Below are 57,671 nucleotides of genomic sequence, written 5' to 3'. Positions count from 1 at the left end.
GGATGCGCGGGCTGCACGCCGACACGGGCTATCTCCTGTACCGGCTCGGCCTGCGCTCGGGGCAGCTCTTCAACGCCTCGCTCCAGGAGTCGGGCCTGCGCCTGCGCCACTACGCGCTGCTGCGCTTCCTGGCCACCACCGAGGGCGCGCTGCAGAGAGAACTGAGCGCGCGGCTCGGCTACGACCCGAGCGCGATCGTCGGCCTCGTCGACGACCTGGAGAAGGCGGGCTTCGCCGAGCGCCGCCCCTCCCCCGACGACCGCCGCAGCCGCGTCGTCGTCCTCACCGACCAGGGCCGCGGCTTCCTGCGCGACACCGACGAGGCGGGCCTGCGCGTCACCGGTGAGCTGCTCGAACCGCTCGACGCCGAGGAGCGGGAGACGCTGCACGCGCTCCTGCTGCGGATCGCCGAACCGGGCCTTTCCTGACCCCGGGCGCCGTCCGGAACCGGAGACTCCGAGCCGTGTGACAGGCACCACCCATGAGCGGCACAGGTTTACGTACGCCACAACGGGTGACTACGGTGCCTGTGATGTCTCGCAGCCACTTGAAACCCGCAACCCAAAGAAGATGCGAATTCGGGAGTCGAGGTTCCACCCGGGAGGGATCGTGAGCAAGCCGATCCAGCTCGCGGCGCAGCGAACCCCGCTGCCCGCGCAGGCAGCCGCCACGGCACCCGCTGCGGGCACCACGGCCCCGGCCCCCGCGGCCGCCGCGGGGAAGAAGCCCGGCAAGGCACGGGACGCGTTCTTCGACAACGCCAAGTACCTGGCGATCGTGCTCGTCGCGATGGGCCACGCCTGGGAACCGCTGCGCGGTGACAGCCGGGCCGCGTCCGCGCTGTACATCACGGTCTACACGTTCCACATGCCGGCGTTCATCGTGATCTCCGGCTACTTCTCGCGGTCCTTCGACGCGAGCCCGAACCGGCTGAAGCGGCTGATCACGGGTGTGGCCGTGCCGTACGTCGTCTTCGAGGTGGCGTACACCTTCTTCAAGCGGACGGCCGGCGGCGACCCCGACTACCCGATCAGCCTGCTCGATCCCTGGTACCTGACCTGGTTCCTGATCGCGCTGTTCGTGTGGCGGCTCTCCACCCCGTTCTGGAAGGTCGTGCGCTGGCCGCTGCCGCTGGCCCTGGCCATCGCGGTGCTCGCCTCCGTCTCCCCCGACATCGGCGACGACCTGGACCTGCAGCGCGTTCTGCAGTTCCTCCCCTTCTTCGTCCTCGGCCTGTGCCTGAAGCCCGAGCACTTCCAGCTGGTGCGGCGCCGTGAGGCCCGGATCCTGGCCGTGCCGGTCTTCGCGAGCGCGCTGCTGTTCGCCTACTGGGCGGCGCCGCGGATGAACGCCGCCTGGTTCTACCGGCGCGACAGCGCGCAGGAACTGGCGGCGCCCGGCTGGTCCGGTGCCGTCATGACACTGGCCATGTTCGGCTGCTCGGTGATCCTGACGGCGTGCTTCTTCGCGTGGGTGCCGGGCCGCAAGTTCTGGTTCACGGCGCTCGGCGCCGGGACGCTCTACGGGTACCTGCTGCACGGCTTCGTCGCCAAGGGCTCCCGCTTCTGGGACTGGTACGACGCGCACTGGATGCACACGCCGCTCGGCGAGATCACGGTCACGGTGGGCGCGATGTCCCTGATCACCGTGCTCTGCACCCCACCGGTGCAACGCATGTTCCGGTTCGTGATGGAACCGAAGATGGAGTGGGCGTTCAGGAAGGACGCGGCCGAGGTGGCACGGGGGCGGTAGCCCGGTGCGGGTGAGTTGTGGCTGACGCACATGGGCCGCGCCCCTGAAGCGAGCTTCGCTCGCCCAGGGGCGCGGCCCATGTGCGTCAGGCGGACGCCTTCTTCCGCGGGGTCGCCTTCTTCGCCGTGGCCGTCTTCTTCTTCGTCGCCGTGGACTTGGCGGCGGCCTTCTTCGTGCCGGAGGCCGCCTTCTTCGTACCCGTGGTCTTCTTCGCGGCCGCGGTCTTCTTCGCCGCCGTCGCCTTCTTCGGGGCCGCCTTCTTCCGCGAGCGCCCCGCGAGGTGCGTCACCTCGGCGACGCCGTCGGTCGCCTCGCCCCGCGCCTCCTTGGCGGCCCGCACGCTCCCCTCCAGCGCGGCCATCAGGTCGATCACCTTGCCGCCCGCGTCGCCGCCGCCCGTGCCGCCGGACGACTCCTCCGGCTCCCCGCCGGAGGCCTTCGCCGCGATCATCTCCTCGACGGCCTCGCGGTAGTCGTCGTGCAGCGACTCCATGTCGACCTCGCCGAGCGTGTCCATCAGGGCGTCGGCCAGGTCGAGCTCCGCGTCGCGCACCGTGACCGAGGTGTCCGGCGCGGCCTCCTCGGGGGAACGGATCTCGTCGGGCCACAGCAGCCCGTGCATCGCGATGACGTCGTCGACGACCCGCAGCATCCCGAGCCGCTCCCGGCCGCGCAGCGCGAACTTGGCGATGGCGACCTTCTGGCTGCGCTTGAGGGCCTCGCGCAGCAGGGTGTAGGGCTTGGCCGCGGGGACGCCGTTCGCCGAGAGGTAGTAGGCCGTGTCCATCTGCAGCGGGTCGATGCGGTCGGCCGGGACGAAGGCGACGATCTCGATGGTCCTGGCGGTGGGGATCGGGAGCGTGGCGAGGTCGTCCTCGGTGATGGGGACGATGGAGCCGTCCGCGTCCTCGTACCCCTTGCCGATCTCCGCGCTCGTGACCTCCTTGTCCTCCAGCTCGCACACCTTGCGGTAGCGGATGCGGCCGCCGTCCTCCAGGTGGATCTGACGGAAGGAGATCGAATGGTTCTCGGTGGCGTTGACCAGCTTGATCGGGATGCTGACCAGGCCGAAGGAGATGGCGCCGTTCCATATGGAGCGCACGGTGTACCTCCCGTTTCGCCCAGCGATGTACAGATCTGTATGGGTTGCCAGAGTATTACCGTATGGCGCCCATCACAGAAGTAGAGGGGCGGCGGCTCGCGCTCAGCAACCTGGACAAGGTGCTGTACCCGGCGTCCGGGTTCACCAAGGGCGAGCTGCTGCACTACTACGCGACCACGGCCGGCGCGCTGCTCGCGCACCTGTACAACCGGCCGGTCTCCTTCCTGCGCTTCCCCGACGGGCCCGACGGCCAGCGGTTCTTCGCCAAGAACGTGCCGCCGGGCACCCCCGCGTGGGTGAAGACGGCGCGGGTGCCGCGCTCGGAGGGCGAGGTCGCGCGCCAGATCCTCGTCCAGGACCTGTCGACGCTGATGTGGGCGGCGAACCTGGTCCCCGAGTTCCACACCCCGCAGTGGCAGGCGGACCGGCCGGGCGACGCCGACCGGCTGATCCTCGATCTCGACCCGGGGGCGCCCGCCGACGTCGTGCAGTGCTGCGAGGTGGCGGTGTGGCTGCGGGAGCGTCTCGCGGCGGACGGGCTGCACGCGTACGCGAAGACGTCGGGCTCGAAGGGCCTGCACCTGCTGGTTCCGCTGGTACCCACGCCGGCACGGGAGGTCGGCGCCTACGCGAAGGCGCTCGCCGCCGAGGCGGAGGCGGAGCTGCCGCACCTCGTCGTGCACCGGATGACGCGCAGCCTGCGGCCCGGCAAGGTGTTCGTCGACCACAGCCAGAACTCCGCGTCGAAGACGACGGCCGCGCCGTACACGCTGCGGGCCCGCGCCGAGCCGACCGTGTCGACGCCGGTGACGTGGGACGAGGTCGCGGAGTGCGGTCGCGCGCAGGACCTGGTGTTCGTCGCGAACGACATCGCGGCTCGCCTCCGGCATTACGGGGATCTGCTCGGCCCCCTCATCAACCTGAACCGCGCGGGGCGGCTGCCGCCGGGCTAGCGGGCCCAGAGGTTCATCGCCGGGTGCGGCCCGGTGGGGGCTGGTCGCGCAGTTCCCCGCGCCCCTGAGGCATGCGCTTCGCGCAGCCTCCCCTGAGCGAGCGGAGCTCGCTTCAGGGGCGCGGGGAACTGCGCGAGCAACCACGACGAGACCCGCAGACGCGAGACGAACAGCACCCCGCAGACGCGAAGGCGAAAGGGGCGCGGGGAACTGCGCGAGCAGCCCCCACCGGACCCGCACCCGACAACGCGCCCCCGCACCGCGTCACACCCGCACCCAAGTCCCCCGGTCCCGAGCCATCGCATGCAGCGCCTCCACGTCCGCCGGCTTCAGCAACCCACCCGCACGGCCCAGCCCGGACACCTCGCTCTCCCCCAGCACCCGGACATCCCGCGGCGGCGTCACCACCTCCACCGCCGCCGCCTCCACCAGCACGAGAGCGCCCCGCACCTCCGCGGTCAGCGCGAAGGACGCCCGGGACGCGTCGGCCCGTACCCGGCGCAGCAACGGCTGCGGTTCCCCGCGCCCCGCGGTGACCATCGGGTCCGCGACCCGGATCCGCTGCTTGCGCGCGGGCAGCACGTGCAGCGCGAACAGCCCGCCGGGCCCGATCAGCAGATGGTGCAGCTGCGCCCCGCCGGGCAGCGGCACCGAGTGCAGCACCCGCCAGCCGCCTCCTTCGAGCCCGTCGAGCACCTCGCCGACCCGCTGCTGCGCGGCGAGCGCCCGGCGGCGCGGGTCGGTGCGCAGCCTGCGCGGGGGCGCGGGCTCCCGGTCGAGGGAGATGACGAGCGTCTCACCCGGCCGGTTCGGCGCGAGGTCGTCGTCCGGGTGGAGACTGAGCCGGGCGAGCTCGACAGGGGTCGGCACCGGCGGCGGCCCGACGGTGACCTGCCCGGCGATGAACGGGCCGAGCACATCGAGCACGGCCTCCTTGCTGGACTCGCTCAGCAGGTTCACCCGGCCCGCCTCACGGTCGTACCAGGCGACGTTCCGGCCGCCGTCCTCACATACGTAGAGCCGCTCCTGACCGTGCCGCCAGGTCGGTATGACGCGCAGTCCGCTCATGCCCCATCACCACCCCACCGACCATGGGAGCAGCCAGAACCGCCGCAGGCAAGAAGCACGCAAGCCGGTCCCGGCGGCGCCCGAGCGTGTCGGGCGGGGACCTCGGTACGGCCGTCGCGCGGCCGCCTCGTCACCGCGACGGCGGACTTCCACTGCTCAACGCGTCGAACCCGCTGAAGTACCACCCCGCGCCACCCCACCGGGCGCGCACGGCCCGACGGGCCAGCAAAGTGGGACCTCCAGCCGAAAAAGAACTTCCCTGCCCATAAGGTGTATGCGGTACCAGTGGTGCCAGCGGTGCATGACAGACAGGAGTGCAGTGACGTCCAGGCGCCCCGGCCGGGTCCCGGCTCCGGCTCTCGCTCTCGCCGTGCCCGCCGCCGCCCTGCTGCTCGCGGGCTGCGGCGACTCGGGCGGCCTGGAGAAAGCGGGCCCGACCCCGACGGCGGTCGGACCGCGCCATCTGTGGCCGACGCTGCCGCCCGCGTCCTCGGCGGTCGACGACTACGGGGCGGGCGAGACCGAGACGGTCAAGGGCGTCTTTGTGCCCGGCGGCGACCTGCGCGAGGTGGACCCGGTGACCGTGGTGCTCGCCCAGGCGGCCGCGGACCCGGACACGTACAAGACGGTCCGCAAGGGGCTCGACGACTGCGGCGATCCGGCGAAGCGGGAGAAGAAGGGGCCGAACTGCCCGGTCCTGCACGCCTATTACTCGGATCTGACCGGCGACGGCAAGGACGACATGGTCGTCGGGATCAAGGCGCCGAAGCAGCAGCTCGTGGTGCGCGTCTACGCGTACGCGGACGGCGCGCTGACCCAGATCATGAACGACGAGGACGCCGTGATCAGCGTCGAGCTCGCCGGGCACAGCGTGGTGGTGCGGGCCGTCGCGGACCTGTCCGGGTACGAGTACCGGACCTCGTGGTCGTACGACGCCCATCAGAAGGCGATGCTGCCGACGCGCGACGAGATCGTGCGCACCGGGCCGCCGAAGACCCCGTCGGCGAGCCCGTCGGTCACTCCACCGGCCCCCTCGGCGACGCCGTCCGCCGCGCCGGCCCCGGGTGCCTCATGAGGCACCGGCCGCGGCTGCCCGCCTGGACCGCGTCGCTGACCTGGAAGGCGACCGCGTTCATCACGGTGATGTGCTGCGCGCTGGCCGCGCTGCTCGGCGTCCTCGTGCACGTCTCGGTCACCCATCAGACGGTGCGGGAGGCCAGGGAGCGGGCGCTGGCGCGGCTCGACGAGGCGACCGCCGAGTTCGAGGCCGGGGACCGGCTCGGTCCCGGCGCCCGGATCGACCCGCCGGACCTGCCCGCCTCGCTGCACGCGCTCGCGGTGCGGGGCCAGCGCGGCACGATGCTCGGCAGCCGCGACTCCCGGCCGGCGATGTGGGCGGCGGGCCCGGCGTCCGACGGCCGTGCCCTGGCCGTGGACGTCGACTACGGCCAGAACGCGCACACCATCGACGGCCTCGACAACGCGATCCTCGGCTCCTCGGTGCTCGCCATCGGCGCGACGCTGCTCGTCGGCGCGTTCGCGGTGACCCGGGTGACGCGGCGGCTGCACACGACGGCACGCGTGGCCCGCAAGATCAGCGCCGGTGAGCTGGACGCCCGGGTCAACGATCCGCGGACGAAGGACCCGCAGCGCCACCAGGACGAGGTCGCCGCCGTGGCCGGCGCGCTCGACTCCATGGCCTCCTCGCTGCAGGCCCGCATCCTCACCGAGCAGCGCTTCACCGCCGACGTCGCCCATGAACTGCGTACACCGCTGACCGGTCTGCACGCCGCGGCCGAACTGCTGCCGCCGGGCCGCCCCACCGAGCTGGTCCGCGACCGGGTGGCCGCGCTGCGCACACTCACCGAGGACCTCCTGGAGATCTCCCGCCTCGACTCGCGCAGCGAGCGCGTGGAGCTGGACGACGCGTGGCTGGGCCCCATCGCCGAGCGGGTCGTCCGGGCGTCCGCCACCCAGACCGAGGTCACCGTCGTCCGGGACGTGTGCGTGGTGACCGACCGGCGGCGCCTGGAGCGGGTCCTCGGCAATCTCGTCGGCAACGCGCACCGGCACGGCGGGCCACCCGTCGTGCTGACCGTGGACGGGCCGGTGATCACCGTGCGGGACCACGGCGAGGGCTACCCGGACTACCTGGTGGAGCACGGTCCGCAGCGGTTCCGCACGGAGGGCGGGGCGCGCGGGCACGGGCTCGGGCTGACCATCGCGCTCGGCCAGGCCGAGGTCCTCGGCGCGCGCCTGTCGTTCACGAACGCGCCGGACGGCGGAGCGCTGGCGACACTGACGCTGCCCTACGAACGTCCCGTGGAACCGCCGGTCTGGCCCCTGTGAACCATGGCCGAGGGCCACACGGTGTGACCTTTTGCGTCCGTTCCGTGACGCTTTTACTGTGAATCACGGCTTTTCACCCACTTCCGGGTTCCTGCCGCACACCCCTCCCCGAGGAGGCCCCATGAGCACACAGACCGCAGTCATACGTCTCGGCATCGCCGTCGCCGCAGCAGCCACCCTCGCGACCACCGCGTCGCCCGCGCTCGCCGACGACTCGACGACGGTCAACGGCGCCAACAACAACCCGCCCGTCTACAAGGGCCGCGTCGTGGCCAAGTCCGGACTTCATCTGCGGGACGCCCCCACCCGTGGCAGCCGCATCGTGCGCACCGAGCCGTACAACGCGATCGTGCCGATCTTCTGCAAGACGGGCGGTGACAACGTCGAGGGCAACCACCTCTGGTACCTGCTCACCGACGGCACCTGGGCCTGGGGCTCGGCGAAGTACATCAACAACATCGGCGCCGCGCCCCGCTGGTGCTGACATATCCAGATATCACCGGCGAACTTGCTAGGTTCCGGTCATGACCGGAACAACGGGATCGGCGGGCGCAGCAGGCGCCCCGGGATCGTCGGGCACGGCCGGGACCGCCTCCGCGGTCCCGGCCGTTCGCGTCCCCAAGCGCCGGGGCACCGAACTCGCCCTGATCGTCCTGGCCGTGCTGTTCAGCGTGTACGGCTACTGCGACGTGGGTCTCGCCAAGAACGGGAGCGTGCCGCCGGGCGCCGCCGGCTACGGTGCCGGACTCGGGGTGCTCGCGCTCCTCGCCCACTTCGCGGTCCGCTTCCGCGCCCCGTACGCGGACCCGCTGCTGCTGCCGATCGCGGTGCTCCTCAACGGTCTCGGGCTCGTCCTCATCTACCGCCTGGACCTGGAGACCGAGGGGTCGGAGGCGGCGCCCACCCAGCTGGTCTGGTCGACGCTCGGCGTCGGCCTGTTCATCCTCTTCGTGGTCTTCCTGCGCGATCACCGCGTGCTGCAGCGGTACGCGTACCTGTCGGTGGTCTCGGCGCTGATCCTGATGATCCTGCCGATCTTCTTCCCCGCCGTGAACGGCGCCCGGATCTGGATCCAGATCGGCAGCTTCTCCATCCAGCCCGGCGAGTTCGCCAAGATCCTGCTCGCGATCTTCTTCGCGAGCTATCTCGCGGCCAACCGCAACGCCCTGCGCTACACGGGCAAGAAGGTGTGGCGGTTCCAGTTCCCGACCATGCGCGTGTTCGCGCCGATCCTCGTGATCTGGCTGCTGAGCGTCGGCGTGCTGGTCCTGGAGACCGACCTGGGCACCTCGCTGCTCTTCTTCGGGCTCTTCATCGTGATGCTCTACGTCGCGACGGGGCGCGGGAGCTGGATCGCGATCGGGCTCGTGCTCGCCGCCGTCGGAGCGGTCCTCGTCGGCTCCTTCGAGCCCCATGTGCACAGCCGGGTCGAGGACTGGCTGAACCCGTTCGCCTCCATCGACGCGGGTCAGGGCGCGAGCCAGCTCGCCCAGTCGCTGTTCGCGTTCGCGTGGGGCGGGATGCTCGGCACCGGGCTCGGCATGGGGCACTCGATCCTGATCGGCTTCGCCGCCAAGTCGGACTTCATCCTGGCGACGGCGGGCGAGGAGCTGGGCCTGGTCGGGCTCACCGCGATCTTCCTGCTCTACGCGCTGCTCGTGGAGCGGGGTTACCGGGCGGGGCTCGCGCTGCGCGACCCGTTCGGACGGCTGCTGGCGATCGGCCTCGCCTCGATCGTCGCGCTGCAGGTGTTCGTCATCGCGGGCGGCGTGATGGGGCTCATCCCGCTGACGGGCATGGCGATGCCGTTCCTCGCGCAGGGCGGATCGTCCCTCGTCACCAACTGGATCATCATCGCGATCCTCGTCCGGATCAGCGACTCGGCCCGTGGCGCGCTGCTGACCGAGGACGCCATGGAGGCCGCCAAGTGACCAAGTACATCCGCCGCGCCTCGGTCTTCTGCCTGGTCCTGCTGATCGCGCTGCTGCTGAACTCGGCCCGCATCCAGGTCTTCCAGGCCCAGTCGCTCGACGACAACTCGGCGAACAGGCGCGAGACCATCCAGCGCTACGACCAGCCGCGCGGCGACATCCTCGTGCAGGGCAAGCCGATCACCGGGTCCAAGGACACCGGCGAGTCGTACAAGTACGAGCGGACGTACAAGAACGGCCCGCTGTACTCGCCCGTCACCGGGTACGCCTCGCAGACGTACGGCACGACGTTCGTGGAGAGCGCCGAGGACGACGTGCTCTCCGGCACCGATCCGATGCTCTCCACGGTCCCCTTCTGGAACGAGGTCTCCCGGTTCCAGAACGCGGGCGGTGACGTCGAGACCACCATCAACGCGGCCGCGCAGAAGGCCGCGTACGACGGGCTCGGCGGCAAGAAGGGCGCCGTGGCGGCGATCGACCCGGCGAGCGGCAAGATCCTCGCCCTGGTCTCCACGCCGTCGTACGACCCCGGGGACATCGCGGGCACCGGCCAGTCGGACGTCGACACCTGGAACGCGCTGAACTCCGCCTCCAGCCAGCCGATGCTGAACCGGGCGATCCGGCAGACGTATCCGCCGGGCTCGACGTTCAAGGTCGTCACGGCCGCGGCGGTCCTGGAGAACAACGTCGTGAACGGCATCACCACCGACACCGACACCCCGTCGCCGTACACCCTGCCGGGCACCACCACGCAGCTGACGAACGAGTCCTCGTCCGCCGCCTGCGAGGACGCCACCCTGGAGTACGCGATGCGGGTCTCCTGCAACACCGTGTTCGCCAACCTCGGTGTGCAGGTCGGGCTCGGCGACATGGTGAAGATGGCGGAGAACTTCGGGTTCAACGACAGCGGCATCAAGGTCCCGATGACGGCGGCCAAGTCCAACTTCGACACCGACATGAACGACTCGCAGCTGGCGCTCTCCTCCATCGGCCAGTTCGACACGGCCGCCACGCCCCTGCAGATGGCGATGGTGTCGGCGGCCGTCGCCAACGGCGGGACGCTGATGCAGCCGCACCTGGTCGACAAGACGACGAAGGCCAACGGCACGACGGTGTCGACCACCGACAACAAGACCTACCAGCAGGTCATGTCGGCCTACACCGCCACCCAGCTCCAGCAGATGATGGTCGACGTCGTCACCAAGGGCACCGGCACCAACGCGCAGATCCCGGGCGTGACGGTGGGCGGCAAGACCGGTACCGCGCAGAACGGTGTGAACAACGAGGGCACCCCGTACGCCTGGTTCATCTCCTACGCGCAGGGCCCCGACGCGTCCACGCCGCAGGTGGCCGTGGCCGTGGTCGTCGAGGACGCGTCGGCGGACCGGGCGGACATCAGCGGCGGCGGCAGCGCGGCGCCGATCGCCCGGTCCGTGATGGAGGCCGTGCTCAACTCGTCCGGTTCCTGAGCGATTTCCGGAAGTGGTCCTCCTGGGAGCGTCCAAAATGGCCCTGCCCCGCCGGGCCCGGGCCGTCTATGTTCCCGATCATGACGACGACGTACCAGCTCGCACAGGTGAACATAGGCCGTCTCACGGCACCGCTCGACGCCCCCGAGATCAAGGACTTCACGAACAATCTGGATCCGGTGAACGCGGTCGCCGACGCCTCGGACGGCTTCGTGTGGCGGCTGCAGGGCGACACGGGCGACGCGACCGACATCCGGATCTTCGGCGACAAGTGGCTGCTGGTGAACATGTCGGTGTGGCGCGACGTGGACGCGCTCAAGGCCTTCATGTACCAGGGCACGCACCGTGAACTCCTGGCTCGCAGGCGGGAGTTCTTCGAGCGGCTGAGCGAGGCGGTGACGGCGCTGTGGTGGGTGCCCGCCGGGCACCGGCCCGACGTCGCTGAGGCGGAGGACCGGCTCACGCGACTGCGCGAGCACGGCCCCACGGCCTACTCCTTCACGCTGCGGAAGACCTTCAGCCCACCGGCTGCCTGATCTCCTCGCGGATCTTGGCTGCCCGCTCGGCGGCCGCCTCCAGGTCGATGTCCTGCGGGTCCTTGGTGGCGGTGTCCACGGTGATCTCGCCGACGGAGGCACCGGTGTTGTCGTCGACCCAGGCGCACATCGGCATGGTGACCTTGCCGACGCCACCGGACTGGGTGAGCACCTCGCAGGTGACGGTCACGTCCGTGCCCGCGGGGTGGAAGTCCTTCGGCTGGACGGCGACCGTCGCGTTGTCGGCGGTCCCGGCGCCCTTCATCATGTTGTCGCGCGCTTCATCGGTGTTCTTGAAGCGGCCGTACATGCCGGAGATGACGAGCACGCCCTCGTTCTGGTCGCCGCCGAGCGCGTACTGCCCGATGACGGCCTTCGTGTCCCTGGCGTCCCAGGCGCCGTCGGCCTCGTCCTCCAGCGCCTGCCCCTTGGAGGCGGACAGGTCCTGGGTCAGCTCGTACTTCTCGTCGAGGACCTTCTGGGGCAGCGTCAGCTTGTACTCGGCCTCGGGGAAGCCGGCGTCGGACTTGAGGCCGACGTACGCGAGGACGCCGATCCCGATGACGAGGATGGCCACGACACCGGCCACGATCCCGATGATCATGCCGACCCGGCGCTTCGGCGGCGGCGGGGGCGCGCCCCACGGGGCACCTGCCTGCTGCGGGAAGCCCGGGTAGGCCGGCTGCTGCGGCTGGCCGTACGCGGGCTGCTGCTCGTAGCCGGACGGGCCGGGCTGACCGAACTGCGGCTGCGGCTGGCCGTACGCGCCGGGCTGCCGGCCGTACGGATTCGGCTGCTGAGGCTGATGGGGCGGGGGCGGAGGTGGCGTGGACACGGCCGAAACGCTACTCCATACGAGGCGATCCCGGGACGGCCAACGGCTCACGGCGGCTCAGCCGGGCCTCCGGCGCGTCACAGGGCGAACACCGGCCCGCGGAAGACCGGGAACCAGCGCTCCCCGGCCGGGGCGGTCCGGCCGGGCCCCCGATTCCCGGCCGGGCACCTGTCCTTCAGCCGGCCGAGCCCTCGCGGATCGCCGCGTCCACCTCGGCCACCCGCTCGTGCTCCTCCGCCGCGAACCGCTCCGCGTCCAGCTTCTCCGCGATCTCCTCGTCCTGGGCCATCAGCAGGTCCAGGTTCGAGTCGCCCATCTCGAAGACGCCCATGTCGACGTAGGCCTGCTGGAGGCGCTTGCCCCACAGGCCGATGTCCTTGACGCACGGGACGATGCGGGAGAACAGCAACTGGCGGAACAGGGCGAGGAATTCGGACTGCTCGCTGTACTCCTCGGCCTGCGCCTTCGGGATGCCGAAGTTCTCCAGGACCTCCACCCCGCGCAGCCGGTCGCGCATCAGGTAGCAGCCCTCGATGACGAACTCCTCGCGCTCGCGCAGTTCGGCGTCGGTCAGCTGCCTGTAGTAGTCGCGCAGCGCCATGCGGCCGAAGGCGACGTGGCGGGCCTCGTCCTGCATCACGTAGGCGAGGATCTGCTTGGGCAGCGGCTTGTCCGTGGTGTCGCGGATCATGCCGAACGCCGCCAACGCCAGCCCCTCGATGAGGACTTGCATGCCCAGGTAGGGCATGTCCCAGCGGGAGTCGCGCAGGGTGTCGCCGAGGAGGGCCTGGAGGTTGTCGTTGATCGGGTACAGCATCCCGATCTTCTCGTGGAGGAAGCGGCCGTAGATCTCCGCGTGCCGCGCCTCGTCCATGGTCTGCGTCGCCGAGTAGAACTTGGCGTCGAGGTCGGGGACGGACTCGACGATGCGCGCCGCGCACACCATCGCGCCCTGCTCGCCGTGCAGGAACTGGCTGAACTGCCACGAGGTGTAGTGCTTGCGCAGCTCGCCCTTGTCCTTGTCGGTCATCTTCGCCCAGTGCGGCGTTCCGTACAGGGACATCGACTCGTCGGGAGTGCCGAGGGGATCGTACGGATCGACCTCAAGATCCCAGTCGATGCGCTTGGCGCCGTCCCACTGCTTGTCCTTGCCCTTCTGGTACAGGGACAGGAGGCGGTCGCGTCCGTCGTCGTATTCCCAGCTGAGACGGGCCGAACTGGCCGACGGTATCTGCCAGTTGGGCTCGTCCACGGCCTTGGTGTACAGCTCATGGGTCGACATACCGGCAGGCTCACACGGTGGTAGACGCGGGGTCAACAAGTCGTGCGCAAGGGATTGACGCCCTTGCTGACACGCAGTCTCATAAGAACGAGGGACAGATGTGACCGCCGGTAAGCCTCGCGGCCACCAACTCTTCTACAGCGATGGGGAGTCAGCGATGACGACCATGACGGAAGCCGACGCGGTCGAAGGGCTGCGGGACGCGCTCGGTCTGCTCAAGGACCGGGAGCAGGTGGCCGAGCGGCTGCTCGACTCTTCCGCCAAGCACTCCTTCGACCCGGACAAGGAGCTGGACTGGGACGCGCCCTTCGAGGAGGGCAAGTGGTTCTGGCCGCCGGAGCTGGTGTCGCTGTACGACACCCCGCTGTGGAAGCGGATGAGCGAGGAACAGCGGATCAAACTCTCGCAGCACGAGGCGGCGGCGCTCGCCTCGCTCGGCATCTGGTTCGAGCTGATCCTGATGCAGCTGCTCGTGCGGCACGTGTACGACAAGGCGGCGACGAGCGCCCACGTCCGGTACGCCCTCACCGAGATCGAGGACGAGTGCCGGCACTCCAAGATGTTCGCCCGCCTGATCACGCGCGGCGGCACCCCGCACTACCCGGTGGCGCCCGTCCACCACCACCTGGGCCGCCTGTTCAAGACCATCTCCACCACCCCGGGCTCGTTCACGGCGACGCTGCTCGGCGAGGAGATCCTGGACTGGATGCAGCGCCTCACGTTCCCGGACGAGCGGGTGCAGACGCTGGTCCGCGGCGTGACGCGCATCCACGTCGTCGAGGAGGCCCGCCATGTCCGGTACGCGCGTGAGGAGTTGCGGCGCCAGATGGTGACCGCCCCCAGGTGGTCGCGGGAGTTCACGCGGCTCACCTCGGGCGAGTTCGCCCGCGTCTTCTCGGTCGCCTTCATCAACCCCGAGGTCTACCCGAGCGTCGGCCTGGACAAGAAGGAGGCCATGGCCCAGGTCAAGGCGTCCGGCCACCGCCGGGAGATCATGCAGACCGGCGCGAAGCGGCTGACCGACTTCCTGGACGACATCGGGGTGCTGCGCGGGGTCGGGCGGCAGATGTGGCGGTCGTCGGGGCTGCTGGCCTGAGGACTCCCGCGGACAGGCCGGTTACGCTGCCGGACATGACCTCGGCAACCGGTACGCCCGCCTACCGACGGCTCAGCGTCGAGGAGCGGCGGGCACAACTCCTCGAAGCGGCACTGTCGTTGTTCGCGCACCGGGCGCCGGAGGAGGTCTCCCTCGACGACGTGGCGGAGGCCGCGGGCGTCTCCCGCCCCCTGGTCTACCGCTACTTCCCCGGCGGCAAGCAGCAGCTGTACGAGGCCGCGCTGCGGTCCGCCGCCGACGAGCTGGAACAGTGCTTCGCCGAGCCGCCGGAGGGCCCCCTCACCACCCGGCTGGCCCGCGCGCTCGACCGCTACCTCGCCTTCGTCGACCAGCACGACATGGGGTTCGCGGCACTGCTGCAGGGCGGCAGCGTCGTCGAGACCTCCCGCACGACGGCGATCGTGGACGGGGTGCGGCGGGCCGCGGCCGACCACATCCTCAGCCACCTCGCCGCCGCCGAGCCCGGCTCGCGACTGCGGATGACCGTCCGCATGTGGATCACGGCGGTGGAGGCGGCCTCGCTCATCTGGCTCGACGAGGAGAAGCAGCCGCCGCTGGACGCACTGCGCGACGGGCTCGTCGACCAGTTCATGGCGGTCCTCGTGGCCACCGCCGCCCGCGACCCGCAGACCGCGGACGTCGTGCGCCACGCCCTCGTCCTGGAGACCCCGGACGGCCCCGTCGGCGCACTGGCCCGACGGGTGCTGCCGGTGGTGAGCGACGCGGCCCACCTGCTGTGAGCGGCGGGGACGTGCGTTACTTGTAGCGTGAAGAGCGAAGACATCCCGTTTGTCGGCGGCCCCCTCGACGGGCGCAGCCTTCCCGTGTTCACCACAGCCACCGGCAATCCGCCCAAGGTGTACAGGGTGCCGGTGCCGGATCCGGCCGGCGGGCCCGACACCTCGCTCGTGTACGTGCGCGAGCCCGTGCCCGGCGGGAAGGCCGTGCGGTTCGTGAAGTGGCGGTACGTGTACCGGCCGGACGGCACCGTGGAGCGCTCCGTGAAGTGGCCGTGGTCGAAGAGGAACCGGGCGGGCGGCCCGGACGCATCCGCGTAAAGGCGGCTCGCCGGGGGCCCCTCCAAGGGATGGAGGAGTTGGGCCGAGTCGCGCAGCCCTCCGGGCGGACGAGGTGGCTGTCTGTTCATGTTCACGGTGCGGGCAGGCGCCGGGGCTGCCCGCACCGGAGGTGACGAGGTGTCAGGCAGGTTGATCCGCTGGGTGTGCACGGCGGCCGTCGCGGGGGCGCTGCTCGCGCCGGTACCCGCGGGGGCCGCGCCCGAGCCGGGGCCGGGCGACGGCGGCGAGCGGTCCGTCGGTGAGCTTCTGACGGACCTTCAGAGGCTGTACCAGCAGGCCGAGGAGGCCACCGAGACGTACAACGCGACCGCCGATCGGCTCAAGGAGCGCCGCAAGGAGGCCGAGTCCCTGGGCGGTGAGCTGGCCAGGGCGCGCGGCGCCCTGCACGGCAGCCGGGCCGCGGCGGGGCGGCTCGCGCGCCAGCAGTACCAGGGGCACAGCGAGATCTCTCCGTACGTGCGGCTGTTCCTGTCCCGCGATCCGGAGCACGCGATCGACCAGGGGCACGTGATCCGGCGGGCCGCGCGCGAGCAGGAGGCGACCGTCGACCGGCTGGTGCGCGGCGAGCGGAAGGCCGACGACCTGGCCACGAAGGCGCGGGCCGCGCTGGACGGGCAGATGCGGCTCGCCGACCGGCAGAAGAAGGACCGGGACTCGGTCCAGGCCCGTCTGAAGGAGGTCGAGGAGCTGCTCGCCTCGCTCAGCTCCGACCAGCTCTCCGCGCTGGCCCGCCTGGAGAGCGCCGGAACGGCCGACGCGCAGCGGTCGTTCATGGCCTCGGGCGCGCTGAGCTCGACCGGGCGTGCGCCCTCGAAGGCCGGGGACGACGCCCTCGCCTATGCCGTCCGGCAGATCGGGAAGCCGTACGTGTGGGGAGCGGAGGGACCGAAGTCCTTCGACTGCTCGGGGCTGACGTCACAGGCCTGGACGCACGCGGGGCGGACGATCCCGCGGACCTCGCAGGAGCAGTGGGCGCAGCTGCCGCGGGTGCCGCTGAGCGAGCTGCGGCCGGGCGACCTGGTCGTGTACTTCCCGAAGGCCACGCATGTGGCGATGTACCTCGGCGACGGCATGGTGGTGCAGGCGCCGCGCCCCGGGGCCCGGGTCAAGGTCTCCCCGATCGCGGCGAACCCGCTGCTCGGGGCGGTCCGGCCGGACCCGGGCGCCGGGGCGATGTCGGGCTACCGGGCGCCGGAGCTGCCGAGCGGGGCGATGTCGGGCGGCGACACGGGGTACGCCGCGGCGGGGGCGCCGTCGGCGGAGTGAGGCACGGGAGCCCGCGGCTCTCAGGTGTCCGCGATCAGCTCCCCCGCGCCTGCCGTCCGGGCCGTGTGGCGGCGCCCGGCCCAGCGGATCAGCGGCGGGCTCACCGCTCCGGTCGCCGCGAACACCGCCGCGAGCGCCGTCCAGCCCGCGGGACCCGCGGCGAGCGCCCAGCCGATCACCGCGGGTCCCGCGGCCTTCGACGAGCCGTCGGCGATCAGCTGCCACACGCCCTGGTACTGGCCGAGGAGAGGTTCGGGCGCCAGTTCGTAGGACAGCGTCCAGCCCGCCGCCGCGCCCAGGATCTCGCCCAGTGCGAGCGCCAGGCAGGCCAGTGCGAACAGCGGCCACACCAGCCGGGCGACGGTGTCGTACGCGTCGGCGGTGCCCAGCGCCGCGCAGCCCGCCGCGGTGAGCAGGCCCGCCGCGAGCAGTGAGCGGCGGGAGCGGGCGATGTCCTGGGCGTACGGGCTGAGCGGTATCTGGAGGAGGATCACCAGCAGCGTGTTCGCGATCATCGCGGCGGACACCGTCCAGTGCGGCAGCGTCGTCGCGTACACGATCCACAGCGGCACGCCGAGCGAGACGACCGCGCGGTTCAGGGTGTGCACGGCGTTCAGCAGGCTCGCGCCGAGGTAACCCGCGTCGCGCAGCGCGTCCTTGGCGAGCCCCGCGCGCCGCACGCCACGGCCCACCTCGGGCAGCCGGGTCGTGGCGTACGCGCCGAAGAGGTAGGTCGCCGCGTCCACGGCGATCAGCACATACAGAGCGGTGCCGCCCCAGGTCATCGCGGCGGCGGCGCCGAGCGCTCCGAGCGAGAAGCCGATGTTCGACACCGACCGCTGGTAGGCGCGCAGCGCGGCGCGCTCCGGGGCAGGGACGAGCCGGCCCATCAGGGTGGCGCGGGCCGCCGTGGTGCCACTGACCGCGAGCTGGCGCACGGCCAGACACAGGGCGCAACTCCAGGCGCCGCCCGCGACGAGCAGCAGCAAGGTCGTGACGGCGCCGACGAGTTCGCCTGCCAGGGCGACGGCGCGGGCCCCGTACCGGTCGCTGAGCTGGCCGAGCGGCACCGCACCCGTCACCCCGATCAGCCCGGCGGCCGTGAGCAGCCCCGCGGCCTGACCGAGCGGCAGGTCCTTGGCGTCGGCGAGGAAGACCACGAGAGCCGAGAGCGTGGCACCGGTGCCGGTCATGTTGACCAGGTTGCCGACGGCCAGCCAGCGCTGGTCCCGGCCCGTGGGCAGCAGCGGCACGGTCACTCCCCGAGGGTGAGCTGGGCGAGCCGGGTGACCCGGCGGCCCGTGACGGTCAGGACGCGGGTGCCGTCCGGACGGGTGCGCAGCCCGACCGTGGAGGCGCCCGAGGAGTGGCCGACCGTCAGGTCCGCGTCACCGGGGGTGTCGCCCGCCACCAGCGTGGCGACGGCGACGAGTCCGGTGAGCGCGAGACCGGGGTGCCAGTCGTCGGCGGACAGGGCCCGTACGTGCAGCCCGCCGTCCGCGGCGCGCAGCAGCAGCGCGGGCTTGGGCAGCACTTCGGAGTCGGCGAGGCCGAGCCGGGGTGCCGTCTGCCGCCGTACGTCCTGGAGCACGGCGCGCAGTGCGTCGCCCGCGGCGCCCAGGGCCGCGGTGTCGGCGACGCCGAGCGCGGTGGCGTCGACGAACACGTACGGGTTGCCACTGTCGACGACGGTGGCCGGGACCGGGCCGCCCGCGACGGCCAGGGTGAGCGGGTCCGGGCCCAGCGGGAACGCGGAGCCGTGGTCGCCGAGCGGAAAGGTGAGGCCCGCGTCGTGCACACCGGCCGCCGCGTCGAGCACGCGGATGGCGCACCCGACCACGCGCGGCAGACCGTGGCGGTGGGTGAGCAGACGCAGCGGGCCGCCGTCCGCCGGGCCCCGGCCGCGCGCCGTCAGATGCGTGGCGGCGGCGAGCATCGAGTGGCCGCACTCGGGTGTGAGGTCCAGGACGTGCCGGCCGCCGTCGGTGACGACCTGCGCGAAGACGTACTCGGCGGTCACGTCCACGCCGTCGGCGGCGGGGTGCACGAGGGCGACCTTGGCGACGGGTCGGCCCATCGCGGCGACCGCGGTCTCCAGGACGGGCAGCGGGTCGGCCAGCCGGCGGGAGCTGGCGACGACGAGCGTGGGCGCCGCCGCGCCGTCCACGCTCCACAGCCCGACGTCGACGCCGACGGCGCGGACCCGCTCGGTGTCGGTGGCGAGGGCGGTCATCGGACGCCTCCGTCGATCTGGCCGAGCCACAGCTCCAGGACGAGCAGGGCCCAGACGGTGTGTGCCAGGGGTTCGGTGCGGCGCTCCTCGAACTCCGCGAGCAGCTTCTCCACGCGGTCGGGGGCGAACCAGCCACGGCGGGCGGCCGGGTCGGTGAGGACCTGACGGGCCCAGTCCAGGGCGAGGCCCTGCTCGTCGAGGAGGTGGTCGGCGAGCCGGAAGGTGAAGGGCTGCTTCGGCCGGTTCAGGACGGCGTCGGGTGCCCAGCCGTGACGGGCCGCCGCCCTCGCGAGGGTGATCTTCACGGTGTCGTCGGGGCCGAGTTTCTGCGCCAGGGTCAGTGAACGGCCCAGCGCCGTCACGCCGTTGCGGCAGAACGGCACCCGGGCTTCCACGGCGTGCGCGGCGCTGAGGTGGTCGACGCGCTGCAGGTGGTAGACGGGCAGCCGGTGACGCAGTTCGAAGTCGGTGGCCGCGTCCGCGGCGGTCGGCGGGCAGGCGTGGGAACGTGCCCACGGGCCGTCGTCGGGGCGCGCGGCCGTCTCCAGTCGGGCCAGTGCACCGTCGGTGTAGAGCGAGCGCTGCCATGCGGCCGGGACGCCCGCGAGGGCGTCGCGGTAGCCGGTGGCGTCACCGCTGCGGGCGAGCGCGCGGAACCGGTCGTAGCCGCCGAAGAGTTCGTCGCTCGCGTCCCCGGTGAGGGCGACGGGGTAGCCCGCCTCGCGGACCGCGCGGAACAGCCGGTACGTGCTGACGATGATGGGGTCGGAGTTGGGCTGGCCGAGGCTCGCGACCACGGCGGGCAGCAGGGCCGGGATGTCGCCACCGCCGACGGGCACCTGTTCCAGAGGCGATCCGGTGGTCTCGGCGACGAGTTGCGCGTACGCCAGTTCGTCGTACGCGGACTTCTTGCGGGGCACCACGGTGAAGGTCTGCACGGGGCCCGCGGCGCGGGCGGCGAGGGTGGTGACGACGGAGGAGTCGAGGCCGCCGGAGAGCACCGAGCAGTAGGGCACGTCGGTGGGCAGCATCCCGGCGACGGCCTCGGGCAGCAGTCGGCCCAGGTCGGCCACCGGGTCGGTGTGACGGGTCGCGGCGACCTCGGCGACGCGGGTGACACGGGGCGCGCCGCCGGGCGTGACCTGCAGGGCATGGCCGGGCGGCAGCGCGTGCACCCCCTCGACCATGGTCGGGTCGCCGAGCGCGCCGGGAGCGGGGACCGCGCCGAACGGAGCCTTGAACCGCAGATAGCGGTCGAGGGCGTCGGGGTCGACCTGGACGGCGGTGCCCCGCAGCCGCAGGAGAGCGGCCAGTTCGGAGGCGAAGCCGAACCGGCCACCGTCGGCGAACAGGTAGAGGGGCTTGATGCCCGCCTGGTCCCGGATCAGGGTGAGGCGCCCGGTGCGCTGCTCGTGTACGGCGATGGCGAACATGCCGTCGAGCAGGGCGGCGGCGCCGGTGCCGTGCCGGGCGAACAGCGGGGCGATGACCTCGCCGTCGCAGTCGGTGCTGAACTGCACTCCTTCGGCGGCCAGTTGGCGGCGCAGTGCGGGCGCGTTGTAGATCTCGCCGTTGTAGAAGACGGTCAGGCCGTCGCGGGTGAACGGCTGCCAGCCGTGGGCGGGGTCGGAGATCGCCAGGCGGGTGCCGCCGATCAGGCCCCCGTCGAAGACCCGGTGGGCGTGCCCGTCGGGGCCACCGTGGCGCAGGAGCCCGGCCGTCTGTTCGCCCAGGCGGTGCAGGGCGTCGTGGCCGAGGTGGGGATCGAGCAGGCCGAAGATGCGGCACATGGCTGTCGAACGCGTCCTTCCGGTCGTCGTGGGGGCGGGGCGGGGGCGGCGCGCCGGGCGCCGCCCCCGCCGGCAGGGGTCGCTCAGTGGCCGGTCAGCTCGGCCTGTGCCTCCAGGAACGCGGCCCAGTCGGGGTTGGCGTACCAGAGGTCGAGGGTGTCGTCGGCCGGGCAGCGGCGGCGGGCGGCCAGGTCGCGCAGGGCGTCCAGCGGAGCCGTGTCCAGGCCCTGGTCGGCAAGGCCCTTGGCGGCACGGTCGAGGGCGTCGTCGACCAAGGCGCCGGGGTCGACGGAGCCGAAGTGCCGGTCCAGAAGCGGGGCCTGGTAGCCGTGCAGGGCGGCCTGGCGCATGTTCTGGTCGGCGAACGGCGAGGCGACGGGGGTGAACTCGCGCTTCTCCAGCATCAGTCCGGTGATCAGCGCGGTGTAGCCGCGGACCAGGTCGAGGCGGTGGGTGATGTCGATGCAGGTGACTTCCTTGCGGAAGTACTGGTCGTCGCGGAAGTACATCGGGCGACGGGTGAAGCTGCGGCGGTAGGAGCGCTCGGACTTGCCGACGACGCCGTCCACCGTCCAGGGGCCCTCGCCGCGCACCGGGGTGTTGGCGCTGAGCAGGATGAGGGCCGGTCCGAACCAGTCCATCTTGGCGTGCAGGTAGTCACGGTCGAGGCCGGCCTCGACGGCCTCGGGGAAGCTGACGTTGACGTGGATGCCCCAGGTCATCATGGCCGTCTCGGCGGCGGCCCAGCCCTCGACGCCGCGCCCGCCGCGCGGGCCCCGGTACTCCTCGGTGGAGCGGTGCGCGCCGTACGCGCTGCCGCGCAGGCCGACGTCGGCGAGCAGGCCCTGCATCTCCTCGTAGTGCGTGACGAGGTACTCCTGCTGCTCGTACACGTCGGCGGCGATCGGGGTGCTGATCTCGATGCCCTTGACGTGCAGGTCGGTGATGTCGCCCTGCTCGTCGGTGAGGTCGTAGCCCTCCAGGTAGAAGCTGCGCTGGTCGGAGCCGGGGTACTTGACGGCCATGTAGTCGTTGCTGGGCGCGTTGGACTTGGCGATGACGTCCTTGAGCACGGGGAAGGAGAGGTCCTGCCAGTGCTGCGGGCGGCCGTCGGCGCCGACCAGCTGGTACTCGAACTCGATGCCCATGCGGTAGGCGTCCGGGTTGTATCCGGGCATGGTGAAGGATCCCTTCAAGGGGTGGGGCGGGGTGGTGTTGAACGGAGGAGCGGGTCAGCCGTCGACGACGCCGTCGAGGAACCAGCGGTGCAGGGCGAGCAGTCGCTCACCGGTCCGGGCCCGGCTGTCGCCGAGGGCGACGCCGCTGAGCAGGTAGGCGGTGGAGGCGACGTCGGGGCGCTCGCCGGTGACCGGGGGCAGGGCGGTCTCGTAGTGGCTGATGCCGGGCAGTTCGCAGGTGGCCGGCGCGCGGCCCCGGGCGCCCTGGCTGTCGTACACGAGCAGGAAACCGGCGGTGGGCGCGGCCCGTTCGGGGATCAGGGCCTCGGGTGTGGAGCGGGTCTGGTGGCGGGCGGCCAGTTCCACGAGGTCGACGCCGTGCAGCCGGCGCAGGGTGGGCTGGATGCGGCCGCCGCCGACCCGGCTCGCCGCCTCGTTGACGACGATGCCGTCGGCGGTGTCGAAGAACTCGATGTGGAAGGCGGTGGCCCGGGGCGTGGGCAGTGCCCGCAGGGTCTGCTCGGCGAGCCGGACGAGTTCGGCACGGCGCGGGTCGTCGGCGTCGAGGGTGACGGCCAGGGTGGGCACCGGCTGGTCACGGACCTCCAGCATGGTGGTGGACCAGGACCACACCTCGCTGAAGACGGCCTTCCCGTCGGCGAACACCCCGTCGCAGTGCAGGAGTTCGTGCGGGGTGAAGGCCTCGACGAGGTGGTCGGCGAGGTCCGTGGGGTGCGCGGCGGCGAAGGCGGCGGCCTGCGCGTCGTCGTCGACGCGCTCGATGCCCTGGGAGCCGGTGCCGGTGCGCGGCTTGGCGAGTACCGGATAGCCGGCCCCGGCCGCGAACCGTTCGATGTCGCCGGGGCGTTCGAGTTCGGCGTACGGCACGACGGGCAGTCCGGCCGCGTCGAGGAGCCGCTTCATGCGGAGCTTGTCACGGTAGGCCTCGGCGCTGGCCCCGCTCTGCCCCTGAAGGCCGAACTCGTCGCGCAGCCGGGCGGCCCGGAGCACGTCGTGCTCGGAGAAGGCGACGATCGTGTCGATGTCGTGGGCGCGGATCCACTCCCGGGCGGTCTCGACGACCTCGGGGTTGGCCGTGTAGTCGTCGAACTCGGCGATCGCCGCGTACCGTGCGCGGATCGCGGCGGCCTCGGGGTGCCGGTCGACGGCCCGGGTCGCGCAGTTGATCAGGTACAGCTCGTGCCCGGGGTCGAGCCAGCGGTGGAACGCGGCGGACTGCAGCCGGTAGCGGTTGAGGACGAGGACTCGGCTCATGCCCCGGCCTCCTGGCTCAGTGGCGTGGTGCGGATGACGAGGTGTGCGGCGAGCGCGTCGGCGGCCTCGACGGCGGCCTCGCGGGTGTCGGCGTGGGCGACGACGGCGGCGCGCATCTCGTTGCCGTTCTCGATGGGCGCGAGCCGGTCGCCGGGGCGGACGAAGCAGCGGGTGAGCAGGTGCGCCGCGGCCAGCTCGGCGGGGAGCGCGGTCATCTCGACGGACTCCACCAGCCCTTCCGTGTCGGAGACGCACCGCCGGACCGCGAACCCGTCGGCGCGCGGGGCGAGTTCGGGTTCCGTGCCGTGGAGCACGTCGTACCAGGCCCGGTACAGGTCGACGCCGGTGACGGCGCGCACCATGTGGCTGATGAAGACGCCGCCGATGCGCCCGTTGACCTCGACGATGCGCGGGCCGTGCGCGGTGAGGCGGACCTCGGTGTGGGCGGGGCCGTCGAGCAGCCCGCAGGCGAGCACGGCGTCGGCGGCGGCCCGCTCGACGGCGGCGCGCTCCCCGGCGCCGAGCCGGGCCGGTGTCTCGGCGTCCAGCTTGAGGGTGCCGGTGCGGCCGCCGATGCCCTTGCCGGTGACGGCGACGGTGGTGACGGCGCCGTCGGCGACGACCGCCTCGACGCTGACCTCGGGGCCGTCCAGGTACTCCTCGACGAGCGCCTCGCCGTCCCAGGACTCGGCGAGCGCGGCGTCCACGGCGGCGTCGAGCGCGGGCAGGTCGTGGACCACGGCGACGGCGCAGCTGGCCGAGCGGTCGGCGGGCTTGACGACGACGGGCCAGCCGGTCGTCCTGGCGAACTCGTGGGCGGCGGCCCGGCTCCGGCAGTGCGCCCAGCGCGGCTGGGGCACCCCGGCCCGGTCCAGGGCGGCGCGCTGGTGGCGCTTGTGGGAGCAGGCGAGCCCGGAGGCCTCGGTGTGGCCGCGCAGGCCGAACCGTTCGTTGAGCCGGCCGACCAGCGGCAGCAGATAGTCGAAGTCGGCGAGGATCGCGGTCAGCGGGGACCGGGCGTGGAACTCGGCGATACGGTCCTCCAGTTCACCGACCCGGCCGGTGCGGAACGCGTCGGGGACGCGCGGCAGCGGCAGCTGGACGTCGGCGAACCCGGCCAGGTCGTTGTCCGGGTGGTCGGCCACGACGATCTCGGCGCCGGTCCTGGCGAGGGTGCGCAGCGCCGCCTCGCGCTCCTTGGAGGGCCGGATCACCAGCACTCGTGGTGGTTGTGTCATCTGTCTCTACTCCTGTGGGGGCGGCGTGCGTCAGAGGTACGGCAGGACGTGGCGGGTGAGCAGCTCCACGGACTCCAGCGCCTCCTCGACCGGGGCGCCCGCCCAGTGGACGCGCAGCACCAGCTCGGTGGCGCCGGTGGCCTCGGTCCAGGCGCGCAGGGTGCGCAGGCAGTCGTCCGGGTCGCCGATCGCGAAGCGGTCGCGGGACAGGTTCGCGAGGTCGGCGTCGAACCGGTCGCCCTCCGGCAGCACGGTGTCCTGGCCCCATGTCTTGTACGTGGCGTACTTGGCGGCGAGGTGACGGCGGGCGCGGGCCGCGGCGGTGGCCCGGTCGGGGGCGCACACGACCTCCCGCATCAGCGGTACGTCGGTGGGGTCCGGCAGGCCCGCCTCGGCGCGCACCGAGCGGAACATCCCCATCTGCCGCTCGACGGTCGTCATCGCCGCGTGCGGGTTGATCATCCAGGCGTCGCCGAGCAGGGCGGCCCGGCGCACGGCCTTGTCGCTGTTGGCGGCGAGCCACACGGGCGGGCCCGGCCGCTGCACGGGCAGGACCGACAGCGAGGCGCCGTCCAGACGGCACCACGGCAGGTCGGCGTCGACGCGCTCCGCGGCCCACAACCGCCGTACGAGGTCGAGGTTGTGGGTGAAGCGGGTGACCCGGCCGCCCGCGGCGACGGCGAACGCGTCGTACTCCAGGTCGCGGTAACCGAGCCCGGCACCGAACACCAGCCGTCCGCCGCAGAGCACGTCAGCGGTGGCGTACGCCTCCGCGGTGTCGACCGGGTTCTGGAGGGCGAGCAGGCAGATCCCGGAACCGAGCCGCATGTCGCCGCTGACGGCCGACAGGCGGCCGAGCAACGGCAGCGGCTGGAGGTGCGCCATCTCCTCGCTCAGATAGTGCTGGGCGACGAACACCGAGTCCCAGCCGGCCTGTTCGACGGCGGCGACCAGCCGCAGATGGTCGTCGAGGGCACGGGCGGGATCTTCGCCCGGCAGGTACTGGAGGGTGAGATTGAGCCCCACCCGGGTGGCTCGCTTACGGTCGTTCATCACTCACGTTCTCGGGACTGGTCAGGACTCTGACGGACAGGTCGGTGCGGCGCGGGCCGAGGCGTCGCAGGTCGCGGGCCAGCAGGACGCGCCGCAGGCGGCCCGCCCGCTGCCCGGTCAGCGCCCGGAAGTTGTCGACGAGCAGCACGTCACCGGCGTCGAGCGCGATGGGGACGGCGGCCCGGCGCAGGCCGTCGCGCAGCGCCCCGAGCGCGGCGGCGGCCTGCGGGTCGGTGGCGTCGGCGGTGGCCCGGAAGGGGTCGAGCCGCAGGGACGGTTCGGCGTGGTCCTCGTGCAGGACGGGACCGGGCCGCCCGGTGAGCCGGAACCGGGACCGACGCAGCAGGCCGGCGCGGGACGCGGCGAGCGGTACGTCGCCGAGGGCGGCCACGGTGATCGTGGCGGGGGCCAGGGCGAGCAGTCCGAGGTAGTCGCCCCGGCCGGGACCGGCGCCGTCGGCGGTGCCCAGCTCAACCCCCGCGTCCCCTTCCGACGCGTCCGGTTCCGACGCGTCCGGTTCCGACGCGTCCGGCGCGGGCACGTCCCGGACCAGCGGCCCGCCCCTGCTGAAGACCTCGGCGAGGCCCATGGCGGTCAGGGCGAGATACACGGACTCGCGCCGGGTCCCCGCGGCCGGTGGCCGGCCGAGCGCCGGGTCGTCGACGTACAGGCCGCGCACCAGGAGCGCGGCCTCGGTGCCGGTGACCCGGAACTCGTACAGGGCCTTGCGCAGTCCGTCCGGCAGCCGGGCCGCCAGCTCCCAGCCGTGCGCGTACAGCGGGGCGCCCTCGGGGTCGAGTCTGCTGTCGAGCACGTCCTCGACCAAGGCGTCGAGCGCACGCTGTTCGGCCAGGCCCAGTCCGTACGTGGCGCACACGCTCGGGCGTCGCACGCCGATCAGCCCCAGCCGAGGTCCAGCGGGGCCGACTGAAGCTGGACGACCACCGGCAGGGCGACGGCGGCAGCGCCCAGAGCGAGCTTCCCCGCGGTCCTCGCGACGCTTCTCACCACGGCAGCTACAGATGTGCGTGACACGGTCTTCCCCCTTGCGCGTTCCACTCCCTCGGGAGCGCTTCGCCCGACGCCGGCCCGTTGGCCGGCTGGGCCAATCATGACCAGCACTTGACCGGATAGGCATCCAAGGTCACGTATCTTTTTCCACACCAGCAGATTCAGACGGGTGAACGAAACATGCACGATCAGTCCGAACCGGTCATGACTGACTTTCCCCTCCTGAGTCCGACCGAGCTGCGTGTGTATAAATCTGCGGCCGCGGTGCTGCGCTTCTCGCTCGCCGACCTGGCCGCCGCGACGGGACTGACGGAGCCGGAGATCTCGGCGGCGGTGGAGCGTCTGGGCGAGCTGAAGCTGCTGCGCCGCAGCAGCTACGGCCCGGACCTGTTCACCACGGTCTCGCCCGACAGCGCCCGGGAACAGCTCACCCGGCCGCTGCACCGTCAGATCACCGAGCTGCAGACGGCCTCGGACCGGCTGCGCGAGCAGCTCGCCCAGCTGAGCCCCGTGTACGAGGGCGGGATCTCCCATCGCCTGCGCAAGGAGGGGGTCGAGGTGGTCCCGGACCTCGCACAGGTCCGGGTCCGTCTGACCGAGCTGTCCGCGTCGCTGCGCACGGAGGTGCTCACCTCACAGCCGGGCGGCGCCCGCGCCGAGGAGGTGCTCACCGAGGCCCTGGCGCGCACCCGGGCCGTCCTCGCCCGCGGCATCCGGATGCGGACGCTGTACCAGCACACGGCGCAGTTCAGTCAGTCCACGGTGGCCTACGCGGACCACGTGATGCCCCTGGGTGCGGAGATCCGCACCCTGGGCGACGGGTTCAACCGGACCATCGTCTTCGACCGCGACGTGGCCGTGGTCCCCCTGCGCGGCAATCCGCAGGGCGCCGCGCTGATCCGCGATCCGCACGTGATCGATTTCGTGGTCACCGCCTTCGAGCGCGCCTGGGCCGCGGGGATCCCGTTCCCCACCGCGCACGGCCGCGCTCAGGCGATCGCCGCGTCGGAGAGCATCAAGGCCGACATCGTGCGCCTGCTGGCCACCGGCCACGACGACAAGGTGGTGGCCCGCCGGATGGGCATGTCGCTGCGCAGCTGCCAGCGCCACATCACCGAGATCATGGCGCGGCTCGGCGCGCACAACCGCGTCCACCTCGGCTACGTCATCCACCAGCAGGGCCTGCTCGACGGATCGGACGGGTCGGCCGGACCAGCCGGACCGGACGAGCGGTGACCGACATGCCGAGGCCCCGGCCCGGTGGTGTGCCGGTTCCGGGGCCCTTGGCCGTACGCGGTGGACGTCAGGCGGTGACCGAGGCCAGGTAGGCGCCCGTCTTCTCCGGGTCGTAGAAGAAGTTCTCGAAGTCCGACGGGTCGTTGAAGCCGTTGGCGAAGCGGTCGGCGACCGGCTGGAGCTGGCCCGCCGCGCCGATCAGGTTCAGGACGTGCTCCGGCGGGGCCTGCAGCATCGTGTTCGTCCACTTGGTGACGTGCTGGGCGGTGTCCCAGTAGCGGTCGAACGCGGACTGCATCCACTCCTCGTCGAAGGGCTTGTCGCCGTGGTCGAGGATCGAGGAGAGGTACGAAGCGGCGCACTTGGACGCCGAGTTGGAGCCCTGGCCGGTGATCGGGTCGTTGGCGACGACCACGTCGGCGACGCCGAGGACCGCACCGCCCGAGGGGAGGCGGCCGATGGGGTTGCGCACGGTCGGGGCGTAGCGGCCGGCCAGCGTGCCGTTGGCGTCGGTCAGTTCGACCTTGGTGGCGCGCGCGTACTCCCAGGGCGTGAACTTCTCCATCAGCTCCAGGGTGAGAGCCAGGTGCTCGGAGGGGTTCTTGATGTCGCGGAAGGCGTCGAGCGGGCCGCCCGGGATGCCCTCCCAGAAGAGGATGTCGGCGCGGCCGGACGTGGTGAGCGTGGGCATGATGAAGAGCTCGCCGACACCGGGGACCAGGTTGCAGCGGACCGCGTCGTAGTCGGGGTGCTCGGGGCGCACGCCCAGGCCGTGGACGTAGGCGACGGCGAGCGCGCGCTGCGGCTCGCTGTACGGGGAGCGGTCGGCGTCGCGGCCGAACATCGAGACCAGTTCGCCCTTGCCCGCCGAGACCAGGACCAGGTCGTACGTACGGGAGAAGTAGTCGAGGTCGGAGACCGCCGCGCCGTGGATGACGAGCTGCCCGCCGCGCTGGGCGAACGTCTCCATCCAGCCGGCCATCTTCACGCGCTGGTCGACCGACTGCGCGAAGCCGTCGAGCTTGCCGACCCAGTCGATGGCGCGCTGGGTGGGGCCCGGGTCGTGCGAGCCGGGGGCGGCGACCGAGACGCCGAGGCCCTCGATCCTCGGGGCCTGCGTCTCCCAGAAGTTGAGCTGCAGGTCCCGCTCGTGCTGCAGCGCGGTGTGGAACATGCACTGCGTCGACATGACCCGCCCCGACCGGATCTCGTCGGCGGTGCGGTTGGACATCAGGGTGACCTCGTAGCCGTTGGACTGCAGGCCGAGGGCGAGCTGGAGACCGGACTGGCCGGCTCCGACGACGAGTATCTTCCGGGACATGGGGTGCCTCTAACTTACGTATGAGTAAAAGGAGTTAAGCGGGGGTGGCGTCGAGGGCGTGACCGACCAGGGACAGCAGCGTCTCGATCACGGAGATGCGGCGGCGTGCGTCCATGACCAGGACGGGCACGTGCGGCGGCACCGTGAGCGCCTCGCGCACGTCGTCGGGCTCGAACTTCACCGTCCCGTCGAAGTGGTTGACCGCGACGACGTACGGCAGCCCGCAGCTCTCGAAGTAGTCGAGCGCCGGGAAGCAGTCCGAGAGGCGGCGGGTGTCGGCGAGGACCACCGCGCCGATCGCGCCGCGCACCAGGTCGTCCCACATGAACCAGAACCGCTGCTGGCCCGGCGTACCGAACAGGTACAGGACCAGGTCGTCGTCGAGCGTGATGCGGCCGAAGTCCATGGCGACCGTGGTGGTCGTCTTGTCGGGCGTCGCGGTCAGGTCGTCGGTGTCCTCGCTGGCCTGGGTCATCAGCGCCTCCGTCTGGAGGGGCTGGATCTCCGACACGGCGGTCACCAGGGTCGTCTTGCCGACGCCGAAGCCGCCCGCGACCACTATCTTCGTGGCGATGGGAGCCCGGCTTCGGTCCGTCTGCCATGCCTGCAACTGCTCCTCGTCATCGAGGAGTTCAGAGACGGCGGAGTCCACTCAGCACCCTTTCGAGCAGCGCGCGGTCCGGCTGTCCCGGGCCGTGACCGGTTCCGTACACACGGATCTTTCCCTGGTCGGCGAGGTCGCTGAGGAGCACGCGGACCACACCGAGGGGCATCTTCAGGAGCGCGGCGATCTCGGCGACCGTGCGCATGCGGCGGCACAGTTCGACGATGGCGCGCATCTCCGGCATCACTCCCGCGAGCGTGCCCTTGCCCAGTTCGAGGCGCTCGTCGGGCGCCTCGAGGGCGGCTGTGCTCGCGATGAACGTCTCGACCAGGAGGACGTGGCCGAAGCGGGTGCGGCCGCCGGTCAGGGAATAGGGGCGTACGCGGGCGGGTTTGCGGTCGCCGCCGCGCACGGGGAGTTTGCTCGTACTGCCGGACGTCATCGGGTGGTCTCCATGGACTGGCGCAGTTCGCTGCGGAGTTCGGGCGTCAGGACGTGCCCGGCACGGCCGACGAAGAGCGCCATGTGGTACGCGATGACGCTCATGTCGCAGTCCGGGGTGGCGTGCACGCCCAGCAGGGAACCGTCACTGATGGACATGACGAAGAGGCTGCCCTCCTCCATCGCGACCATGGTCTGCTTGACGCCTCCCCCGTCCATCAGCTTGGCGGCGCCGATGGTGAGGCTGCCGACGCCGGACACGATGGTGGCGAGGTCGGCGCTGGAGCCCTTGGGGCCGCCGCTGTGGTCGGCGGGGGCCTCGGCGTTCCTTCCCGGGTCGGAGGAGAGCAGGAGCAGTCCGTCGGACGAGACGACGGCGACGGAGAGCAGCCCTGGTACCTCCTCGACCAGGTTGGTCAGCAGCCAGTGCAGATTGCGTGCTTCGGAACTCAGTGCAGGGTTGTTGAGTGCAGGGGTGGGCGCAGTCAACTGCTTGCCTCCTCGGCTGTGTCCCCCTTGGCTTCTCCAATACGTGCTGTGGTGTCGGCGATCTCTGCCTCCACGTCGCGACGGCCCTCCTGGGCACCGCGGTGGAACCCGCCGAGCCTGCGGCGCAGCGCGTCCGCGTCGACGGAGCCGGTGCGCGGCTTCGGAGCGGGGGCGGGGGCGGCGATCTTCGGGGTGCGCTTGGGCAGGCCCTTGTCCGTGACGCGTTCCCACTTGGGCACGGCGGCGGCCTGCGGCGGGGCCTCGTCGGCCTGGCCGGCCTGGCCCGCGGACGGCTCGGCGGGACGGTCGGGGCGGTCGGCGGACTGCCCGGCGGGCGCGCCGGTCTCGTCGGGCGTGCGCTCGTGGGCGTCCGGCTCCGGGGCGGGGGCGGGCACGGTCGTCCGGCGGGGCAGGGTCCGCGCCTCCGGCCGGGGCGCGGGCTCCGGCTCCGGCTCCGGCCGGGCCGGGGGCGCCGGCTCCTCGGCCGCCGGGATCGGCGCGACCAGTTCCATCGTGGTCTCGGCCGGGCTCTCCGCCGTGCTCTCCGCCACCCGTACCGCCTCTTCGGCGGCCTCGATCAGCGGGTCCCCGCCGGAGGCGAGCGCCGAACGGCCGGACAGGACGTTGGAGTTGGCCTCCGCCTCGGATCCCGGCAGGTGCACGGCGGGGGCCCCGCCCGGCACCACGACCGCGGGCGGCACCGACGCGGCGGGCGCGGCGGCGAGCAGCGCGATGGGCAGCACGACGACCGCCGCGACCCCGCCCTGCTTCTGCTCGCGCAGCCGGACGCGCAGTCCGTGCCGCGCCGCGAGCCGGGCGACGACGTACAGGCCGAGTCCGAGACCGTCGGAGTCCTCCGGGTCGTGCGCCTGCTCGGTGGTGAACGCGGCGAGGCGGGCGTTCAGCTCGCGCATCCGGTCCTCGGCCATGCCGATGCCCTCGTCCTGGACGGAGAGCATGACCTCGCCGTTCTCCAGGAGCCAGCCGGAGACCTCGACGGAGGCGTCCGGCGGCGAGAACGACGTGGCGTTCTCCAGGAGTTCGGCCACCAGGTGGCTGAGGTCGTCCGCGGCGAACCCGGCGATGTGCGCGTGCGGCGGCAGCGCGGAGATGCGCACGCGCTCGTAGCGCTCGATCTCGGAGACGGCGGCGCGGGCGACGTCGACGAGTGGCACGGAGCCCGCGTGCTGCTGGCCGTGATCGGCGCCGGCGAGCACCAGCAGGTTCTCGCTGTGGCGGCGCATGACGGTGGCGAAGTGGTCGAGCTTGAAGAGCGTGCCGAGCCGGTCGGGGTCCTGCTCGCGCTCCTCCAGGCCCTCGATGACACCGAGTTGGCGCTCCACGAGGCCGAGCGTACGCAGGGCGAGGTTCACGAAGGTGCCGTGTATCGCGCCCTTGGCGCGCTCCAACTGGGCTGAAGCTTGGGTGAGTTCGGCGCGCAGCGCGTCCCGGCCGTCGGCCATCCGCTGCCGCTCACCGATGAGGTGCTTGCGGTCGGACTCCAGGGTGGTGACGCGCTCGTGCAGGGCGAGGGCGTGGGCGTGCAGGGCGTTGACGGAGCGGACGACCTGCGCGAACTCGTCGTTGTGGCCGGTGAACTTGACGGGTTCCTCGGTCGCGGGCGACTCCGCGAGGCGGCCGGACCCGATGCGCAGCACGGCGAGCGGCCGGGTGAGCGAGCGCGCCGCGCCCATGGCCACGCCGACGGCCGCGAGCAGGCAGACCCCGACCAGCGCGATCCGCACCTCCAGGGCGGTCACGTCGTCGTCGCGCAGCTGCTCCAGGCGCTTGAGGCGCTGGTCGCCGAGCGCGGACTCGGTGCCGCGCATCAGGTCGACCCGGGAGGTCAGCGCGGCGTCGATGCTCTTCTTGCTGAAGCCGAGTTCGGTGTCGGACAGCGTCGGAGCGTCCGTGAGGCGCTCCAGGTACTTCTCGGCCTTGGTGGTGTCGGGGCCGGTGACCGTGGCGTCGTACGCGTCCACGGAGGCGGCCGGCGCGGACTCCCGGAAGTCGTCGAGGGCGGCCTGCTCGCGGACCCTGGCCTGCATGGCGGCGGCGCTGAGCTCGTTCTGCTGCTTGCTGTCGGAGGACGTCTGGCCGACGACGGTGCGGGCGAGGCCGGTGGTGGGGTCGACGACGGTGGTGCTGGTCGAGGACCTCGGCACGGAGTACGCGGCGAGCAGCAGCCCGCGCGCGGCCGACGCCTGGTCGACGGCCCGGTCCAGATCCGCGAGGGCGTGCGCGCCGGCGCCTGCCCTGGTGGGGATCCGGTCGGCCAACTCCTCGGCCTGCCGGTGCAGTTCGGCTATGGCGTCGGAGTACGCGGAGTGCGCCTCCAGGGCAGTGTCCTTGCCGGTGAGCGCGGCGCGGCGGACGGCGGCGACATTGCCGAGGACGCTCTTCAGCGACCCGGGCGCGTCGGCCCGCAACTCCTCGACCTGCCGGTCGACCCGCGCGCTGCGGGCCTCGCTCAGCCCCTGGCCCTCGGGGCGCCCGGCGGCGATGTAGGCGGCGATCTCGTCCCGCTCGTCGGCCAGCGCGTGCGACAGCGAGAGCGCGCGCTGCGTCCGCGCGGCGTCGTCGACGAGCACCTGGGAGTCCCCCACCTGGGAGGAGGCGGCGAGCACGGCGGGAGCTCCGGCTCCGGCGATGGCTGCGGCGACCACGGCGACGGCGACGATGAGCCGGTTCCGCACCCGCTTCCGCCTGCCCTTCACGGCAGTCGCCTCCGGAAGGGGTGCGGGGAGCTGCGCGCTCGGCCCGGACGAGCCGTCGGACGCCCCGGGGGCCTCGGCCGCCCCGGACGATGCGCTACTTCCGGACACCCCGGAACCGTCCGACTGCTCCAGTCCGAGGGACCCATTACCGCCGGAGGTGTTCCGCACTGATGCTCGCATTCCTGACTCGTCCTACCCACTACCCATGGGCCCGGATGACGATCCGTCAACACTTGCGCCCCTCTGGCATGGCTCCTGACCATTCCAGTGCCGGTGGGCAGGGGGCGCACATCACCTCGCCCGCCACCCGAAGGAGTGAACATCGACGGGGAGTTGAGGGGCAAGTTCCCCCGACACGGGCACGACCCGCCCGCGGTGCGCCGGTTGGACGTCTTTCACAGGCTTTGGCAAGATGCCCCGCCACCCTTCACCGGAGTTGATCATTCCGCCGCAAAACCGGCACGTGACCTGCTGGTACAGGCCAACCCGCCGAGCTCCGCCACACCTGTGAAGGGCTCGTGCAGACTGGCCGAATGCGCATCGAACTGACCACCGAACCCGGCGACCCCGCCCGCCCGAACGAGGACTACGCATCGGTAGGGCTTCCGGCCTCCGGGCAGGGCGGATCTCTGGTCGTCCTCGACGGTGTCACCCCTCCGGCCACGGATGACGGCTGTCTGCATTCCGTCCCCTGGTTCACCGCCCGGCTCGGCGGCGCGCTGGCCGAACTGTCCGCTTCACGGCGGGATATGACGTTGCGTGATGCCCTCGCGGCCGCGATCGTCCGCACCGCCGACGCACATCGTTCAACTTGTGACCTTTCTCACCCGCGTACGCCTCAGGCAACCGTCGTGCTCGCGCGTTGGGACGCGGCGCGGGTCGAGTATCTGGTGCTGTCCGACTCGGTGTTGCTCACCGAGGCCCCCGACGGCACCGTCCGCGCCCTGCTCGACGACCGCCTGGACCGGCTGCCGCGCGCCGGCCTGGTCTCGGCCGAGGTGGCCGACGCGACCGTACGGAACAAGGAGGGCGGCTTCTTCACGGCGGCCGCGGATCCCACCGTCGTGGACAGGGCGGTGACCGGCACCCTCGCGCGCACCGAGGTCCGGGCACTGGCCGCGATGACCGACGGGGTGACGCGCTGGGTGGAGAAGTTCCGCGAGGGCGACTGGGCGGACCTGTTCACGCTCGTGCGCAAGGAGGGCGCGGAGGCGACGGTGGCCCGCGTCCGGGCCCTGGAGGACGCGGACGCGCAGGACCGTACGTACCTGCGGCGGAGCAAGACCCACGACGACGCGTCGCTGGTGTACGTCGAGTTGTAGCCGTTCAAGCCCCTGCGGCCGCAATCAAGCCCCTCCGGCGATTGAGGAGCGGGGTCCGGGGCGGAACCCCGAGACGGCGAGCCCGACGGGGCTGGGGTGCTTCTGACGGCTCTTGAAACGTCGGGAGGCTGTCACGAGAGTGCTCGCCGAGGCGGCCGGCGCATCGAGTGGCAGCCTCCATTGCGCCGACGATCTCCCCGGCGGTCGCCCAAGAGCCATCAGAAACGGCCTAAGCCTGCTCGGCCCCCGCGTTCAACTGATGCAGCAGCCGCGCCAGTTCGGCGACCTCCAGCCGGTCCCACCCCGCCAGCTGCCGCACGTACCGCATCCGCCGGGCATCCCGCACCTGGCGGAAGTTCTCGCGGCCGCGTTCCGTGAGGGAGACGAGCCAGGCGCGGCCGTCCGCCGGGTCGGGTTCGCGGGAGAGGAAGCCGAGGTCCTCCAGGGCGCGCAGCTGGCGGCTCATGGTCGCCTTGCCGACGCCGATGTACGCGGCGAGTTCGGTGGCCCGCTGCGCGCCGCACTCCTCCAGGCGCACCAGGAGTCCGTACGCGGCCGGTTCCAGGTCGGGGTGGACCTCGCGGGCCATCTCGCCGGAGGAGGCCCGGGCGCGGCGCAGGAAGACCGTCAACTCCCGCTCCAGGGCCAGGAATTCGTGGTCCACACCAGTCGGAGCGGGCTCGGAATTCGCATCGCGTTCCGCGCCCTGCCGCCGGCCGTTCCCGTCTTCGTGCACGTCAGCACCCATGGTCAGAGTTTCCCCGGGTTTCCCGAATCTGAAAGTTTTCGCCAATCGCCGCCATTACCGCAGCTCCGTCAGTATTTCGCAGGAGTAGACCAACGGCAGCACCCTGGCCCTCTTCCCTCCCCCAGGTCTACATGCGTAGCGTCATGCATGGCATGTCCACACCAGCATCGTCACGGCGACATGTCGACAGGTCACCACAGCACAGGTCACCACAGCACAGGTCCCCACAGCACAGGTCCCCCGATCAGCGACGCGCTGGTCCCCCACGAGGCCCTCGGAGGCATGCAATGCCCGTGCACAGACCCGGAACCCCCCGACGCCGCCGCTTCGCGGCCGGCGCCCTGCTCGCCGCGCTGTCCCTCCTGTTCACCCTGCCGAGTGCCGCGCAGGCCGACGACGTCCCCGCCCGGGGTGAGGCACACCTGGGCATGGGGGTGGCCGCGCACGACGGCGACACCGGCCAGGGCCCGGTCGGCAGGGTCACCCAGACCGAGGGCGTCGACGTCAGCGGCCACCAGGGCAACGTGGCCTGGTCGACGCTGTGGAGCAGCGGCGTGAAGTGGGCCTACACCAAGGCCACCGAGGGCACGTACTACACGAACCCGTACTTCGCGCAGCAGTACAACGGCTCGTACAACGTGGGCATGATCCGCGGCGCTTACCACTTCGCGACCCCGGACACGACGAGCGGCGCCACCCAGGCCAACTACTTCGTGGACCACGGGGGCGGCTGGTCGAAGGACGGCAAGACGCTGCCGGGCGTGCTCGACATCGAGTGGAACCCCTACGGCGCCTCCTGCTACGGCAAGACGGCCGCCGGGATGGTGTCCTGGATCCGGGACTTCGTGAACACGTACAAGGCGCGCACCGGGCGTGACGCGGTGATCTACACCGCCACGAGCTGGTGGACCGAGTGCACCGGCAACTCCGCCGCGTTCGGCACCACCAACCCGCTGTGGATCGCCCGGTACGCCTCCGCCGTGGGCACGCTGCCGGCCGGCTGGGGTGTCCAGACGATGTGGCAGTACACCTCGTCGGGCCCGACCGTCGGTGACCACGACAAGTTCAACGGCGCGCTCGACCGCGTCCAGGCGCTCGCCAACGGCTGAGCCCGCCCCGCACGGAGCGTACGAGGAACAGCGGCCGGGCTCCCCCCACTCGGAGTCCGGCCGCTGTCGTGTGCGGGTGGGTCGGTCAGCAGCGCCCGGCCGGCCGGTCCCGCTTCACGAGGTTCGTGTAGCCGGTGGTGCCGTCCAGCCACAGGACACGCTGGCCCTCGTCGGCGGCCGCGTAGGCCTGGTCGCCCCGGTTGCAGGAGACGCGCTGGGCGCCGCCCTTGCCGTCGGGCGCCAGCTGGACCAGCTTCGGCAGCGTCTCGTTGGCCCAGCTCGTGGCCGGCGGCAGCGTGGTGACGGTGACCGCGTCGTCCGAGGCGGTCAGCGAGTACGCGTACAGCGAGTCGTCGCCGGCCTCCTGGGTGAGGGTGACCGGGTGCGAGCCGTCGAGGTCGGCGCGGCGCACCGCGGCCTTGCCGGTGTCGGTGGCGTCGTTGTCCTCGATCCAGAAGACACCGTCGTCTGTGATCGCGGTCTGGCCGATGCTCACCGTGTTGGCGGCGTCGGCGACGGGCATCGCCGTCTTGGTGCCGGTCGCTCCGTCGAAGACCTCGACACCGAGCGCGTAGTCGCCGTTCGCGTCGGGGGCCAGCTTGGCGTAGGCGATCTTGCCGTCCTTGACGGAGGGCAGACCCGAGACGTTGTAGGGACGGCCGCCGTCGACCAGGCCGACCGCACCCGTCTTCATGTTGACGTACCGGACGTTCGTGACGCCGAACTGCGGGTTGAACGCGGTGTAGGCGACGTAGTCGCCGTCCACGACGAGCCCGGAGACGTCGCTGCCGATGCCGTCGACCACCTTCGCGACGCCGCCCTTGACCGGACGCGCCATGATCTTGATGCCCGTGCTGCTGTAGTCGGCCCAGACCACCGTCTTGCCGTCGGTGTCCGCGTAGACGTTGTAGTCACCGTTGTTGGCGCTCATCAACTGGGGCGCGCCCGTGCCGGAGGTGTTGCCCAGCCACACCGAGTACGGCTCGCTGCCGTCCTCGTTGGAGCGGGAGACGGCGTACTTGCCGCCGCCGGCACCGACGCCGGTGTTGAAGACGTTGACCTTGGACAGGATCGTGTCGGTGTCGACGCCGAGCGCCTTCTCCCAGCCGGGCACGATGCCGTGCGCGGCGAACGACCGCTTGACGATGGTCAGCTGCGCCTTGGTGACGCCCAGTTCCTGCGCGGCGGCGATGACCGCGGCGCGGCCCTCGGTGAAGCCGTCGAGCGGGGTCATGTACGCGGACAGCGCGCGGTAGACGATCTGGTCGGCGAGGTCGCCGCCGAGGTCCTGGCGCATGTCCCACAGGGCGCCGGAGAAGATCGTGGAGTTGAGGTGCACGCCGCCGTTGTCACCGCGGTAGGTGACGCCGATGAAGTCCTTCGACGTGGTCTTGCCGTCGTTGAGGTCGCGCAGGGCGCACTCGCGCGGGCTGAGCGTGGTGCACAGGTCCTCGCCGAGCAGGCCCGCGTCCGGGTCGTCCATGGAGACGTTGTTGGCCTCCAGGTCGATGGCGTTGCCGAAGTAGTCGGCGAGGGCCTCGTTCATGGCGCCGGACTGGCCCGCGTAGACCAGGTTCGCGGTGTGCTCGACGACGCCGTGCGTCATCTCGTGGCCGACGACGTCGGTGTCCGCGGAGAAGGTGCGGTAGTCGCCACCGCCCTGGCCGTACACCATCTTCTGACCGTCCCAGAAGGCGTTGTTGTACGGCTGGCCGTTGGCGACGACGCCGACCAGGGAGTAGATGGGACCACCCTCGTCGTCGAGGGCGTCCCGGCCGAAGTGGTTCTTGTAGTAGTCGAAGACCTTGCCCGCTGCCCAATGGGCGTCCACCGCACCGGAGTCGGTGTACTCCGTGCCGAGGTCGGGCGTCGCCGGGCGGAACGTCTTGATGCCGGTGGGCCAGGCGCCGGACGCACCGGCGACCTCACGGCCGCGGGCGTCGTAGGTGGCGATCATGTCGCCGAGCGGGTTGGCGGCGGTCCGCCGGCTGTAGTCGATCGTCTGGAGCTCGCCGTGGATGTCCTTGTACAGGTTGAGCTCGACCTTGTCGCCGTTGTAGCGGGTGCCGGTGCCCTTGACGACGAGCTGGTCGGCGGCGGCCGTCGAGGTGTCGGGCGCCTCCCCCGTCGCCTCTGCGGAGGCGGTGCCGGTGCCGGTCGCGCCGAACGTCTTGATGGAGCTGTACTGCATGACCGGGAAACCGGAGCGCGCGTCGACGTACACCTCCTGCTGCACCGGCGTCCCGTCGGCCGGGCTGACGCCGGTGACGGTGATGTGCCGGGTGAGCACGCCGCTGCCCTGCGGCAGGATGGTGACGTCCCCGGCCGTGCCGGTGAGCTGCTTGCCGCCGGCCTTCGCGCCCTTGTCCGGGGCGTGCAGCAGACCGCCGCCGAGCTGGGTGGCGACGGCGGCGACCGCGCGCTGGATCGCCGTCTTCTCGGAGACCTTCGGCGCGACCGAGGCGAGCTTCAGCTCGGTGAAGTAGTTGCCGGAGGTGCCGGTGACGGTGCGCCTGCCGTCCTTCTTCGTCATGCGGACCAGGTACTGACCGCCCAGGACCTCGACGCCCTTGTACTTCTGCTGGAGGCGGACCGTCTCCTTGCCGCCCTCGCTGACCGTGCCCAGCGAGGTGAGGTCCTTCGCCGAGGTGTCCGCGATGTGGTACCGGCTCTTCTTCGCCTTGAGGTGGCCGCGGGCGGCGTCGGCGGCGCTGCCGGTGCCGGCCGCCGCCTCCTTCAGCCCGGTCACCAGGGACGGGGTGTCGGTCTCGCTGCCCGGGGTGGTGGCGGTGGCCGCGGCCGGTGCGGTGTCCGCGTGGGCGGCCGTCACGCCGGTCACCAGGAGCCCGGCGGCCGCGAGCAGCGCCGCCACTCCCTGGCCGACGGCTATGCCGCCCGGTCTGTCTGCTCTTCTACTGCGCGCTGAGGTCCGCACGATGTTCCCTTCGCTGCCCAAGGGGCGGGTGAACGGATTTCGGATGCGGCCATGCAAATGCCGGTGAGGGGCTGTGAACAATGCGTTGCCGGTGCCTACTTGTGTACGTGCACACTTGTGTGGCCTGCACGGATCGGGCGAGAATCCGGCCGTGACACCGGGTGAAGTGGATGCGCAGTGGGAGGCTCTCGGGCTCGGGGCCGACGGACTCCAGGTCTACGAGGCCCTGTTGAACCAGCCAGGACACCATCCGTCGCGCGCCGCGCTCGCCCGCTCCCTCGCTCTGCCGGTACGCCGGGTCACGTCGGCCCTCGACCAGCTCGCCGAGCACGGCTTCACCCGGCCCGCCGCGGGGCCCGGCCTGCCGCCGGCCGTCGCCCCGGCGACCGCGCTGCGCGGCATGCTCCATCTGCGCCAGGCCCAATTGCTGCGCAGAACCGCCGAGTTGGAGGAGTTGACCGGGTCGCTCGACCGGATCTCGGCAGAGCTGCTGAGCACGGCCCAGGACCCGCGCGCGATCGGCATCGAGACGGTGCGCGGCGGTCCCGCCATCAGTGAGCGGGTGGCCGCGCTGCTGGTGTCGGCGCGCGAGGAGGTGTCCCTGCTGGACCGGCCGCCCTACGCCTCGAGCCAGCCGGACGGCATGCCGACCCCGCTGGACATGGCCGCACCGGCGCGGCGCGGCGCCCGGGTGCGGGCGGTCGTGGACCGGGAGGGCCTGAGTTTTCCCGGCCGGGCCCGTGGCCTCAACGACCTTGCGGAGCAGGGGGTGCAGATCCGGGTGGGCACCGATCTGCCCACCAAGCTCATCACCGTGGACCGGCGGATCACGCTGCTTCCGCCGACCGACGCGGCGGATCCGACGGCGTCGGCGCTGGTGGTCAGTGACGCACTGCTCGGCAACGCGCTGGTGCCGTTGTTCGACGCGCTGTGGGAACGCGCGGTGCCGATCGGCTCCGCCGGGCAGGACGGGGCCACGGACGAGGACCGGGAGTTGCTGACCATGCTCGCGTCCGGGCTGAAGGACGAGGCGATCGCGCGCCGCCTCGACATTCACGTGCACACGGTGCGGCGGCGGATCACCCGCCTCATGCAGAAGCTGAACGCGCAGACGCGCTTCCAGGCGGGGGTGCAGGCGACGCTTCGCGGGTGGCTGACCGTGTAGCCGGACGCCCCTGAACGCGACGGCGAAGCCGCGCGCTCAGGGGCGCTTGTCCGGTCCCGTCCGTCACGCCGCGACCGGAACCTCCACCCCGGCCGGGGCCAGGGCCAGTTCGAGGACCTGGCGGACGTCCGTCACCGGGTGGACGTCCAGCTTCTCCAGGACCTCGGCCGGGACGTCGTCCAGGTCCGCCTCGTTGCGCTTCGGGATGATGACGGTCGTGACACCGGCCCGGTGCGCGGCGAGCAGCTTCTGCTTCACGCCGCCGATCGGCAGCACCCGCCCGGTGAGCGAGACCTCACCGGTCATCGCCACGTCCGTACGGACCAGGCGCCCGCTCAGCAGCGAGGCGAGAGCCGTCGTCATCGTGACGCCCGCGCTCGGCCCGTCCTTGGGGACCGCGCCCGCCGGGAAGTGGATGTGCGCGCCGCGTTCCTTCAGGTCGGCGACGGGCAGCTCCAGTTCGGCCCCGTGCGAGCGCAGGAAGCTCAGCGCGATCTGGGCGGACTCCTTCATGACGTCGCCGAGCTGGCCGGTGAGGGTCAGGCCCGCCGCGCCCGTCTCCGGATCGGCGAGGGACGCCTCCACGAAGAGCACGTCACCCCCGGCGCCCGTCACCGCGAGGCCGGTCGCCACGCCCGGCACCGCCGTGCGCCGCTCGGCCGGGTCCTGCGCCGACTCGGGGACGTGGTGCGGGCGCCCGACGAGGGCCCGCAGGTCGTCCGCGCCGACGGTGAACGGCAGCTCCCGCTCGCCGAGTTCGTGCTGCGCCGCGACCTTGCGGAGCACCCGGGTGACGGCCCGCTCCAGGTTGCGGACGCCGGCCTCGCGCGTGTACTCGCCGGCCAGCCTGCGCAGCGCGTCCTCGTCGATGGCGACCTCGCCCTTTGCGAGTCCGGCCCGCTCCAGCTGGCGCGGGAGCAGGTGGTCGCGGGCGATGACGACCTTCTCGTCCTCGGTGTAGCCGTCGAGCCGGACGAGTTCCATCCGGTCGAGCAGCGCCTCGGGGATCGCTTCGAGGACGTTCGCCGTGGCGAGGAACACCACGTCGCTCAGGTCGAGTTCGACCTCCAGGTAGTGGTCACGGAAGGTGTGGTTCTGGGCGGGGTCGAGGACCTCGAGGAGCGCCGCCGCCGGGTCGCCCCGGAAGTCGGATCCCACCTTGTCGATCTCGTCGAGGAGGACCACCGGGTTCATCGACCCGGCCTCCTTGATCGCCCGGACGATGCGGCCCGGCAGGGCACCCACGTACGTACGGCGGTGTCCGCGGATCTCGGCCTCGTCCCGTACGCCGCCGAGGGCGACGCGCACGAACTTACGGCCCATGGCGTGCGCGACGGACTCGCCGAGCGACGTCTTGCCGACGCCGGGCGGGCCGACGAGCGCGAGGACCGCGCCGCCGCGCCGTCCGCCGACGACGCCGAGTCCGCGCTCGGAGCGCCGCTTGCGCACGGCCAGGTACTCGGTGATCCGCTCCTTCACGTCGTCCAGGCCGAAGTGCTCCGCGTCCAGGACGCCCCGGGCGCCCTGGATGTCGTAGGCGTCCTCCGTCCGCTCGTTCCACGGGAGTTCGAGGACGGTGTCGAGCCAGGTGCGGATCCAGGAGCCCTCGGGCGACTGGTCGCTGGACCGCTCCAGCTTGTCGATCTCCTTGACCGCGGCCTCGCGCACCTTCTCGGGGAGGTCGGCGGCCTCGACGCGGGCCCGGTAGTCGTCGGGCTCCTCGGCCGATTCCCCGGACCGCTCGCCGTTCAGCTCGCGCAGCTCCTTGCGGACCGCTTCGAGCTGGCGCCGCAGCAGGAACTCGCGCTGCTGCTTGTCGACGCCTTCCTGTACGTCCTTGGCGATGGTCTCGGCGACGTCCTGCTCGGCGAGGTGCTCGCGCAGCGCGGCGGTCGCGAGCTTCAGCCGCTCCACCGGGTCGGTGGTCTCCAGGAGTTCGACCTTCTGCGCGGTGGTCAGGAAGGGCGAGTAGCCGGAGTTGTCGGCGAGCGCGGAGACCCCCTCGATCTGCTGGACGCGGTCCACGACCTGCCAGGCCCCGCGCTTCTTCAGCCAGTTGGTGGCGAGCGCCTTGTACTCCTTGACCAGTTCGGCGACGGCGCCGGGGACGGGGTCCGGCACGGTCTCCTCGACCGTCAGGCCCTCCACCCACAGGGCGGCGCCCGGGCCGGTCGTGCCCGCGCCGATGCGCACCCGCTCGCGGCCGCGGATCAGCGCGCCCGGGTCTCCGTCGGCGAGGCGTCCGACCTGCTCGACGGTGCCGAGCACGCCGATGTTCGCGTACGTGCCGTCGACGCGTGGAACAAGCAGCACCTTCGGCTTGCTGTCCCCACTGGACCGGGCGGCGGCCTGGGCGGCCTCCACCGCGGCGCGTACGTCGGTGTCGTTCAGGTCCAGCGGCACCACCATGCCGGGCAGCACGACCTCGTCGTCGAGCGGCAGCACGGGCAAGGTGAGCGATGCAGACGTCAAAGCCATGATCTCCCCTTCGGCAGTCAAGTTGAGCTATGTCGACTCAATGCGCGGGAGGCTCCGAGTGTTCCCGACCGGGCGTTCGCTCTGAGCGATCACGTCTGTCGAGGCCTCGCGACGGCCACGTAAGGTTCACACCAGGGAATCGGCTATTACATCAAGGGTGGAGTGCGTATGGACCACGTACGGGACTGGGTCGACGGCTGGGTGGTCTCGCGCGGGGCCGCTCCCCCGCTCGTCGAGCCCTGGGGCTACACGATCCTGGTCGGCCGGTTCACGGCCGTCGGGCGGCACGTGTTCGGCGCCACCGGCGACGACGTGCGCGAGGACGACGTCCGCAAGGTCACCGAGGCGACGCGCGGCATCAACACCCACCTGAAGGTCTTCGCCGACCGGGAGCGGGTGCTGCCCTGGCTCGGCGCGGGCTGGGAACCGTACGGCTCGGACGACTTCCTGATGGCGACGGAGCTGACGCGGGAGCCGGAGCCCGAGATCCCTTCCGGCTACCACCTGCACACCTGGTCCCGCGGCGGAGTCGTCCAGGTCGTGCTCACCGACGACGACGGCACGCTCGCGGCGCGCGGCCAGGTCGCCCCGACCGGTGCGAGCGCGGTCGTCGACCAGATCGAGACGTCGGAGGACCATCGCAGGAAGGGTCTGGGCAGCGTCGTGATGCGCACCCTGCACGCGGCCGCCCGCGCACAGGGTGCGACGCGCGCGGTCCTCGCCTGCACGCCGGAGGGGCGGCTGCTGTACGAGGCGGTGGGGTGGCGGATCGTGGCGCCGCTGACGAACGCGAAGTACGTCGGGGTCTGAGCCCGGGCTCGGCCGCACCGGGCGTGGGGAGAGCCGCGGTCGCGTCTGCCGGGTGCGGTTGCTTCGCGGGTGCGGGCCGGTGGGGCTTCTCGCGCAGTTCCCCGCGCCCCTGAAGCGAGCTCCGCTCGCCCAGGGGCGCGGGGAACTGCGCGACCAGCCACGACGAAAGCCGCACCCGAAAGACGAACGCGGCGCGGCCCGGCCGAAACCCCGTTGCTCACGCGCATCGCCCGCCCGGATACTCCCCGCATGCTCACCACGGCCCAGCGCGCGGCGCTCGCCCATCTGCGGACCGCCGGGCGCGCGGGGCGTCAGGAGGCGCTGCGGCGGCTCGCCTCGCTCGGCGTCGAGCGGGCCGACGGTCTGGTCGAGCTCCTGCGGGAGCACGCCCGCGTCACGCTGAACTTCCACCCGGACCGGATCCCGCCCGCCGACCCGGGCGTCACGGTTGCCCACCGACTCGCCGCCGACGCCCGTTATCGCGGCCAGTACGAGACGGGCCTGTCGAACGGCAGCCGCACCGCGCACCCCGGCGGCCTGCGCGACCGCTGGGAGGAGCGGCTGTTCGGCGGGGCGTACGCGCGAGCCCTCCCGCACGAGCGGCCCAAGTACGGGGCGCTCGACGTGATGCGGCACGCGGACGGGGCCGCGCCCCGGTTCGGGTCGTGCCATGTGCGGCTGCGGCCCGAGGTGAACGCGCGGGCGACCTTCTGCTTCGGGGACAGCCACGTCGGCCCGGAGCACACCGGCACGATCGACGCGTTCCTGCCGGTGCTCGCCGCCCTCGTCGCGGACGCGCGGGCGACCGGCCGGTCGCTCGGGATCACGGGCGCCGACCCCGTCGCGGCGATCCGCGCCCTGCCGCACCCGGCGCCCCGCGCGCTGGGCCGCTCGCTCGACTTCTACGCGGAGGCGCAGGTGCACGGCGACGTGGACCTGGTCAGGGACGCGGAGGCGCTCGTCCTCGACCCGTCGTTCCGGGGGACGCCGACCGGTGAACTGCTGTGCGGCATCGGCGTTCCGGTGGAGTGGCACGCCGGGTACGTGCTGACGCCGTACGGGCGCGACGAGGACCTCGCCCGGTTCCGCGGGCCCGCGCTGCCCGGCGTCGCGGCGCGGGTGGCCGCGGAGTTCACCGACGACGGGCGGATCGACGCGGCCGTCGTGGGCCGGGCCGCCGCGGCCGCCGTCGGGTCACCGGAGGACTGGTCGGCGTACGGGAGCCAGGACGAAGTCCTGCAGTACGTCAAGCAGTTGTGGCACTGCGTCGTGGAGTTCGGGGAGCCCGCGCGTCCGCCGGACGGGACCGCCGTGCCCCGCGCGTCCGCCACCGCCGCACCAGCGGCCACGTCGCGACGCCGATGCCGAGGGCCAGCAGGTGCCCCCAGTTGGTCAGCGGATCGGTGAACGCGATCAGGTCCTGCACCAGCATCGCCCCGACCCCGACGAGCACCGGCCAGCGCAGCCACGGCGTGAGCAGCCCGGCGAGCGCGCCGACGCTCGCGGCGACGCCGAAGCTGATGCCGTAGTCGAGGCGGTGCAGGGAGCTGTCGGGCAGGTGTCCCGCCAGCACGGACAGGCCCACCGGGACCTCGGTCGCCAGCGTCGCGAGGACATGCCCGAGGAGGAAGACGGCGGCGGTGCGCAGACCGCCTATCCGGCGCTCCAGGGCGGTCAGCACGACGACGAAGGCGATCACGAACGGTGACGTGATCCCGCCCGCGATCCACAGCGCGCTGGCCAGCAGCACCAGCACCGGGGACTGGGCCAGATGGGTGACGTCGGTGCTGGACGCCCGGAGCGCCGCCGCGACCGTGTCCGGGGCGGCGAACTCCATGAACAGGGACGTGCCGGCGAGCACGGCGGCGTAGGTGAACGTGAAGGGCGTCCCGGTCGGTGTGGGCAGCAGGCGCCACGGCCGCAGCCGGCGGCCCGTGCCGCGTGGCGCGGCCTCCGGGGCCGAGGGTCCCGGCTGTACCGGAACGCCGGCCAGAGGGCCGCGTATGCCGCTGGTCCCCCCGTCCTCCGCCGCACCGCCTGGTTCCACGGGAAGCACCCCTTTCGCGCGCATCCACCCCACACTTCGCCCCATCCGGCTTCCCCGTCCATGGCGAACGCCACGTGAGACGCGATGCACAGCAACCTCACAGTCCCGGGCCTCGCCCGCAACCTTCCGCCGGGTAACCCCGGGCGGGCCCGAAAAGATCAGGCCGGATCGGGCAGCCCCGAGCCGTCGGCGGTCACGGAGCGCAGCAGCCGGTCGAGGTAGGCGCGCAGCCGGCCGACCATGTCGTACGAGTCCGGGGCCAGCGCCCACTGCAGTTGCAGCCCGTCCATGACGGCGGCCACCTCGGCGGCGATCGCCTCGGGGTCGGTGTCCGGCTTGAGCTCGCCGCTCTCCACGCCGGCCCGCAGCGGGCCCGCGCTCTTGTCGATGACCATGCGGTAGCGGCGGACGAAGAAGTCGTGGGCGGGGTGGCCCAGTTCACCGGCCTCGCCGACGAGGACGTTGAACATCTTGGTGCGGCCGGGCCGTGCGGCGTTGTACGCGGCGAGGTCGAGCAGCGCCTCGAAGGACGCGACGGCGGTCCGCGGCTGCCGGCTGAAGAACCGCTCGACGTCCTGCTCGTCGCAGCGCTCCAGAACCGAGACGAGCAGGTCCTCCTTGCCGCGGAAGTGGTGCAGCAGACCGCCCTGCGTGATGCCGACGTCCTTCGCGATCCGCGCCAGCGACGAGGCGTGGAAGCCCCATTGGGCGAAGTGCTCGACGGCGGTGTCGAGGATCTTCGCGCGGCGTTCGTCACCCACGGCATAGCTGCCGCGAGCTGCGGTTCTACGGGACTTCGGGCCCTGACTGCGGTCCATGCGCCCACCCTAGACCGGGGCTCGGTGGCGCTTTCCAGGCGTGTGATTCAAGCCACTCCACGAAAACCTACTACCTACTCGCTTTTCGCGCTTACGCTGACGGCGCCGGGTCGGCAAGGAAGCCGCCCCCGTCCCCCTGGAGAGCCGCCATGGCCGTCATCCCCGACGCCGCGCCGGGCACGAAGTCCCCCGCGTCCCCCGTCTCCGCACCGCCCGAGCCCGCTCCCGCCGCCGCTTCCGGAAAGCTGGTGCTCGGCCTCGCCTTCGCCCAGTTCGGCGTCATGGTCACCCTGCTCACGCCGGTGATGGTGACCCTCGCCCTGCGCGTGGCGCAGATCGTCCCCGAGGCGGACCGGGGCACCGCCCTCGGCCAGGTCCTCTCGCTCGGCGCGGTCCTCGCGATGATCGCGAACCCGGTGGTCGGCGGGCTGTCCGACCGCACCACGTCCCGGTTCGGCCGCCGCAGGCCGTGGCTGCTCGGCGGCATGCTGGTCGCCTTCGCCGGCCTGGCCGTCATCGCCCTCGCGGGCAACGTGGCGACGCTGATGCTGGGCTGGGCCCTCGCGCAGGTCGGCGGCAACGCCGCGCTGACCGCCGTCACGGCCGGCATCCCCGACTTCGTGCCCGAGCACCAGCGGGCCCGGGTCTCCGGCACCGTCGGCATGATGACGTCGCTGTCGATGATCGCGGGCAGCGGCCTCGCGAACGGCTTCAGCAGCCACCTGGCCCTCGCCTTCCTGCTCCCGGGACTGCTCGGCATCGCGGGCGTGGTCACGCTCTGCGCGGTGATGAAGGACCGCCCGGCGCGGCCCGGCACGTTCGCCCCGTACTCCTTCAAGGAGTTCCTGCGCAGCTTCTGGGTCAGCCCGCGCAAGCACCCCGACTTCGCGTGGAACTTCGCCGGCCGCTTCCTGGTCTTCATCGGCATCAGCTGCGTGACCTCGTACCAGACGTACTTCCTGATGGACCGGCTCGGCTACGGGGACGGAGAGGTCGCGGGCAAGCAGTTCGTCGGCACCCTCGCGATGGTCGCGGCGGTCGTCGTCGGCTCGGTGCTCGGCGGGCAGCTCTCCGACCGCTCGGGGCGCCGCAAGCCGTACGTCCTCGGTTCCTCGCTCGCCATCGCGGTGGGCCTCGCGCTGCTCGCGACGGCGTACTCGTACCCGATGTTCCTGCTCGCCGTGGTCGTCTTCGGCTTCGGCGAGGGGCTCTACCTCTCGGTGGACGTGGCGCTCGCGGCGGCGGTGCTGCCCGACCCGGAGGAGGCGGCCAAGGACCTGGGCGTCCTCAACATCGGCAACGCGCTCCCCCAGTCCCTCGTCCCGATCGTCGCCCCCGCGTTCCTCGCGATCGGCGGCGGCACCGGCAACTACGGGGCGCTCTTCCTCTTCGGCGGCATCGCGTGCGTGCTCGGCGCGCTGGCCGTCCAGTTCATCCGCACCGTCAAGTGAGGCGACAGACCATGCAGTTCACGGTCCGCAACGAAGGCCACCCCTACCAGAACGCCGAACTCCCCGTGTCCGAGCGGGTCGAGGACCTCCTGGCCCGGATGACGGTCGCCGAGAAGGCGGGCCAGCTCTTCCACACCATGCTCGCCATGCACCCCGACGGCTCGACGGTCGAGAAGGGCGACGCGGCCATGGTCCCCCTGGACACCACGGCCATGCTCCAGGGCGGGCACATGACCCACTTCAACCTCCTGGGCACGTACGAGCCGGCCGCGATGGCCCGCTGGCAGAACACCGTGCAGGCGATGGCGGCCGACACCCGCCTCGGCATCCCGGTCTCCCTCTCCACGGACCCCCGGCACGCCTTCACGGACAACGCGGGCGCGTCCTTCAACTCCGGCGCGTTCAGCGCCTGGCCGGAACCGATCGGCCTCGCGGCACTGCGCGATCCGCGGCTCGTCCACGAGTTCGCCGACACGGTCCGCCGCGAGTACCTGGCGGTCGGCTTCCGGGTCGCGCTGCACCCGCAGATCGACCTGGCGAGCGAGCCGCGCTGGTCCCGGCAGAACGGCACGTTCGGCTCGGACGCGGCGCTGACCTCACGGCTGGTCCGCGCGTACGTCCGCGGTCTGCAGGGCGACGGGCTCGGCCGGCACTCCGTCGCGACGATGGTCAAGCACTTCCCCGGCGGCGGCCCGCAGAAGGACGGCGAGGACCCGCACTTCGCGCACGGCAAGGAGCAGGTGTACCCGGGCGGCATGCGCGACCTGCACCTGGAGCCCTTCAAGGCGGCCATCGCCGCGGGCTGCGCGCAGATGATGCCGTACTACGGGCAGCCCATCGGCACCGACTGGGAAGAGGTCGGCTTCGGCGCCAACAAGGGTGTCGTACAGGGTCTGTTGCGGGACACGCTCGGCTTCGACGGCATCGTCTGCACCGACTGGGGCCTGATCACGGACTCGGAGATCTTCGGCGAGACGCACCCGGCGCGCGCCTGGGGCCTGGAGCACCTCTCGGAGATCGACCGGGTGGCGCGGGTCCTGGACGCGGGTTGCGACCAGTTCGGCGGCGAGGCCCGTCCGGAGCTGGTCGTGGAACTGGTCGAGTCCGGCCGCGTCCCCGAGTACCGCCTGGACGCCTCGCTGCGCCGCGTCCTCCGCCAGAAGTTCGTCCTCGGCCTCTTCGACGACCCGTACGTGGATGTGGACCTGGCCGCCGAGACGGTCGGCCGCGCGGACTTCACGGAGGCGGGCGCGCGGGCGCAGCGCCGCTCGCTGACGCTGCTGACCAACTCCGGCGGGACGCTGCCGGTGGCGTCCCGCCCGAAGCTGTACGTCGAGAACGTGTCCGGTGAAGTGGCCGCCGCGTACGCCGAGTTGGTGTCGGACCCTGCCCACGCCTCCCTCGCCGTGCTGCGTCTGCGCACGCCGTACGAGCGCCGCGCCAACAAGTTCGAATCGTTCTTCCACTCGGGCACGCTGGCGTTCACCGACGAGGAACTGAAGCCGATCCTCGCGCTCCTGGACGCCGTGCCGACCGTCGTCTGCATCAACCTGGAGCGGGCCGCGGTGATCCCCGAGATCGCCGAGCGGGCGGCGGTGCTGATCGCGGACTACGGCGCGAGTGACGCCGCGCTGCTGGATGTGGTCTTCGGCCGGGCCGTGCCGGAGGGGCGGCTGCCGTTCGAGCTGCCGCGGTCCATGGCAGCGGTGCGGGCGTCCCGCCCGGACGTCCCGAACGACACGGCGGACCCGGTGTTCGCGGTCGGGGCGGGGTTGTAAGGGTTCGTGGGCGGCTGCGGGCGAGTGGGGCTTCTCGCAACCACGACGCACCAGCAGGTACCGACGGCGGGACGGAGCTACGGCGCTTCGGCAGGGGCGCGGGGAACTGCGCGACCAGCCACACTCCACCCGCACCCGACGGCGAAAAGTGCCGCCCCTCACCCGACCCGTCCGCAAAAATGCCCCCATGACCACCGCGCCCCCGGAAACCGCCCCTGTCGTCCTGGACCGTCGCGAAGGGCCGTACGGCGAAGTCGTGCTGCGTCGGCACGGGGACCTGCTCCAGATCATCGCCAACGGCACGTTCCTGATGGACACTTCCGACGGCCGCTCCGAGCGCCTGCTCGTCGACGCGGCCCTGGCAGAGATCGACCCCGCCCGCGCCGAGAAGCCCGGCGTCCTCATCGGCGGACTCGGCGTCGGTTTCTCCCTCGCGCACGCCGCCGCGAACCCCGCCTGGGGCCGCATCACCGTCGTGGAACGCGAACCGGCCATCATCGACTGGCACTTGACGGGACCGCTGCGCCCCCTCTCCGCCGAGGCCGTCGCCGACCCCCGGACGGAAATCGTCGAGGCCGACCTCGTACGGCACCTCCACACCACCCCGGACACCTACGACGCCCTGTGCCTCGACATCGACAACGGCCCGGACTGGACTGTCACCGAGGACAACGCGAGCCTCTACTCCCCGGCCGGCCTCGCCACCTGCGCGGCCCGCCTCAACCCCGGCGGAGTTCTCGCCGTCTGGTCCGCACAGCCCTCCGCAAATTTCGAAGGAACCTTGCGGAATGCCGGATTCCGACGGGTCCGCACCGAAGAGATCCCGGTTGTCCGAGGCGTACCCGACGTGGTGCACGTCGCAGTACGGGCCGCGTAGCCGACCGGCGGTAACTCCCCGTACGCTGAGGCCCGAAACCCAGATCATTCAAGCGTCAAGCGCGCCACGGTGGCGCGCATTCAGGGGCGGGGCGATGGAGCAGACACACACCTCCCACAACGGCAACACGGCCACGGCCGGTGCCCAGCGACGGGTCCTGGTCGTCGAGGACGACCCCACGATCGTGGACGCCATCGCCGCCCGGCTACGCGCCGAGGGATTCCTGGTGCAAACCGCGCAGGACGGCCCGGCGGCGGTGGACACGGCCGAGGCATGGCAGCCCGACCTGCTGATCCTCGACATCATGCTGCCGGGCTTCGACGGCCTGGAGGTATGCCGTCGGGTGCAGGCACAGCGACCGGTTCCGGTGCTGATGCTGACCGCGCGCGACGACGAGACCGACATGCTGGTCGGGCTCGGCGTGGGCGCCGACGACTACATGACCAAACCGTTCTCGATGCGGGAGCTCGCGGCCCGCGTGCACGTCCTGCTGCGCCGGGTGGAGCGGGCGGCCATCGCCGCCTCGACGCCGCGCAGCGGCATACTGCGGCTCGGTGAGCTGGAGATCGACCACGCGCAGCGCCGGGTCCGCGTCCGGAGTGAGGATGTTCACCTCACGCCGACCGAGTTCGACCTGCTGGTCTGCCTGGCGAACACCCCGCGGGCGGTCCTCTCGCGCGAGCAGCTGCTCGCCGAGGTGTGGGACTGGGCGGACGCCTCGGGCACCCGCACGGTCGACAGCCACATCAAGGCCCTGCGCCGGAAGATCGGCGCGGAGCGCATCCGCACCGTGCACGGTGTCGGCTACGCGCTGGAGACGCCGACGCCATGAGCCTCGGGGACCGGGCACCGCACGCGAAGCCGATGAAGCCGCTCAAGCCGCCGCTGAACCCGTACTGGGCGACCGGTGGCCTACGGCCCTTCTCGATCAAGGCGAAGCTCGGCACGCTCGTCGTCGTCTCGGTCTTCATCACCACGGGCCTGCTCATGGTGGCGATGTACACGGCGACCGAGCTGCGCTTCATCACGGTGTTCTCGATCATCGCGACCCTGCTGATCACGCAGTTCGTGGCGCACTCGCTGACCGCGCCGCTCGACGAGATGAACACGGTGGCCCGGTCGATCTCGAACGGGGACTACACGCGGCGCGTGAGCGGTGCCGACCGCCGCGACGAGCTGGGCGACCTGGCCGTCACCATCAATCGCATGGCCGACGAGCTCGCCGCCCAGGACCACCAGCGCAAGGAACTCGTGGCGAATGTCTCGCACGAGCTGCGCACCCCCATCGCGGGCCTGCGCGCGGTCCTGGAGAACGTGGTGGACGGCGTCATGTCCGCCGACCCGGAGACCATGCGCACGGCGCTGAAACAGACGGAGCGGCTCGGACGGCTCGTCGAGACGCTGCTCGACCTGTCACGGCTGGACAACGGTGTCGTACCGCTCAAGGCACGGCGCTTCGAGGTCTGGCCGTACCTGTCGGGCGTGCTGAAGGAGGCCAACATGGCCGTCTCGCAGCGCGCCGGCATCGCCTCCGGGTCCGGTACTCATACGCGTACGGACGTCCATCTCCACCTCGACGTCTCCCCGCCGGAGCTGACCGGGCACGCCGACCCCGAGCGCATCCACCAGGTCGTGGCGAATCTCATCGACAACGCCGTGAAGCACTCCCCGCCGCACGGCCGGGTCACGGTGCGGGCCCGTCGCGGCCTGTACCCGGAGTCCCTGGAGCTCGAGGTGCAGGACGAGGGTCCCGGCATCCCGCAGTCCGAGTGGCACCGGGTCTTCGAGCGCTTCAACCGCGGTACCAAGGACAACGGGTCGAGCGGCAAGGGCGACGGCGGAACCGGCCTCGGCCTCGCCATCGCGCGCTGGGCCGTGGACCTCCACGGCGGCCGGATCGGCGTGGCCGAATCCGAGCGGGGCTGCCGGATCAAGGTCACTCTTCCGGGAGAGCCCCGACCGCAAAGTTGACGTAGGGTTTCGGTCAGGCGGAGGTCAAGCCGCGCCCTGGCGTACCCGAACACGCCCGGCGCGCGATCTCAGCATGCAGAACCTCGGTTGTTTCCCGCCATTTCCGGGCCCGAAACACGACTTCCAGTGTGACTTACGTGACGGATCACCGGCCCGGTCTGCACGTCCCGCTGATGGAGGCGTAGCCTTTATTCCCGCTGTCCATCACCTTGTGAGAAGCGGAAGAGGGCGGTTCACGCCGTGTCGCCACAGTCCCCCAGTAACTCGAGCATCTCCACCGAGACCGACCAAGCCGGGCAGGGCAAAAACCCTGCTGCCGCCTTCGGTCCCAATGAGTGGCTCGTCGACGAGATCTATCAGCAGTACCTCCAGGACCCGAATTCGGTTGACCGAGCCTGGTGGGACTTCTTCGCCGACTACAAGCCCGGTGCCGCAGCCGCGGGGGCTGCGCCGACTGAGCCTGCGCCGCAGCCGGCCCAGACGCCCCCCGCCCCGGCCACGCCGGCACCCGCCGCTCAGGCACCCGCGGCGCCCGCCGCACCGGCGCCCGCCGCGAAGCCCGCGCCCGCCGCCGCGCCCAAGCCGGCCGCCGCTCCCGCGGCATCTGCTCCTGCTCCTGCACCGAAGAAGGCTGAACAAGTGACGACCGAGGCCCCTGCCGGCCCCGAGTTCGTGACGCTGCGCGGTCCCGCCGCCGCCGTCGCGAAGAACATGAACGCTTCCATCGAGGTCCCCACGGCCACGTCCGTGCGCGCCGTCCCGGTGAAGCTGCTGTTCGACAACCGCATCGTCATCAACAACCACCTCAAGCGCGCCCGCGGCGGGAAGATCTCCTTCACGCACCTCATCGGGTACGCGATGGTGCAGGCCATCAAGGCCATGCCGTCGATGAACTACTCCTTCGCCCAGAAGGACGGCAAGCCGACGCTGGTCAAGCCGGAGCACATCAACTTCGGCCTCGCCATCGACCTCGTGAAGCCCAACGGCGACCGTCAGCTGGTCGTCGCGGGCATCAAGAAGGCCGAGACGCTGAACTTCTTCGAGTTCTGGCAGGCCTACGAGGACATCGTCCGCCGCGCCCGCGACGGCAAGCTCGGCATGGACGACTTCACCGGTGTCACGGTCTCCCTGACCAACCCCGGCGGCCTCGGCACCGTGCACTCCGTGCCCCGCCTGATGCCCGGACAGTCGGTCATCATGGGCGTCGGCTCGATGGACTACCCGGCGGAGTTCCAGGGCACGTCCCAGGACACCCTGAACAAGCTCGGCATCTCGAAGGTCATGACGCTCACGTCGACCTACGACCACCGGGTCATCCAGGGCGCCGCCTCCGGCGAGTTCCTGCGCATCGTCGCGAACCTCCTTCTCGGTGAGAACGAGTTCTACGACGAGATCTTCAAGGCCCTGCGCATCCCCTACGAGCCGGTCCGCTGGCTCAAGGACATCGACGCCTCGCACGACGACGACGTCACCAAGGCCGCCCGCGTCTTCGAGCTGATCCACTCCTATCGGGTCCGCGGCCACGTCATGGCCGACACCGACCCGCTGGAGTACCAGCAGCGCAAGCACCCCGACCTGGACATCACCGAGCACGGGCTCACGCTGTGGGACCTGGAGCGCGAGTTCGCCGTCGGCGGCTTCGCCGGCAAGTCGATGATGAAGCTGCGCGACATCCTCGGTGTGCTGCGCGACTCGTACTGCCGCACCACCGGCGTCGAGTTCATGCACATCCAGGACCCGAAGCAGCGCAAGTGGATCCAGGACCGCATCGAGCGCGCGCACTCCAAGCCGGAGCGCGAGGAGCAGCTGCGCATCCTGCGCCGCCTGAACTCCGCCGAGGCCTTCGAGACCTTCCTGCAGACGAAGTTCGTCGGCCAGAAGCGCTTCTCGCTGGAGGGCGGCGAGTCCGTCGTCCCGCTGCTCGACGCGGTCATCGACTCCGCCGCCGAGGCCCGCCTCGACGAGGTCGTCATCGGCATGGCCCACCGCGGCCGCCTGAACGTCCTGGCGAACATCGTCGGCAAGTCGTACGCGCAGATCTTCCGCGAGTTCGAGGGCAACCTCGACCCGAAGTCGATGCACGGCTCCGGCGACGTGAAGTACCACCTGGGCGCCGAGGGCACCTTCACCGGCCTGGACGGCGAGCAGATCAAGGTCTCGCTGGCCGCCAACCCGTCCCACCTGGAGACGGTCGACCCGGTCATCGAGGGCATCGTCCGCGCCAAGCAGGACATCATCAACAAGGGCGGCACGGACTTCACCGTCCTCCCGGTCGCCCTGCACGGTGACGCGGCCTTCGCGGGCCAGGGCGTCGTGGCCGAGACGCTCAACATGTCGCAGCTGCGCGGCTACCGCACGGGCGGCACGGTCCACATCGTCATCAACAACCAGGTCGGCTTCACGGCCGCCCCGGAGTCCTCGCGCTCCTCCATGTACGCCACGGACGTGGCCCGCATGATCGAGGCGCCGATCTTCCACGTGAACGGCGACGACCCCGAGGCCGTCGTCCGCGTTGCCCGTCTGGCCTTCGAGTTCCGCCAGGCGTTCAACAAGGACGTCGTCATCGACCTCATCTGCTACCGCCGCCGCGGTCACAACGAGTCGGACAACCCGGCGTTCACGCAGCCGCTGATGTACGACCTGATCGACAAGAAGCGCTCGGTGCGCAAGCTCTACACCGAGTCGCTCATCGGTCGCGGCGACATCACGCTGGAAGAGGCCGAGCAGGCGCTGCAGGACTTCCAGGGCCAGCTGGAGAAGGTCTTCACCGAGGTCCGCGAGGCCGTCTCGCACCCGGGCGAGGCCGAGGCCGCGGCGCCGCAGGCCGAGTTCCCGGTGCCGGTGCAGACCGCGATCTCCCAGGAGGTCGTCAAGCGCATCGCCGAGTCCCAGGTCAACATCCCGGACAACATCACCGTCCACCCGCGTCTGCTGCCGCAGCTGCAGCGCCGCGCGTCGATGATCGAGGACGGGACGATCGACTGGGGCATGGGCGAGACCCTCGCCCTCGGCTCCCTCCTCCTGGAGGGCACCCCGGTCCGCCTCTCCGGCCAGGACTCGCGCCGCGGCACGTTCGGCCAGCGCCACGCGGTGCTGATCGACCGGCAGACCGGCGAGGACTACACCCCGCTGCTCTACCTGTCGCCCGAGCAGGCCCGCTACAACGTCTACGACTCGCTGCTCTCCGAGTACGCGGTCATGGGCTTCGAGTACGGCTACTCGCTGGCGCGTCCCGAGTCCCTCGTGATGTGGGAGGCGCAGTTCGGTGACTTCGTCAACGGCGCGCAGACCGTCGTCGACGAGTACATCTCGGCCGCCGAGCAGAAGTGGGGCCAGACGTCCGGCGTCACCCTGCTCCTCCCGCACGGCTACGAGGGCCAGGGCCCGGACCACTCCTCGGCCCGTATCGAGCGCTTCCTGCAGCTCTGCGCCCAGAACAACATGACGGTCGCGATGCCCACGCTCCCGTCGAACTACTTCCACCTCCTGCGGTGGCAGGTGCACAACCCGCACCACAAGCCGCTGGTGGTCTTCACCCCGAAGTCGATGCTGCGCCTCAAGGCCGCCGCGTCGAAGGTGGAGGAGTTCACGACGGGCGGCTTCCGTCCGGTCATCGGCGACGACACGGTGGACGCGAACGCGGTCCGCAAGGTCGTCTTCGTCGCGGGCAAGCTGTACTACGACCTCGAGGCCGAGCGGAAGAAGAGCGGGAACACCGACACCGCGATCATCCGCGTCGAGCGTCTGTACCCGCTGCCGGGTGCCGAACTCCAGGCGGAGATCAGCAAGTTCCCGAACGCCGAGAAGTACATCTGGGCGCAGGAGGAGCCGGCGAACCAGGGTGCCTGGCCGTTCATCGCGCTCAACCTGATCGACCACCTGGACCTGGCGGTCGGCGCCGACATCCCGCACGGCGAGCGCCTGCGCCGCATCTCGCGGCCGCACTCCTCGTCCCCGGCCGTCGGCTCCGCCAAGCGCCACCAGGCCGAGCAGGAGCAGCTGGTGCGTGAGGTGTTCGAGGCGTAAGTCTCGTCAGCAGTACGAAAGTCGGGGCCGGGCCCCGGGTCTTCATGACCCGGGGCCCGGCCCTTTCGCATGCCCCGCGCGCCCGGACTTGACTGACTCGGACCTCTCCAACCTGCGTAAATTACAAGTCACTTGACTCCACATGACAGAAGTTGTTGAATCTGTCGCATCGACAAGTCGGCCTGGAAGGCAGGACAGCGCGATGGGGGACGACAGCACGGTCGGCATCATCCTGGCCGGCGGTCGGGGGGAACGGGCGAAGCCCATCACCCTCCAGTCCGCCGACTACATCCGCAGCAAAGCGCTTATTCCGTTCGCCGGCAGGCCGCTCATCGAGTGGATCGTCGAGGCCTGCCGCGACCAAGGCATACGCCGTTTCCATGTAGTGGCACAGGGAGTTGAGAACCGGAGTCAGATCAAGCTCGTCCTGGGCCACGGCGAGCGGTACGGCGTGGAGATCGACTACTCACGGGCCCGCTTCGACCCGTACAACGTGGGCTCGGGCGCGGCCACCCTGCACAACCTGGAGCAGTGGAACCTGACGGGCACCGCACTCGTCCTGCCCGTCGACTCGCTGTTCGAGTTCTCGCTGGACCGGCTGCTCGCCACCCAGCGGGACACCGACGCGATGGTCACCGTGGCCGCCGTGCCCCGCGCCCCCGAGGAGATCGCCGGCAAGTACGGCGTCATGCGCACCACCGCGGAACATCTGGTCTGCGGCTTCCTGGAGAAGCCCCAACTCTCCGTCATCGAGCGGGAGTTCCCCGAGATCACCCAGCCACAGGGCCCCCGCGCCCTGGCCACCAACGCC

48 protein-coding genes and 1 pseudogene (2 of these 49 only partly in view) are annotated in these 57,671 nt (G+C 71.6%); 26 read left to right on the top strand and 23 right to left on the bottom strand.

All coding sequences use genetic code 11. From position 1 onward, the window contains the following. A protein-coding gene (locus B072_RS0138390; RefSeq protein ID WP_018535305.1) for a MarR family winged helix-turn-helix transcriptional regulator crosses the window boundary here: on the top strand, nt 1-428 show its 3' portion. Its footprint begins 34 nt before the window's first position; only the last 428 of its 462 coding nucleotides appear in the window; its start codon lies off the left edge, out of view; it ends in the stop codon at nt 426-428. 181 nt (nt 429-609) lie between these two features. Continuing rightward, nucleotides 610-1,752 (top strand): acyltransferase family protein, encoded by a 1,143-nt coding sequence (locus B072_RS0138385; RefSeq protein WP_018535304.1) that lies wholly within the window; start codon nt 610-612, stop codon nt 1,750-1,752. 85 nt (nt 1,753-1,837) lie between these two features. Here B072_RS0138385 and B072_RS0138380 read toward each other — a convergent pair whose 3' ends face one another. Then, complete coding sequence (locus B072_RS0138380) at nt 1,838-2,854, bottom strand: Ku protein (protein WP_018535303.1); 1,017 nt, start codon at nt 2,852-2,854, stop codon at nt 1,838-1,840. A gap of 62 nt (nt 2,855-2,916) precedes the next feature. Here B072_RS0138380 and ligD point away from each other — a divergent pair, with 62 nt between their 5' ends. Next, on the top strand, nt 2,917-3,807 hold the full coding sequence (gene ligD, locus B072_RS0138375; protein WP_018535302.1) for a non-homologous end-joining DNA ligase: 891 nt from the start codon (nt 2,917-2,919) through the stop codon (nt 3,805-3,807). A gap of 264 nt (nt 3,808-4,071) precedes the next feature. On the opposite strand, the gene B072_RS0138370 is transcribed toward ligD, so the two are convergent. After that, a complete protein-coding gene (locus B072_RS0138370; RefSeq protein WP_018535301.1) occupies nt 4,072-4,875 on the bottom strand; it encodes a nuclease-related domain-containing protein in 804 nt (267 codons plus the stop codon). Nucleotides 4,876-5,194: 319 nt separating this feature from the next. Here B072_RS0138370 and B072_RS0138365 point away from each other — a divergent pair, with 319 nt between their 5' ends. From B072_RS0138365 to B072_RS45005, 6 genes are all read left to right on the top strand, one after another. Continuing rightward, nucleotides 5,195-5,950 (top strand): hypothetical protein, encoded by a 756-nt coding sequence (locus tag B072_RS0138365; RefSeq protein WP_018535300.1) that lies wholly within the window; start codon nt 5,195-5,197, stop codon nt 5,948-5,950. Then, a complete protein-coding gene (locus tag B072_RS0138360) occupies nt 5,947-7,224 on the top strand; it encodes a sensor histidine kinase (protein WP_018535299.1) in 1,278 nt (425 codons plus the stop codon). Before B072_RS0138365 ends, B072_RS0138360 begins: the two co-directional genes overlap by 4 nt. 121 nt (nt 7,225-7,345) lie before the next feature. After that, the gene (locus tag B072_RS49515; protein ID WP_018535298.1) at nt 7,346-7,708 is read left to right on the top strand and encodes an SH3 domain-containing protein; all 363 of its coding nucleotides are present in this window, start codon (nt 7,346-7,348) and stop codon (nt 7,706-7,708) included. A 40-nt stretch (nt 7,709-7,748) separates the two neighbouring features. Then, complete coding sequence (locus B072_RS0138350; protein WP_018535297.1) at nt 7,749-9,155, top strand: FtsW/RodA/SpoVE family cell cycle protein; 1,407 nt, start codon at nt 7,749-7,751, stop codon at nt 9,153-9,155. Continuing rightward, complete coding sequence (locus B072_RS0138345; protein WP_018535296.1) at nt 9,152-10,624, top strand: peptidoglycan D,D-transpeptidase FtsI family protein; 1,473 nt, start codon at nt 9,152-9,154, stop codon at nt 10,622-10,624. The genes B072_RS0138350 and B072_RS0138345 overlap by 4 nt, the downstream gene beginning before the upstream one ends. Nucleotides 10,625-10,704: 80 nt before the next feature. After that, nucleotides 10,705-11,160, top strand: coding sequence for a DUF3291 domain-containing protein (locus tag B072_RS45005; RefSeq protein ID WP_199791135.1), 456 nt, complete (start codon nt 10,705-10,707; stop codon nt 11,158-11,160). Here the strand turns inward: B072_RS45005 and B072_RS0138335 are convergent. Both B072_RS0138335 and B072_RS0138330 read right to left on the bottom strand, forming a co-directional pair. Continuing rightward, complete coding sequence (locus B072_RS0138335; protein ID WP_018535294.1) at nt 11,141-11,995, bottom strand: hypothetical protein; 855 nt, start codon at nt 11,993-11,995, stop codon at nt 11,141-11,143. The two genes, B072_RS45005 and B072_RS0138335, sit on opposite strands and share 20 nt — an antisense overlap. A 175-nt stretch (nt 11,996-12,170) precedes the next feature. Next, entirely contained in the window at nt 12,171-13,277 is a 1,107-nt protein-coding gene (locus B072_RS0138330) for a ferritin-like domain-containing protein (RefSeq protein WP_018535293.1), read from the bottom strand. 157 nt (nt 13,278-13,434) lie between these two features. Here B072_RS0138330 and B072_RS0138325 point away from each other — a divergent pair, with 157 nt between their 5' ends. The 4 genes from B072_RS0138325 to B072_RS0138310 all read left to right on the top strand — a co-directional run bounded on the left by B072_RS0138325 (nt 13,435) and on the right by B072_RS0138310 (nt 16,739). Beyond that, nucleotides 13,435-14,373 (top strand): AurF N-oxygenase family protein, encoded by a 939-nt coding sequence (locus tag B072_RS0138325; RefSeq protein ID WP_018535292.1) that lies wholly within the window; start codon nt 13,435-13,437, stop codon nt 14,371-14,373. A 35-nt stretch (nt 14,374-14,408) separates the two neighbouring features. Next, complete coding sequence (locus B072_RS0138320) at nt 14,409-15,134, top strand: TetR/AcrR family transcriptional regulator (RefSeq protein WP_018535291.1); 726 nt, start codon at nt 14,409-14,411, stop codon at nt 15,132-15,134. A gap of 84 nt (nt 15,135-15,218) precedes the next feature. Continuing rightward, nucleotides 15,219-15,452, top strand: a complete 234-nt coding sequence (locus B072_RS0138315) for a hypothetical protein (RefSeq protein WP_324603844.1) — start codon at nt 15,219-15,221, stop codon at nt 15,450-15,452. Nucleotides 15,453-15,590: 138 nt separating this feature from the next. Then, on the top strand, nt 15,591-16,739 hold the full coding sequence (locus B072_RS0138310) for a C40 family peptidase (protein ID WP_026246746.1): 1,149 nt from the start codon (nt 15,591-15,593) through the stop codon (nt 16,737-16,739). Nucleotides 16,740-16,759: 20 nt separating this feature from the next. Here the strand turns inward: B072_RS0138310 and B072_RS0138305 are convergent, their stop codons facing one another. The 9 genes from B072_RS0138305 to B072_RS48455 form a co-directional block, all read right to left on the bottom strand. Continuing rightward, nucleotides 16,760-17,998 (bottom strand): MFS transporter, encoded by a 1,239-nt coding sequence (locus B072_RS0138305; protein WP_158689289.1) that lies wholly within the window; start codon nt 17,996-17,998, stop codon nt 16,760-16,762. Then, on the bottom strand, nt 17,995-18,972 hold the full coding sequence (locus tag B072_RS0138300; protein ID WP_018535287.1) for a PrpF domain-containing protein: 978 nt from the start codon (nt 18,970-18,972) through the stop codon (nt 17,995-17,997). The genes B072_RS0138305 and B072_RS0138300 overlap by 4 nt, the downstream gene beginning before the upstream one ends. After that, complete coding sequence (asnB, locus tag B072_RS45000) at nt 18,969-20,762, bottom strand: asparagine synthase (glutamine-hydrolyzing) (protein ID WP_018535286.1); 1,794 nt, start codon at nt 20,760-20,762, stop codon at nt 18,969-18,971. Before asnB ends, B072_RS0138300 begins: the two co-directional genes overlap by 4 nt. A gap of 83 nt (nt 20,763-20,845) precedes the next feature. Further along, complete coding sequence (locus B072_RS0138290) at nt 20,846-21,940, bottom strand: glutamate-cysteine ligase family protein (RefSeq protein WP_018535285.1); 1,095 nt, start codon at nt 21,938-21,940, stop codon at nt 20,846-20,848. A 54-nt stretch (nt 21,941-21,994) separates the two neighbouring features. Continuing rightward, nucleotides 21,995-23,215 (bottom strand): ATP-grasp domain-containing protein, encoded by a 1,221-nt coding sequence (locus B072_RS44995; RefSeq protein ID WP_018535284.1) that lies wholly within the window; start codon nt 23,213-23,215, stop codon nt 21,995-21,997. Beyond that, nucleotides 23,212-24,453 (bottom strand): ATP-grasp domain-containing protein, encoded by a 1,242-nt coding sequence (locus tag B072_RS45835; protein ID WP_078506727.1) that lies wholly within the window; start codon nt 24,451-24,453, stop codon nt 23,212-23,214. Before B072_RS45835 ends, B072_RS44995 begins: the two co-directional genes overlap by 4 nt. A 30-nt stretch (nt 24,454-24,483) precedes the next feature. Next, complete coding sequence (locus B072_RS0138275) at nt 24,484-25,506, bottom strand: LLM class flavin-dependent oxidoreductase (RefSeq protein WP_043245487.1); 1,023 nt, start codon at nt 25,504-25,506, stop codon at nt 24,484-24,486. Then, nucleotides 25,493-26,398, bottom strand: coding sequence for a hypothetical protein (locus B072_RS48460; RefSeq protein ID WP_158689288.1), 906 nt, complete (start codon nt 26,396-26,398; stop codon nt 25,493-25,495). The genes B072_RS0138275 and B072_RS48460 overlap by 14 nt, the downstream gene beginning before the upstream one ends. 5 nt (nt 26,399-26,403) lie before the next feature. Next, a complete protein-coding gene (locus tag B072_RS48455) occupies nt 26,404-26,541 on the bottom strand; it encodes a hypothetical protein (RefSeq protein WP_158689287.1) in 138 nt (45 codons plus the stop codon). A gap of 180 nt (nt 26,542-26,721) precedes the next feature. Between B072_RS48455 and B072_RS44985 the strand changes: the two genes are divergently transcribed. Continuing rightward, nucleotides 26,722-27,753 carry a helix-turn-helix transcriptional regulator gene (locus B072_RS44985; RefSeq protein WP_158689286.1) on the top strand — a complete coding sequence of 344 codons (1,032 nt, stop codon included), beginning with the start codon at nt 26,722-26,724 and terminating at the stop codon, nt 27,751-27,753. A gap of 67 nt (nt 27,754-27,820) precedes the next feature. On the opposite strand, the gene B072_RS0138255 is transcribed toward B072_RS44985, so the two are convergent. From B072_RS0138255 to B072_RS0138235, 5 genes are read right to left on the bottom strand one after another with little or no spacing between them, the layout of a single operon-like run. Next, nucleotides 27,821-29,074 (bottom strand): styrene monooxygenase/indole monooxygenase family protein, encoded by a 1,254-nt coding sequence (locus B072_RS0138255; RefSeq protein WP_018535278.1) that lies wholly within the window; start codon nt 29,072-29,074, stop codon nt 27,821-27,823. Between the two features lie 34 nt (nt 29,075-29,108). After that, on the bottom strand, nt 29,109-29,726 hold the full coding sequence (locus B072_RS0138250) for a GTP-binding protein (protein WP_018535277.1): 618 nt from the start codon (nt 29,724-29,726) through the stop codon (nt 29,109-29,111). Continuing rightward, nucleotides 29,707-30,120, bottom strand: coding sequence for a DUF742 domain-containing protein (locus tag B072_RS0138245; protein ID WP_018535276.1), 414 nt, complete (start codon nt 30,118-30,120; stop codon nt 29,707-29,709). Before B072_RS0138245 ends, B072_RS0138250 begins: the two co-directional genes overlap by 20 nt. Further along, entirely contained in the window at nt 30,117-30,608 is a 492-nt protein-coding gene (locus tag B072_RS0138240) for a roadblock/LC7 domain-containing protein (RefSeq protein ID WP_018535275.1), read from the bottom strand. The genes B072_RS0138245 and B072_RS0138240 overlap by 4 nt, the downstream gene beginning before the upstream one ends. Next, complete coding sequence (locus B072_RS0138235; protein ID WP_018535274.1) at nt 30,605-33,325, bottom strand: nitrate- and nitrite sensing domain-containing protein; 2,721 nt, start codon at nt 33,323-33,325, stop codon at nt 30,605-30,607. Before B072_RS0138235 ends, B072_RS0138240 begins: the two co-directional genes overlap by 4 nt. 533 nt (nt 33,326-33,858) lie before the next feature. Here B072_RS0138235 and B072_RS0138230 point away from each other — a divergent pair. Continuing rightward, on the top strand, nt 33,859-34,647 hold the full coding sequence (locus tag B072_RS0138230) for a protein phosphatase 2C domain-containing protein (protein WP_018535273.1): 789 nt from the start codon (nt 33,859-33,861) through the stop codon (nt 34,645-34,647). A gap of 229 nt (nt 34,648-34,876) precedes the next feature. On the opposite strand, the gene B072_RS0138225 is transcribed toward B072_RS0138230, so the two are convergent. Continuing rightward, nucleotides 34,877-35,395, bottom strand: a complete 519-nt coding sequence (locus B072_RS0138225) for a MarR family transcriptional regulator (RefSeq protein ID WP_086020453.1) — start codon at nt 35,393-35,395, stop codon at nt 34,877-34,879. Between the two features lie 287 nt (nt 35,396-35,682). Between B072_RS0138225 and B072_RS0138220 the strand changes: the two genes are divergently transcribed. After that, complete coding sequence (locus B072_RS0138220; protein WP_018535271.1) at nt 35,683-36,504, top strand: lysozyme; 822 nt, start codon at nt 35,683-35,685, stop codon at nt 36,502-36,504. Nucleotides 36,505-36,589: 85 nt separating this feature from the next. On the opposite strand, the gene B072_RS0138215 is transcribed toward B072_RS0138220, so the two are convergent. After that, a complete protein-coding gene (locus B072_RS0138215) occupies nt 36,590-39,439 on the bottom strand; it encodes a M4 family metallopeptidase (protein WP_043245485.1) in 2,850 nt (949 codons plus the stop codon). 151 nt (nt 39,440-39,590) lie between these two features. Here B072_RS0138215 and B072_RS0138210 point away from each other — a divergent pair, with 151 nt between their 5' ends. Further along, nucleotides 39,591-40,604 (top strand): LuxR C-terminal-related transcriptional regulator, encoded by a 1,014-nt coding sequence (locus B072_RS0138210; RefSeq protein ID WP_043245483.1) that lies wholly within the window; start codon nt 39,591-39,593, stop codon nt 40,602-40,604. A gap of 63 nt (nt 40,605-40,667) precedes the next feature. Here B072_RS0138210 and lon read toward each other — a convergent pair whose 3' ends face one another. Beyond that, nucleotides 40,668-43,082: an endopeptidase La gene (gene lon / locus B072_RS0138205; protein ID WP_026246744.1), complete on the bottom strand. Its 2,415-nt coding sequence runs from the start codon at nt 43,080-43,082 to the stop codon at nt 40,668-40,670. Between the two features lie 168 nt (nt 43,083-43,250). On the opposite strand from lon, the gene B072_RS0138200 reads away from it, so the two are divergent. Together B072_RS0138200 and B072_RS49510 are read left to right on the top strand one after the other, a co-directional pair. Further along, nucleotides 43,251-43,892, top strand: coding sequence for a GNAT family N-acetyltransferase (locus B072_RS0138200; protein ID WP_018535267.1), 642 nt, complete (start codon nt 43,251-43,253; stop codon nt 43,890-43,892). Between the two features lie 249 nt (nt 43,893-44,141). After that, nucleotides 44,142-45,110: pseudogene (locus B072_RS49510) on the top strand (DUF3626 domain-containing protein); the annotation flags it as partial. 28 nt (nt 45,111-45,138) lie between these two features. Here B072_RS49510 and B072_RS47150 read toward each other — a convergent pair. Continuing rightward, nucleotides 45,139-45,963 carry a rhomboid-like protein gene (locus B072_RS47150; RefSeq protein WP_420707612.1) on the bottom strand — a complete coding sequence of 275 codons (825 nt, stop codon included), beginning with the start codon at nt 45,961-45,963 and terminating at the stop codon, nt 45,139-45,141. Between the two features lie 134 nt (nt 45,964-46,097). Beyond that, complete coding sequence (locus tag B072_RS0138185; RefSeq protein ID WP_026246742.1) at nt 46,098-46,757, bottom strand: TetR/AcrR family transcriptional regulator; 660 nt, start codon at nt 46,755-46,757, stop codon at nt 46,098-46,100. Between the two features lie 149 nt (nt 46,758-46,906). On the opposite strand from B072_RS0138185, the gene B072_RS0138180 reads away from it, so the two are divergent. The 7 genes from B072_RS0138180 to B072_RS0138150 all read left to right on the top strand — a co-directional run. Continuing rightward, entirely contained in the window at nt 46,907-48,208 is a 1,302-nt protein-coding gene (locus B072_RS0138180) for an MFS transporter (protein WP_018535261.1), read from the top strand. An 11-nt stretch (nt 48,209-48,219) separates the two neighbouring features. After that, nucleotides 48,220-49,986 carry a glycoside hydrolase family 3 protein gene (locus B072_RS0138175; RefSeq protein WP_018535260.1) on the top strand — a complete coding sequence of 589 codons (1,767 nt, stop codon included), beginning with the start codon at nt 48,220-48,222 and terminating at the stop codon, nt 49,984-49,986. Nucleotides 49,987-50,173: 187 nt separating this feature from the next. Further along, entirely contained in the window at nt 50,174-50,863 is a 690-nt protein-coding gene (locus B072_RS0138170; protein ID WP_018535259.1) for a spermidine synthase, read from the top strand. A 94-nt stretch (nt 50,864-50,957) separates the two neighbouring features. Beyond that, a complete protein-coding gene (locus B072_RS0138165; protein ID WP_018535258.1) occupies nt 50,958-51,695 on the top strand; it encodes a response regulator transcription factor in 738 nt (245 codons plus the stop codon). 32 nt (nt 51,696-51,727) lie between these two features. Continuing rightward, nucleotides 51,728-52,834, top strand: a complete 1,107-nt coding sequence (locus tag B072_RS0138160) for a HAMP domain-containing sensor histidine kinase (RefSeq protein ID WP_051127389.1) — start codon at nt 51,728-51,730, stop codon at nt 52,832-52,834. A gap of 240 nt (nt 52,835-53,074) precedes the next feature. After that, the gene (locus tag B072_RS0138155; RefSeq protein ID WP_026246740.1) at nt 53,075-56,860 is read left to right on the top strand and encodes a multifunctional oxoglutarate decarboxylase/oxoglutarate dehydrogenase thiamine pyrophosphate-binding subunit/dihydrolipoyllysine-residue succinyltransferase subunit; all 3,786 of its coding nucleotides are present in this window, start codon (nt 53,075-53,077) and stop codon (nt 56,858-56,860) included. A gap of 202 nt (nt 56,861-57,062) precedes the next feature. Beyond that, nucleotides 57,063-57,671: the 5' end (the start) of a sugar phosphate nucleotidyltransferase gene (locus B072_RS0138150; protein WP_018535255.1), read on the top strand. 732 nt of this gene lie beyond the right edge of the window; only the first 609 of its 1,341 coding nucleotides appear in the window; its start codon is at nt 57,063-57,065; the stop codon falls past the right edge of the window.

The sequence above is a fragment of the Streptomyces sp. HmicA12 genome, from assembly GCF_000373565.1.
GTDB lineage: Bacteria > Actinomycetota > Actinomycetes > Streptomycetales > Streptomycetaceae > Streptomyces.
This window is presented reverse-complemented; position numbering and strand designations above follow the sequence as displayed.

What these genes read in the sequence shown, in the direction of transcription:
- ligD (WP_018535302.1), top strand. Translation starts at nt 2,917, where the DNA reads ATGGCGCCCATCACAGAAGTAGAGGGGCGGCGGCTCGCGCTCAGCAAC.
- B072_RS0138370 (WP_018535301.1), bottom strand. Translation starts at nt 4,875, where the DNA reads ATGAGCGGACTGCGCGTCATACCGACCTGGCGGCACGGTCAGGAGCGG.
- B072_RS0138360 (WP_018535299.1), top strand. Translation starts at nt 5,947, where the DNA reads ATGAGGCACCGGCCGCGGCTGCCCGCCTGGACCGCGTCGCTGACCTGG.
- B072_RS49515 (WP_018535298.1), top strand. Translation starts at nt 7,346, where the DNA reads ATGAGCACACAGACCGCAGTCATACGTCTCGGCATCGCCGTCGCCGCA.
- B072_RS0138350 (WP_018535297.1), top strand. Translation starts at nt 7,749, where the DNA reads ATGACCGGAACAACGGGATCGGCGGGCGCAGCAGGCGCCCCGGGATCG.
- B072_RS45005 (WP_199791135.1), top strand. Translation starts at nt 10,705, where the DNA reads ATGACGACGACGTACCAGCTCGCACAGGTGAACATAGGCCGTCTCACG.
- B072_RS0138330 (WP_018535293.1), bottom strand. Translation starts at nt 13,277, where the DNA reads ATGTCGACCCATGAGCTGTACACCAAGGCCGTGGACGAGCCCAACTGG.
- B072_RS0138325 (WP_018535292.1), top strand. Translation starts at nt 13,435, where the DNA reads ATGACGACCATGACGGAAGCCGACGCGGTCGAAGGGCTGCGGGACGCG.
- B072_RS0138320 (WP_018535291.1), top strand. Translation starts at nt 14,409, where the DNA reads ATGACCTCGGCAACCGGTACGCCCGCCTACCGACGGCTCAGCGTCGAG.
- B072_RS0138300 (WP_018535287.1), bottom strand. Translation starts at nt 18,972, where the DNA reads ATGACCGCCCTCGCCACCGACACCGAGCGGGTCCGCGCCGTCGGCGTC.
- asnB (WP_018535286.1), bottom strand. Translation starts at nt 20,762, where the DNA reads ATGTGCCGCATCTTCGGCCTGCTCGATCCCCACCTCGGCCACGACGCC.
- B072_RS0138290 (WP_018535285.1), bottom strand. Translation starts at nt 21,940, where the DNA reads ATGCCCGGATACAACCCGGACGCCTACCGCATGGGCATCGAGTTCGAG.
- B072_RS44995 (WP_018535284.1), bottom strand. Translation starts at nt 23,215, where the DNA reads ATGAGCCGAGTCCTCGTCCTCAACCGCTACCGGCTGCAGTCCGCCGCG.
- B072_RS45835 (WP_078506727.1), bottom strand. Translation starts at nt 24,453, where the DNA reads ATGACACAACCACCACGAGTGCTGGTGATCCGGCCCTCCAAGGAGCGC.
- B072_RS0138275 (WP_043245487.1), bottom strand. Translation starts at nt 25,506, where the DNA reads ATGAACGACCGTAAGCGAGCCACCCGGGTGGGGCTCAATCTCACCCTC.
- B072_RS44985 (WP_158689286.1), top strand. Translation starts at nt 26,722, where the DNA reads ATGACTGACTTTCCCCTCCTGAGTCCGACCGAGCTGCGTGTGTATAAA.
- B072_RS0138255 (WP_018535278.1), bottom strand. Translation starts at nt 29,074, where the DNA reads ATGTCCCGGAAGATACTCGTCGTCGGAGCCGGCCAGTCCGGTCTCCAG.
- B072_RS0138245 (WP_018535276.1), bottom strand. Translation starts at nt 30,120, where the DNA reads ATGACGTCCGGCAGTACGAGCAAACTCCCCGTGCGCGGCGGCGACCGC.
- B072_RS0138230 (WP_018535273.1), top strand. Translation starts at nt 33,859, where the DNA reads ATGCGCATCGAACTGACCACCGAACCCGGCGACCCCGCCCGCCCGAAC.
- B072_RS0138225 (WP_086020453.1), bottom strand. Translation starts at nt 35,395, where the DNA reads ATGGGTGCTGACGTGCACGAAGACGGGAACGGCCGGCGGCAGGGCGCG.
- B072_RS0138220 (WP_018535271.1), top strand. Translation starts at nt 35,683, where the DNA reads ATGCCCGTGCACAGACCCGGAACCCCCCGACGCCGCCGCTTCGCGGCC.
- lon (WP_026246744.1), bottom strand. Translation starts at nt 43,082, where the DNA reads ATGGCTTTGACGTCTGCATCGCTCACCTTGCCCGTGCTGCCGCTCGAC.
- B072_RS0138200 (WP_018535267.1), top strand. Translation starts at nt 43,251, where the DNA reads ATGGACCACGTACGGGACTGGGTCGACGGCTGGGTGGTCTCGCGCGGG.
- B072_RS47150 (WP_420707612.1), bottom strand. Translation starts at nt 45,963, where the DNA reads ATGCGCGCGAAAGGGGTGCTTCCCGTGGAACCAGGCGGTGCGGCGGAG.
- B072_RS0138185 (WP_026246742.1), bottom strand. Translation starts at nt 46,757, where the DNA reads ATGGACCGCAGTCAGGGCCCGAAGTCCCGTAGAACCGCAGCTCGCGGC.
- B072_RS0138180 (WP_018535261.1), top strand. Translation starts at nt 46,907, where the DNA reads ATGGCCGTCATCCCCGACGCCGCGCCGGGCACGAAGTCCCCCGCGTCC.
- B072_RS0138175 (WP_018535260.1), top strand. Translation starts at nt 48,220, where the DNA reads ATGCAGTTCACGGTCCGCAACGAAGGCCACCCCTACCAGAACGCCGAA.
- B072_RS0138170 (WP_018535259.1), top strand. Translation starts at nt 50,174, where the DNA reads ATGACCACCGCGCCCCCGGAAACCGCCCCTGTCGTCCTGGACCGTCGC.
- B072_RS0138165 (WP_018535258.1), top strand. Translation starts at nt 50,958, where the DNA reads ATGGAGCAGACACACACCTCCCACAACGGCAACACGGCCACGGCCGGT.
- B072_RS0138160 (WP_051127389.1), top strand. Translation starts at nt 51,728, where the DNA reads ATGAAGCCGCTCAAGCCGCCGCTGAACCCGTACTGGGCGACCGGTGGC.